The 56,066-nt window shown below is 60.0% G+C and carries 53 protein-coding genes and 1 tRNA gene (1 of these 54 running past the window's edge); 29 read left to right on the forward strand and 25 right to left on the reverse strand.

All coding sequences use genetic code 11. The annotated features are described in order from the left end of the window. Nucleotides 1-238 precede the first annotated feature (238 nt). From FIV38_RS12015 to FIV38_RS12025, 3 genes are read right to left on the reverse strand one after another with little or no spacing between them, the layout of a single operon-like run. Entirely contained in the window at nt 239-817 is a 579-nt protein-coding gene (locus tag FIV38_RS12015; protein WP_092237838.1) for a cob(I)yrinic acid a,c-diamide adenosyltransferase, read from the reverse strand. 2 nt (nt 818-819) lie between these two features. Then, complete coding sequence (locus FIV38_RS12020; RefSeq protein ID WP_092237835.1) at nt 820-2,856, reverse strand: sensor histidine kinase; 2,037 nt, start codon at nt 2,854-2,856, stop codon at nt 820-822. A gap of 46 nt (nt 2,857-2,902) precedes the next feature. Beyond that, nucleotides 2,903-3,820 (reverse strand): putative 2-dehydropantoate 2-reductase, encoded by a 918-nt coding sequence (locus FIV38_RS12025; RefSeq protein ID WP_092237832.1) that lies wholly within the window; start codon nt 3,818-3,820, stop codon nt 2,903-2,905. Nucleotides 3,821-3,957: 137 nt separating this feature from the next. Between FIV38_RS12025 and FIV38_RS12030 the strand changes: the two genes are divergently transcribed. Both FIV38_RS12030 and FIV38_RS12035 read left to right on the forward strand, forming a co-directional pair. Then, nucleotides 3,958-4,443, forward strand: a complete 486-nt coding sequence (locus FIV38_RS12030) for a YajQ family cyclic di-GMP-binding protein (protein WP_029300327.1) — start codon at nt 3,958-3,960, stop codon at nt 4,441-4,443. Between the two features lie 127 nt (nt 4,444-4,570). After that, nucleotides 4,571-5,413 (forward strand): mechanosensitive ion channel family protein, encoded by an 843-nt coding sequence (locus FIV38_RS12035; RefSeq protein WP_092237829.1) that lies wholly within the window; start codon nt 4,571-4,573, stop codon nt 5,411-5,413. A 174-nt stretch (nt 5,414-5,587) separates the two neighbouring features. Here FIV38_RS12035 and FIV38_RS12040 read toward each other — a convergent pair whose 3' ends face one another. Then, a complete protein-coding gene (locus FIV38_RS12040) occupies nt 5,588-6,883 on the reverse strand; it encodes an OprD family porin (RefSeq protein WP_092237826.1) in 1,296 nt (431 codons plus the stop codon). A 728-nt stretch (nt 6,884-7,611) separates the two neighbouring features. Between FIV38_RS12040 and FIV38_RS12045 the strand changes: the two genes are divergently transcribed. Next, nucleotides 7,612-8,037, forward strand: coding sequence for an HIT domain-containing protein (locus FIV38_RS12045; protein ID WP_029300324.1), 426 nt, complete (start codon nt 7,612-7,614; stop codon nt 8,035-8,037). Nucleotides 8,038-8,040: 3 nt separating this feature from the next. Beyond that, nucleotides 8,041-8,247, forward strand: a complete 207-nt coding sequence (locus tag FIV38_RS12050) for a SlyX family protein (protein ID WP_029300323.1) — start codon at nt 8,041-8,043, stop codon at nt 8,245-8,247. Between the two features lie 81 nt (nt 8,248-8,328). Here the strand turns inward: FIV38_RS12050 and FIV38_RS30695 are convergent, their stop codons facing one another. After that, nucleotides 8,329-8,931, reverse strand: coding sequence for a cold-shock protein (locus FIV38_RS30695; protein ID WP_029300321.1), 603 nt, complete (start codon nt 8,929-8,931; stop codon nt 8,329-8,331). A gap of 405 nt (nt 8,932-9,336) precedes the next feature. Between FIV38_RS30695 and FIV38_RS12060 the strand changes: the two genes are divergently transcribed. The 18 genes from FIV38_RS12060 to FIV38_RS12145 all read left to right on the forward strand — a co-directional run bounded on the left by FIV38_RS12060 (nt 9,337) and on the right by FIV38_RS12145 (nt 23,090). After that, entirely contained in the window at nt 9,337-9,810 is a 474-nt protein-coding gene (locus tag FIV38_RS12060) for a Dps family protein (protein ID WP_029300319.1), read from the forward strand. 192 nt (nt 9,811-10,002) lie between these two features. After that, the gene (locus tag FIV38_RS12065) at nt 10,003-10,353 is read left to right on the forward strand and encodes a ribbon-helix-helix domain-containing protein (protein ID WP_029300318.1); all 351 of its coding nucleotides are present in this window, start codon (nt 10,003-10,005) and stop codon (nt 10,351-10,353) included. A 163-nt stretch (nt 10,354-10,516) separates the two neighbouring features. Then, the gene (locus tag FIV38_RS12070) at nt 10,517-10,738 is read left to right on the forward strand and encodes an FmdB family zinc ribbon protein (RefSeq protein ID WP_029300317.1); all 222 of its coding nucleotides are present in this window, start codon (nt 10,517-10,519) and stop codon (nt 10,736-10,738) included. A gap of 110 nt (nt 10,739-10,848) precedes the next feature. Continuing rightward, complete coding sequence (gene aspS / locus FIV38_RS12075; RefSeq protein WP_092237820.1) at nt 10,849-12,624, forward strand: aspartate--tRNA ligase; 1,776 nt, start codon at nt 10,849-10,851, stop codon at nt 12,622-12,624. A 135-nt stretch (nt 12,625-12,759) separates the two neighbouring features. Continuing rightward, a complete protein-coding gene (locus FIV38_RS12080; RefSeq protein ID WP_092237816.1) occupies nt 12,760-13,506 on the forward strand; it encodes a YebC/PmpR family DNA-binding transcriptional regulator in 747 nt (248 codons plus the stop codon). Between the two features lie 157 nt (nt 13,507-13,663). Further along, complete coding sequence (ruvC, locus tag FIV38_RS12085; RefSeq protein WP_005790910.1) at nt 13,664-14,188, forward strand: crossover junction endodeoxyribonuclease RuvC; 525 nt, start codon at nt 13,664-13,666, stop codon at nt 14,186-14,188. A 63-nt stretch (nt 14,189-14,251) separates the two neighbouring features. Continuing rightward, nucleotides 14,252-14,863, forward strand: a complete 612-nt coding sequence (gene ruvA, locus FIV38_RS12090) for a Holliday junction branch migration protein RuvA (protein WP_029300310.1) — start codon at nt 14,252-14,254, stop codon at nt 14,861-14,863. Then, complete coding sequence (gene ruvB / locus FIV38_RS12095; RefSeq protein WP_029300308.1) at nt 14,864-15,922, forward strand: Holliday junction branch migration DNA helicase RuvB; 1,059 nt, start codon at nt 14,864-14,866, stop codon at nt 15,920-15,922. It abuts the gene before it with no gap. Nucleotides 15,923-16,060: 138 nt separating this feature from the next. Beyond that, on the forward strand, nt 16,061-16,516 hold the full coding sequence (gene ybgC / locus FIV38_RS12100) for a tol-pal system-associated acyl-CoA thioesterase (RefSeq protein ID WP_029300306.1): 456 nt from the start codon (nt 16,061-16,063) through the stop codon (nt 16,514-16,516). A gap of 1 nt (nt 16,517) precedes the next feature. Beyond that, a complete protein-coding gene (gene tolQ / locus FIV38_RS12105; RefSeq protein WP_029300305.1) occupies nt 16,518-17,213 on the forward strand; it encodes a protein TolQ in 696 nt (231 codons plus the stop codon). Between the two features lie 23 nt (nt 17,214-17,236). After that, nucleotides 17,237-17,689, forward strand: a complete 453-nt coding sequence (gene tolR, locus FIV38_RS12110) for a protein TolR (RefSeq protein ID WP_162473200.1) — start codon at nt 17,237-17,239, stop codon at nt 17,687-17,689. After that, complete coding sequence (gene tolA, locus FIV38_RS12115) at nt 17,689-18,762, forward strand: cell envelope integrity protein TolA (protein ID WP_029300302.1); 1,074 nt, start codon at nt 17,689-17,691, stop codon at nt 18,760-18,762. The genes tolR and tolA overlap by 1 nt, the downstream gene beginning before the upstream one ends. 17 nt (nt 18,763-18,779) lie before the next feature. Further along, nucleotides 18,780-20,060 (forward strand): Tol-Pal system beta propeller repeat protein TolB, encoded by a 1,281-nt coding sequence (tolB, locus tag FIV38_RS12120; RefSeq protein WP_169851059.1) that lies wholly within the window; start codon nt 18,780-18,782, stop codon nt 20,058-20,060. 55 nt (nt 20,061-20,115) lie between these two features. Further along, nucleotides 20,116-20,616 carry a peptidoglycan-associated lipoprotein Pal gene (gene pal, locus FIV38_RS12125; protein WP_029300299.1) on the forward strand — a complete coding sequence of 167 codons (501 nt, stop codon included), beginning with the start codon at nt 20,116-20,118 and terminating at the stop codon, nt 20,614-20,616. 6 nt (nt 20,617-20,622) lie between these two features. Next, the gene (gene ybgF / locus FIV38_RS12130; RefSeq protein ID WP_092237813.1) at nt 20,623-21,447 is read left to right on the forward strand and encodes a tol-pal system protein YbgF; all 825 of its coding nucleotides are present in this window, start codon (nt 20,623-20,625) and stop codon (nt 21,445-21,447) included. A 165-nt stretch (nt 21,448-21,612) separates the two neighbouring features. After that, nucleotides 21,613-22,260: a 7-carboxy-7-deazaguanine synthase QueE gene (gene queE / locus FIV38_RS12135; RefSeq protein WP_029300296.1), complete on the forward strand. Its 648-nt coding sequence runs from the start codon at nt 21,613-21,615 to the stop codon at nt 22,258-22,260. A 1-nt stretch (nt 22,261) separates the two neighbouring features. After that, nucleotides 22,262-22,951: a 7-cyano-7-deazaguanine synthase QueC gene (queC, locus tag FIV38_RS12140; RefSeq protein WP_029300294.1), complete on the forward strand. Its 690-nt coding sequence runs from the start codon at nt 22,262-22,264 to the stop codon at nt 22,949-22,951. 63 nt (nt 22,952-23,014) lie between these two features. Further along, nucleotides 23,015-23,090 (forward strand) — tRNA-Lys (locus FIV38_RS12145). Nucleotides 23,091-23,281: 191 nt separating this feature from the next. On the opposite strand, the gene FIV38_RS12150 is transcribed toward FIV38_RS12145, so the two are convergent. After that, entirely contained in the window at nt 23,282-24,145 is an 864-nt protein-coding gene (locus FIV38_RS12150) for a LysR family transcriptional regulator (protein WP_070994432.1), read from the reverse strand. A gap of 112 nt (nt 24,146-24,257) precedes the next feature. Here FIV38_RS12150 and FIV38_RS12155 point away from each other — a divergent pair, with 112 nt between their 5' ends. Then, entirely contained in the window at nt 24,258-24,866 is a 609-nt protein-coding gene (locus FIV38_RS12155) for a LysE family translocator (RefSeq protein ID WP_092238442.1), read from the forward strand. Between the two features lie 119 nt (nt 24,867-24,985). Here FIV38_RS12155 and FIV38_RS12160 read toward each other — a convergent pair whose 3' ends face one another. Beyond that, nucleotides 24,986-25,573, reverse strand: a complete 588-nt coding sequence (locus FIV38_RS12160) for a hypothetical protein (protein ID WP_133715372.1) — start codon at nt 25,571-25,573, stop codon at nt 24,986-24,988. Nucleotides 25,574-25,989: 416 nt separating this feature from the next. Here FIV38_RS12160 and FIV38_RS12165 point away from each other — a divergent pair, with 416 nt between their 5' ends. Together FIV38_RS12165 and FIV38_RS12170 are read left to right on the forward strand one after the other, a co-directional pair. Then, the gene (locus FIV38_RS12165; RefSeq protein WP_070994431.1) at nt 25,990-26,394 is read left to right on the forward strand and encodes an antitoxin Xre-like helix-turn-helix domain-containing protein; all 405 of its coding nucleotides are present in this window, start codon (nt 25,990-25,992) and stop codon (nt 26,392-26,394) included. Then, the gene (locus FIV38_RS12170; protein ID WP_092237807.1) at nt 26,388-27,080 is read left to right on the forward strand and encodes an RES family NAD+ phosphorylase; all 693 of its coding nucleotides are present in this window, start codon (nt 26,388-26,390) and stop codon (nt 27,078-27,080) included. The genes FIV38_RS12165 and FIV38_RS12170 overlap by 7 nt, the downstream gene beginning before the upstream one ends. 10 nt (nt 27,081-27,090) lie before the next feature. On the opposite strand, the gene lldD is transcribed toward FIV38_RS12170, so the two are convergent. After that, entirely contained in the window at nt 27,091-28,233 is a 1,143-nt protein-coding gene (lldD, locus tag FIV38_RS12175) for an FMN-dependent L-lactate dehydrogenase LldD (protein WP_070994429.1), read from the reverse strand. 108 nt (nt 28,234-28,341) lie between these two features. Here lldD and FIV38_RS12180 point away from each other — a divergent pair, with 108 nt between their 5' ends. Continuing rightward, on the forward strand, nt 28,342-29,235 hold the full coding sequence (locus tag FIV38_RS12180) for a LysR family transcriptional regulator (protein WP_070994428.1): 894 nt from the start codon (nt 28,342-28,344) through the stop codon (nt 29,233-29,235). 154 nt (nt 29,236-29,389) lie between these two features. Further along, on the forward strand, nt 29,390-30,448 hold the full coding sequence (gene nadA, locus FIV38_RS12185) for a quinolinate synthase NadA (RefSeq protein ID WP_029300280.1): 1,059 nt from the start codon (nt 29,390-29,392) through the stop codon (nt 30,446-30,448). A gap of 72 nt (nt 30,449-30,520) precedes the next feature. On the opposite strand, the gene FIV38_RS12190 is transcribed toward nadA, so the two are convergent. The 6 genes from FIV38_RS12190 to gcvH all read right to left on the reverse strand — a co-directional run bounded on the left by FIV38_RS12190 (nt 30,521) and on the right by gcvH (nt 37,662). Beyond that, a complete protein-coding gene (locus tag FIV38_RS12190; RefSeq protein WP_029300279.1) occupies nt 30,521-31,009 on the reverse strand; it encodes an RDD family protein in 489 nt (162 codons plus the stop codon). A gap of 96 nt (nt 31,010-31,105) precedes the next feature. Beyond that, nucleotides 31,106-31,318: a cold-shock protein gene (locus FIV38_RS12195; protein WP_029300277.1), complete on the reverse strand. Its 213-nt coding sequence runs from the start codon at nt 31,316-31,318 to the stop codon at nt 31,106-31,108. 392 nt (nt 31,319-31,710) lie between these two features. Continuing rightward, nucleotides 31,711-32,835 carry a glycine cleavage system aminomethyltransferase GcvT gene (gene gcvT, locus FIV38_RS12200; protein WP_092237804.1) on the reverse strand — a complete coding sequence of 375 codons (1,125 nt, stop codon included), beginning with the start codon at nt 32,833-32,835 and terminating at the stop codon, nt 31,711-31,713. A 39-nt stretch (nt 32,836-32,874) separates the two neighbouring features. Further along, nucleotides 32,875-34,251 carry an L-serine ammonia-lyase gene (locus tag FIV38_RS12205; RefSeq protein WP_092237801.1) on the reverse strand — a complete coding sequence of 459 codons (1,377 nt, stop codon included), beginning with the start codon at nt 34,249-34,251 and terminating at the stop codon, nt 32,875-32,877. A gap of 167 nt (nt 34,252-34,418) precedes the next feature. Then, nucleotides 34,419-37,268, reverse strand: coding sequence for an aminomethyl-transferring glycine dehydrogenase (gene gcvP / locus FIV38_RS12210; protein WP_092238439.1), 2,850 nt, complete (start codon nt 37,266-37,268; stop codon nt 34,419-34,421). 10 nt (nt 37,269-37,278) lie between these two features. Then, nucleotides 37,279-37,662 carry a glycine cleavage system protein GcvH gene (gene gcvH, locus FIV38_RS12215; protein WP_029300273.1) on the reverse strand — a complete coding sequence of 128 codons (384 nt, stop codon included), beginning with the start codon at nt 37,660-37,662 and terminating at the stop codon, nt 37,279-37,281. A gap of 356 nt (nt 37,663-38,018) precedes the next feature. On the opposite strand from gcvH, the gene FIV38_RS12220 reads away from it, so the two are divergent. After that, complete coding sequence (locus tag FIV38_RS12220) at nt 38,019-42,671, forward strand: hypothetical protein (protein ID WP_092237798.1); 4,653 nt, start codon at nt 38,019-38,021, stop codon at nt 42,669-42,671. A gap of 10 nt (nt 42,672-42,681) precedes the next feature. Here FIV38_RS12220 and FIV38_RS12225 read toward each other — a convergent pair whose 3' ends face one another. The 6 genes from FIV38_RS12225 to arcD (FIV38_RS12250) form a co-directional block, all read right to left on the reverse strand. After that, the gene (locus tag FIV38_RS12225; protein ID WP_092237795.1) at nt 42,682-44,190 is read right to left on the reverse strand and encodes a sigma-54-dependent transcriptional regulator; all 1,509 of its coding nucleotides are present in this window, start codon (nt 44,188-44,190) and stop codon (nt 42,682-42,684) included. 390 nt (nt 44,191-44,580) lie between these two features. Beyond that, nucleotides 44,581-44,943, reverse strand: coding sequence for a DUF5064 family protein (locus FIV38_RS12230; RefSeq protein ID WP_029296312.1), 363 nt, complete (start codon nt 44,941-44,943; stop codon nt 44,581-44,583). Between the two features lie 61 nt (nt 44,944-45,004). Then, complete coding sequence (gene arcC, locus FIV38_RS12235; protein WP_029296314.1) at nt 45,005-45,934, reverse strand: carbamate kinase; 930 nt, start codon at nt 45,932-45,934, stop codon at nt 45,005-45,007. 200 nt (nt 45,935-46,134) lie between these two features. After that, entirely contained in the window at nt 46,135-47,145 is a 1,011-nt protein-coding gene (locus tag FIV38_RS12240; protein ID WP_092237792.1) for an ornithine carbamoyltransferase, read from the reverse strand. Between the two features lie 69 nt (nt 47,146-47,214). Further along, nucleotides 47,215-48,471 carry an arginine deiminase gene (arcA, locus tag FIV38_RS12245; RefSeq protein WP_092237789.1) on the reverse strand — a complete coding sequence of 419 codons (1,257 nt, stop codon included), beginning with the start codon at nt 48,469-48,471 and terminating at the stop codon, nt 47,215-47,217. A 34-nt stretch (nt 48,472-48,505) separates the two neighbouring features. After that, nucleotides 48,506-49,933, reverse strand: a complete 1,428-nt coding sequence (gene arcD, locus FIV38_RS12250) for an arginine-ornithine antiporter (RefSeq protein ID WP_029296320.1) — start codon at nt 49,931-49,933, stop codon at nt 48,506-48,508. Nucleotides 49,934-50,381: 448 nt separating this feature from the next. Between arcD (FIV38_RS12250) and arcD (FIV38_RS12255) the strand changes: the two genes are divergently transcribed. Continuing rightward, entirely contained in the window at nt 50,382-51,809 is a 1,428-nt protein-coding gene (gene arcD / locus FIV38_RS12255) for an arginine-ornithine antiporter (protein ID WP_092237786.1), read from the forward strand. Between the two features lie 102 nt (nt 51,810-51,911). Here arcD (FIV38_RS12255) and FIV38_RS12260 read toward each other — a convergent pair whose 3' ends face one another. The 5 genes from FIV38_RS12260 to FIV38_RS12280 all read right to left on the reverse strand — a co-directional run. After that, entirely contained in the window at nt 51,912-53,258 is a 1,347-nt protein-coding gene (locus FIV38_RS12260; protein WP_092237783.1) for a CoA transferase, read from the reverse strand. Between the two features lie 40 nt (nt 53,259-53,298). Beyond that, nucleotides 53,299-54,642, reverse strand: coding sequence for a sensor histidine kinase (locus FIV38_RS12265; protein WP_092237780.1), 1,344 nt, complete (start codon nt 54,640-54,642; stop codon nt 53,299-53,301). 64 nt (nt 54,643-54,706) lie between these two features. Beyond that, complete coding sequence (locus FIV38_RS12270) at nt 54,707-55,168, reverse strand: LTXXQ domain protein (RefSeq protein ID WP_029296329.1); 462 nt, start codon at nt 55,166-55,168, stop codon at nt 54,707-54,709. Nucleotides 55,169-55,328: 160 nt separating this feature from the next. Further along, nucleotides 55,329-56,006, reverse strand: coding sequence for a response regulator transcription factor (locus FIV38_RS12275; protein WP_029296332.1), 678 nt, complete (start codon nt 56,004-56,006; stop codon nt 55,329-55,331). A gap of 7 nt (nt 56,007-56,013) precedes the next feature. Then, nucleotides 56,014-56,066, reverse strand: the 3' portion of a protein-coding gene (locus FIV38_RS12280; protein WP_070995318.1) for an SH3 domain-containing protein. It continues 355 nt past the right edge of the window; the window shows 53 of its 408 coding nt (coding positions 356-408); its start codon lies off the right edge, out of view — the gene reads right to left on this strand; its stop codon occupies nt 56,014-56,016.

The raw sequence follows: 56,066 nt of genomic DNA on the forward strand, positions 1-56,066 counted from the left end.
TCAGACACTGACGACCTCCCCTGTGGCGAGCGGGCTTGTCGGAACGCCGCATCGCCCGCGCTGGGCTGCGAAGCAGCCCCAGTATGTATCAGACACTCCGTAGCGGCTGGTTTTGGGGCTGCTTCGCAGCCCAGCGCGGGGCAAGCCCGCTCGCCACAACAGCCCTCTCTGCCAGGGTTTATGCGCTGCGGCAAAATTGTGTAGATACCGATGAGGCCCGATAAAGCTCTACAAAACCTCAGTGCGGCTTAGCTGCCGCCTGCCACAAAATCTCCGCAATCCCCTGGCGCCTGGCAATTACTCGCGCTGCCACAAACAGCAAATCCGATAGCCGATTGATATACGCCAATCCCACGCCTTCCAACGGCTCCAGTGCATTCAACTGCTGGCAGCGGCGCTCGGCGCTGCGGGCCAGGCTGCGGCATACGTGGGCCTGGGCAATCAGTGCCGAACCGCCGGGCAGGATGAAGTTTTCCAAAGGCCCCACTTCTTCATTCCAGCGATCGATCGCGGCTTCCAAACGGTCCACTTCGCCTGCATTCAGTGCCTTGTAGACCGGCATCGCCAACTCGCCACCCAGGTCAAACAGTCGGTGCTGGCAAGGTGTCAGGACCTCGACCACATCCTTCAACGCAGGATGCTGGCCGCTTTGCTCCTCGAGCCCGGCCAACAGCAGGCCCAATTGGCTGTTGAGGCTGTCCACTTCGCCGATGGCTTCCACCCGGGGGTGATCCTTGGGCACGCGGCGACCGTCACCCAGGCCGGTTTCGCCTTTGTCGCCGGTACGGGTGTAAATTTTCGACAGGCGAAAGCCCATGGTCAGTGCTCCAGTTGAGTCAGTTCGAGGGGGGCAAGCTGGCTGCCGGCCAACGGCAGGCGCAAGGTAAAGCAGGTGCCCTGGCCAAGGGTGGAGTGAACCTCCATCTGGCCCTTGTGATTGTTGGTGATGATGAAGTACGAGACCGACAAGCCCAGCCCCGTGCCCTGGCCGATTTCCTTGGTGGTGAAGAACGGCTCGAACGTGCGTTTGCGTACGCTCTCACTCATGCCGATGCCATTGTCTTCCACCTGGATCTCGGCCCAGGGCGGGTTGAGCCGGGTGCGCAGGATGATGCGCCCTGGCTCGCTGTCGTCTTCGCGCAGGTGGATGGCCTGGGCGGCGTTTTTCAGCAGGTTGAGCAGTACCTGCTCCAGCTCGTTGGCGGTGCCGGGCACCGGGCCCAGCGTTGGGTCGAACTGGCGAATGATCGCCTGGCCCTTGAAGTCGAAGCCGATCGCCAGGTCGAAGTCATTACCGGCGATCTCCACGGCCTGATCGATCAGGGCTGGCAGGTCGCAAGGCGCCATCTGGCGGTTGCTGCGGCGGCTGAAACTGAGCATATGGGTGACGATTTTCGCCGCGCGGGCCCCGGCTTGCTGGATACCGTCGAGCAATTGCGGCACCTCGCGGCTTTGCAGGTAACGGTTCACCGTTTCCAGTTCCACGCCCACCTGCTCGGCGTGCTCCAGGTTTTTCGGCAGGTCTGTCGATAGGCGTCGGCGGATGTTCTGCACGTTGTGCAGGATCGCCCCCAGGGGGTTGTTGATTTCGTGGGCCATGCCGGCGGCCAGCCCGCCGACGGACAGCATCTTCTCTGACTGCACCATCATTTCTTCCAGGGACAGGCGCTGGGTGATGTCATCGATGCGGATCACCACCCCGCGCCCGGCACCGCCCATCAGCGGGTAAAAGGTCAGGGCATAGTGCTTGGGCTCGTCGTCCTTGATCCAGGTGACGCGCTCGATGCGCTCCACCGTATGTTGCTCCACCGTGGCCTTGAGTTGGGGCAGGTAGGGCTTGAGCGGTTCGAAGGCGAGGAAGATTGGCTGGTTCAGCGCTTGGTCCAGGCGTGTGCCGGAAAGGGCGCTGGCTTCCTGGTTCCATTGGGTAACGTAAAGCTGCTCGTCCAGGGCGATCAAGGCAGAGGGCATGGAGTCGATGATGCTGTTGAGATAATTCTGGAACCCGGTGAGTTTTTTCTCGATTTTGCTGCGCACCTGGACTTCCAGTTCCAGCTTGCGGTTGGTATGGCGCGTTTCCTCGGCCAGGCCCTGGGCCTGGTCATAGGCGGCCTGGGAGTCGTCCCGCGCGCGCTTGAGTTGCTGCTCGCGGGCTTCGATGCGTGACAGCATGGTATTGAACGCTTCGGCCAGGCTGCCGATTTCGTCATGGTTGCCGCGACCGGCCCGCAACGCGTAGTTCTCCTCGCGGGTGACCTGGCGCGACAACTCTTCCAACTCGTGGATGGGCCGGGTAATCAGGCGCTTGATCTGCCGGGCGATCACCATCCACAGCAGGATGCTGAAAACCAGGATGCCGAGGCTGGCGGTCAGAGTGCCGGTGTAGAAGGCCACCGGCAGTTCGCTGCTGGCCACCAGCAGCAGGTGCCCCGAGGGCAGGCCGGGGCGGGGCAGGGTGATGATTTGATTGCTGCGAAACTCGGTGACCCGCCAGGCTTCGATGTCACGATAGTGCGCCGGCAATTGCAGGCGGTCACCGTGTTGCAACTGCGCCAGGCGGCTGCCTTCGCCGTCGTAGAGGGCCGCCGCGCGCAGTGGCGAGTAACTGGTCAGCTCGTTGAGCAGGGCATCGGCCTTGGCGGGAGAGTCCAGGGCTTGCGCGGCGAGGGCCGGATTGGAAACCAGTCGGCCAATTGCCTGCAGAGCCTGGGGGGCCATGCTTTCCTGGGAGATCCAGTAGGCGGCGCTGATAAAGGTCAGGTTGGCCACCAGCAGCACGGTGGTCAGCAGTACCAGCAGGGCCGCCAGCAGTTTCTGCCCAACGGGGAGATTTTCGAGACGCTGGCGCAGTGGCATCAGGTTGTTCGCAGGCAAGGATCAAGTGGGCAGGGTAGCGCGTGCTTCAGTCGCTGGGCAATCCGCGTGCGTCCAGGTAACCGGCCAGGCGCACGTGCAGTTGTTGCAGGTGCGGCAGGCTCAGGCGATGGCGCAAGGCAGCCTGGCAGGCATGGCCGAGCAGGTAGCGGATTTCAGTGCGTCGGCCGCTGGCCACATCCTGGTACATCGACGAAAAATTCGCTGCCGTCGCCTGGATCACCCGCGCCACTTCGGTCTGCAGGTCCTGCGCCGCCGCTGGCTGGCCGCAGTACTCCAGCAGTTCAGCGAGTTCGGTACACAGGGTCGCTACTTCGCATTGGTGCTGCTGTAGCCCGCCATTGCGGCATTGATAGAGCACGGTCAGTGGATTGATCGCACAGTTGAGTGCCAGTTTTCGCCAGAGGCGCGTGAGGATATCGGTGCTCCACTGGTGGGGAATGCCGGCGGCCTCCAAATCGTCCAGCCACAGCGGCGCCGTGGGATGGGTAGTGTCACCGAGCCAGGTAAAGCCATGACCGGCGAATACCACACTGCCATCGCTCTGGCGAAACGCACCCTCGGTGCTGGAGGCGAAGATACACCGGGCCTGGGGCAGTTGCGCGGCAACCGCATCCTGGCTGCCCAGGCCATTCTGCAGCAGGATCACCTCGGCATTGGGTGTCAGGCGTCGGGCCAGCTGTGCGACGGCGCCAGGTGCGTCGTAGGCTTTACACGCGACCAGCAGGCGATCAATCGGCTCGGGGCTGTCGGATGTTTGTGCACTAACCGGGTACGACTGGGCATGCCCCTGCTCGATCAAGGTCAGCCCGGGCGTTGTCCGATAGCGGGCCAAGCGTGCCTGGTCGCGCAGGATCAGTGTGACAGGCAAGCCTGCACGGGCCAGGCGTGCGGCCCATAACGTACCGAGACTGCCGGCGCCGAGGACATGCCAGGTGGTGGACATCAATTTTGCTCCGTCGGCCTTTGGGTGAGCCAAGCAGCTCAGGGTAAAGAATCGTTATAATGCCCCGGCATTTTACCCGCAAGCCAGGCGCGCTCCATCTCTACTGAGCCGCGCCCCTTTTTTATTGGAGAAACTACATGCCGTCGTTCGACGTGGTATCTGAACTGGACAAGCACGAAGTCACCAACGCCGTCGAGAACGCCGTCAAGGAGCTGGACCGTCGTTATGACTTGAAAGGCAAAGGCAGCTTCGAGTTCAAGGAAAAGGAACTGACGGTCAACCTGACCGCTGAAGCCGACTTCCAACTGGAAGCGATGATCGAGATCCTCAAGCTGGCCCTGGTCAAGCGCAAGATCGATGTGCAGTGCCTTGAAGTCAAGGAGGCCTATGCGTCGGGCAAGTTGATGAAGCAGGAAGCGGTGCTCAAGGAAGGTATCGACAAGGAGCTGGCGAAGAAAATCGTCGCTCACGTCAAGGATGCCAAACTCAAGGTCCAGGCCGCGATCCAGGGCGAGCAGGTGCGTATCACCGGCAAGAAGCGCGACGACTTGCAGGACGCGATTGCCGCCCTGCGCGCCAAGACCTTCGATATGCCGCTGCAGTTCAATAACTTCCGCGACTGACCCGGTTTTGGGGAACCCGCGGGGCTTTTCGACGTCCCACGCCCCAGCACCTGCAGAAACGATTGAGCCCTTCGGGGCTCAATTGCTGTGGCGACCTATATATGCAGTGGTAAACAGGAGAATCTAGATGGACTTGAATGCTGAAGTGGATCATTTGATCAAGGCTTCCCAAGCCTGGGTCCCGATGATCATGGAATACGGCAGCCGGGTGCTGCTGGCGGTATTGACCCTGGCCATTGGCTGGTGGCTGATCAACAAGCTGACCCACAAGGTTGGGCGCCTGCTGGCCCTGCGCAATGCCGACCTGGCGTTGCAGGGCTTCGTGACCAGCCTTGCGAACATCGTGCTCAAGGTGATGCTGATCGTCAGCGTGGCCTCGATGATTGGCGTCGAAACCACTTCGTTTGTTGCCGCGATTGGTGCCGCGACCCTGGCCATTGGCCTGGCGTTGCAAGGTAGCCTTGCCAACTTCGCCGGTGGCGTGCTGATCCTGCTGTTCCGTCCGTTCCGTATTGGTGACTGGATCGAAGCCCAGGGCACGGCGGGCACCGTCGATAGCATCCAGATCTTCCACACGGTGATCCGTACCGGCGACAACAAGACGGTCATCGTGCCTAACGGCATCTTGTCCAACGGCATCATCACCAACACCAACCGCCAGCCAACCCGCAAGGTGGTGTTTGACGTGGGTGTCGACTACGAAGCCGACCTGCAGAAAGCCCGCGCAGTGCTGCTGGAACTGGCCAAGGACCCACGGGTTCTGGCGGACCCAGAGCCGGTCGCTGTGGTTTCGACCCTGGGCGACAGTTCAATCACTGTTTCCCTGCGCGTATGGACCAAGACGGCGGATTATTGGGATGTGATGTTCATGTTCAATGAACTGGCGCGTGACCGTTTGAAAGCGGCGGGAATTGATATCCCGTTCCCGCAGCGTGTTATTCGCGTGATGCAAGAAGCGCCTGCCAAATAAACGGGTACAGGGATTTAACTTGGCTGAAGAGTCAGGTTTCGTCTCGGCAATAAACTTGATAGTTAGCTTGCTAGTTATCAAGGTCGCAGAAATAAAAGTGTAATAAAAAAGCCGCTCACTGGTTAAAAGTGAGCGGCTTTTTCATTAAGAGCCGAAGCCCTCGGGCATCTTTGATTACAAGATGTTCAGCGGGTATTGCGCGATCAGACGCAGTTCGTCGATGGACGCCGAACCGTAGTAAACACCATCAGACGAACGATAAGTCGCTTGGCGAATACGCAGGCTCAGGTCTTTGGCCGGGCCGCTCTGGATCACGTACTTGGCTTCAAGGTCGCGCTCCCACTCTTTGCCGTTCGAGGTCGAGGCGGTGTTGGCGCCGCTACCAGTGACATACGCAGCCAGGAAGCTCAGGCCAGGTACACCGAAGGTGGCCATGTCGATGTCATAACGGGCCTTGAAGGATTTCTCGCCTTCGGCGTTGAAGTCGGAACGGGCCACGGAGTTGGCCAGGAACACTGTACCGCCGCCATCGATGCCGTAGCCGTAATCGCCGTCACCGGTAACCTTCTGTGCAGCCAGGGTGAAGGTGTGTGCACCGATGGTGTAGGCACCCTGCAAGCTGAACGCGCGGTTGTCGAGTTTGGTCACGTCGTCTTTGGCGGCGCGTTGCAGGCCGGCACCTTCGCTCTTGGTGTCGTAGATGTTGAAGTCTACGGCCACCGACTGGTCATCGCTCAGAGCGTGGGTCCAGTTGACGTTGGCGTAGTATTTGCGCCAGTAGTCTTCGACTTTCGAGTAGTAGAGGCTGGTGGTGAACTCAGGCGTCCAACCGTAGGTGCCGCCCACGAAATTGGCTTGCTTGATGCCTCGGGAGGTTTCAGGGAAGTCGAGGATACTGTCCTTGAAGGTTTGCGCCTGGGCAACGCTGGAAGTGAAGTGGCCGGCTTCCAGCTTGAGGTCCTTGATCTCGTTACTGACGATCGAGATACCTTGTGGCAGCTCTGGCAGCAAGCGACTGTCGTCGGATGCGAATACCGGTGCGGTGGTGTACTGGTCGCCGACTTTCAGCACGGTATTGGAGAGGCGGAACTTGATGGCGCCGCCGCCCTTGGAGTATTCATCCTCTGAGCGGCCATCCGAACCTTCCGGGAACAGGCCGGTGCCATTACGGCCTCTGCCGCTGTCCAGTTTCACGCCCAGCAGGCCGATAACGTCAACACCCACACCGATGGTGCCCTGGGTGAAACCCGACTGGTACAAACCGTTGAAGCCCAGGCCGGTTTCCCGGGTGTAGCTCGTACCCGACTTGTTGTTGCGGTTATCTCGGCTGAAGTACAGGGTGCGGGTATTGATGCTGAACGTACTGTCTTCGACAAAGCCCTTGGCATCATCTTGGGCGGACGCCATTGCGAACTGTGAGGTGCCTGCTGAAACAGCGAGGGCGATCATGCTCCACTTCATCACGCGCATCGTGATTTGCTCCTTTGGTTTTAGGAAGAGTACTGCCGTCCCACCTGTATTTTTGTCTGGGCGGCTCTTTCTTTTTTGTGACAGCGCAAACTTATAGCACGCTGGCAATAATTGGCGATACTTGCACATCTGTCCTTTCAGCTTCTTTACGAGGCTGTCGTAAATTGCTAGATCCATGTCGCAAATCTACAGTCTGTTTGTAGCCAGACTGACAACTTCAATACTGTTTTTAATACCCTGGACAGAGGTGCAAAGTACCCTGTTCAAAGTTTTAAAACTTCCTGTTTGTGTATTGACTCACTGTTCTTTTTATCGTGAAACACCGCCTTCCTGGCAGGTGCCGTTGTCGACGATATGGGAGTGAATGCAACAAGCGTGCTCAAACTGCCAGGCAGATGTCATTTTTTCGTGAAAAATGTGTTGAGTCTGTGAAAACCGCCTGGATGCGGGGCTTTTGCGTGGTTTTTTTTGGAATTCGGGGCGTTGGTTGTGCGTGATTTCGAACGGGTGAAAATACGTTTCCGTCAGAAATGTTACCGGTTCACCCTGCGCAGTGAGTAATCGGCGGATAGGCCCTGCCCGATGCGGGGCATAAAAGACTCATTTTGGTGCGTTGGCTTGCGGTCGGCAGATTGCCCATGGGATGTGCGGCGATTGCCCCGTGAAGCAGCCGTCATTCGCAGGTATGCTGGGCGCCTGAAACTGACTAGCCGAACGGAGTGCCTGCGGTGTTCGCCTTGGATCCACGTCTGCAAAACGACACCTTGCCCATCGGGGAATTCCCCCTGTGCCGGCTGCTGCTGTCCAACGACTCTAACTACCTCTGGCTTATCCTGGTGCCGCGCATTGCCGGTATCAGCGAAGTGTTCCAGCTTGATGCTGGCGACCAGTCCCGGTTGTGGCACGAAACCACCACGTTGGCGCAACTGCTCAATGACGGATTCGGCGCCGATAAGATGAACATCGGTGCGCTGGGTAACGTGGTCAACCAGCTGCATGTGCACGTGATTGTGCGCAAGCGCGACGATGCGGCCTGGCCCGCACCGGTCTGGGGCAGGCACCCGGCGGTACCTTATTCCGACGACCAGGTAGCGCTGATTCGAGCCCGCCTGCGGGAGTTGATGCCGCCCGAATTCACTTTTGCCCAGGATTGAACCATGGACCTGCAAGACCGCGTGATGGACCTTGAGAGCCGCCTGGCTTTCCAGGACGACACCATCGAGACATTGAATGACATCCTGGTTGCCCAGCAGCGTGCGGTAGAGCGCCTGCAATTGCAGATGGCTGCCTTGCTCAAGCGTCAGGAAGAAATGGGCGGGCAGTTCGAATCCTCCGAGGAAGAGGCGCCGCCGCCTCATTATTGAGGGCAGGGGAAAACTTGCGGCCATAAAAAACCGCGATGCAGTTTCAACTGCATCGCGGTTTTTTTTCGGGCCTGGTCTGAATCAGCGACGCGGCAGGGCGGCGATCACGTCTTCAGCTTGCAGGCCTTTGTCACGGTTCATGACGGAAAACTCCACGCGCTGGCCTTCTACCAGAACGCGATGGCCTTCGCCGCGAATAGCCCGGAAGTGGACGAAGATATCGTCGCCCGAGTCCCGGGAAATAAAGCCGAAGCCTTTGGAAGTGTTGAACCACTTGACGGTCCCGGTATCCCGGTTGGTCATGTCGTAGTTTTGCGAAGTGGCCGGAGCAGACGAACGGTAGAAGCTGATGGCCAGGTGAAGAACGATAGCGACCACAGCGATGGCCAGGCTGAGCAGGATGGCTGGATGGCCGCCGACTTCAGGCATGGGGGCCAGGAGGGTGAGGGTTTGTACGACGACAGTCAGTACCAGCAATGCGCTGACCAGGTTTTGCAGTTGATGGCGTGTGCCTTTGTTCCAGTAGGGAATCACTGGCGCCAGCGTCAGGTTGAGAAGGCCGAACAGAGCCAGGTACAGCGCGTCGTGTTGTTGCAGGTACGGCAGGCTTTCTGGTTGCAGGCTCGGGATAAAGGACAGCAGCAAAGCTGCAGCGCCCGTTAGCAGGTGGACGATTTTCAACATTTTGATTAACTCACGTTAAGACGGATCACAAGGAAGAGCTGACTGGCACGGTTCGCTTCTGAACAATGGGAGGCGTTGGGCACGTGCGCGGTTATCAGCCTATGCCGCTTGCCGCAGGAAATAGCGGTGGCGACACGCTGCCTATTTAACAGCAAAGCCTGTGCCTTCTCAAATCAAGCGTTTCAAGGCGTTGCGAAGATCATGGCATTTGTGCGGCAAACCCTTGTCCTAGACAGGTCAGTCTGCTTTTTGCCACGCCACGCCCTGCCGCTCGTGGTTACGCGCGCTGTAACACGGCGATTTGCCGCAGGCCTGCTGCGGCGTCAGGGCTGCGCAAGGCGGGTACTCTTGCTAGAGTGGGTAAGCACCTGATCAATGAATTTTCATCAATTGAAGGGAATAGACATGGCAATCGATATCGGTATCAGTGAAGAAGATCGTAAATCCATTGTTGACGGACTTTCACGGCTGCTTTCAGATACCTATGTACTTTATCTGAAAACCCATAACTTTCATTGGAACGTCACGGGGCCGCAATTCCGTACATTGCACTTGATGTTTGAAGAGCAATACAACGAGCTGGCGCTGGCAGTTGACTCCATTGCCGAGCGTATTCGTGCTCTGGGCTTTCCTGCGCCGGGTGCTTATTCCATCTATGCCCGTTTGTCCTCGATCAAGGAAGAAGAAGGCGTGCCCAGCGCTGAAAACATGATCAAGCAACTTGTCGATGGGCAAGAAGCCGTTACCCGGACGGCGCGCGGGATCTTCCCGTTGCTTGATAAGGTCAGCGACGAGCCGACCGCGGACTTGCTGACCCAGCGCATGCAGATCCACGAGAAAACCGCCTGGATGCTGCGCTCGCTGCTCGAAGGCAAATAAACCATACGGGCCAGTGGTGCCTGGCAGGCGCCACTGGCTTGGCCTGATCACTTCCGGATACTCACGTTGGCTTGTCCTACGCACACCGACTCCCCGTCTTCTGGCTGCTCGTGGCTGCTTGATGTTTTATAGGCTCAACGGCAACTAAGAGCAGTTCATTCAACAGCCGTTTGGCAAGGGAGTGTCAAGTGTATGTCGCGTGGTATGGGTAATGGTGTGATGGAAACTTCCGGTTTTCAAAAGATCAAGATTGATCCCTTTGTCAAAGGGTTTGATATGGCGCTGGCGCGGCCATTGTCGCGGTCTGTCCGATTAAATGGTTTCTCGACATGCCTGCGGCTTGAAGAAGTCTATTGGAATATTCTTGCTGAGATTGCCAGGATCAATACCTGCTCGATCAGTGCGCTGCTGTCGTACGTGGATCGCGAAGTGCATTTACGTTATGGCGGAGTCAAGAATTTCAGCGGGCTGGTCCGGGTGGTGTGTGTGGTTCATGCGCTCAAAGGGCAGGCATCGGCCACAAGCCAGGCCGGCCTCATGTAGTCGGGTTGCGCGGTAGTGCAGGGGCTGGGCGGTTCTCTATATAGTGCGCTGCACGTTGCTACGGCTGCACAGCCTCGATTTAACGGATATAATCCCGCCCTTTGCTGCGCACCCGGCTGGTACGGGGCGTGGCGCAGCAGTGACGTGATCGCCGAGATACTCCATGCCCATGTACGATTACCAATGCGCTTCCTGTGGTCACCAATTGGAAGCCATTCAGAAGATCAGCGACGCGCCGTTGGTCGATTGCCCCGCTTGCCGGGCGCCCGAACTGAAAAAGATGTTGTCCATGCCGGGCTTTCGCCTGAGCGGTAGCGGCTGGTACGAGACCGACTTCAAGACCGGCGCCAAGAAGAATCTGGCGGGCGGCGACAAAGCAGACTGAGTTGAACTCTACGCGCGAGCTCCTGCATTATCCGTGGCCTGACTCAACAGGTGCGGTGCCCGAGCAGGAACTCCACCGAATTTCGAATTACGAGAAGTGAAACCACTACCATGATGCGCAGCCACTATTGCGGCCAACTGAACGAGACCCTGGAAGGTCAGGAAATCACCCTTTGCGGATGGGTTCACCGTCGCCGCGACCATGGCGGGGTGATTTTCCTCGATATCCGTGATCGTGACGGTCTGGCCCAGGTGGTATTCGACCCGGATCGCGCCGAGAGCTTCGCCGCCGCCGACCGCGTGCGCAGCGAGTACGTCGTGAAAATCACCGGCAAGGTTCGCCTGCGTCCGGCCGGTGCCACCAACGCCAACATGGCGTCGGGCATGATCGAAGTCCTGGGCTACGAACTGGAAGTGCTGAATGAGTCGGAAACCCCGCCGTTCCCACTCAACGAGTTCTCTGACGTTGGCGAAGAAACCCGCCTGCGTTATCGCTTCCTCGACCTGCGTCGCCCGGAAATGGCCGAGAAGCTGCGCCTGCGTTCGCGTATGACTACCAGCATCCGTCGCTTCCTCGACGAGAATGGCTTCCTGGACGTCGAGACGCCAATCCTGACTCGCGCTACGCCAGAAGGCGCACGTGACTACCTGGTGCCGAGCCGTACCCACGCCGGTAGCTTCTTCGCCCTGCCGCAATCGCCGCAGCTGTTCAAGCAACTGCTGATGGTTGCCGGTTTCGACCGTTACTACCAGATCGCCAAGTGCTTCCGTGACGAAGACCTGCGCGCCGATCGCCAGCCTGAATTCACCCAGATCGACATCGAGACCAGCTTCCTCGATGAAAAAGAGATCATGGGCCTGACCGAAGAAATGATCCGCAACCTGTTCAAGGAAGTGCTGGACCTGGAATTCGGCGAGTTCCCGCACATGACCTTCGAAGAGGCCATGCGCCGCTACGGTTCCGACAAGCCAGACCTGCGTAACCCGCTGGAACTGGTCGACGTTGCCGATCAGCTCAAGGAAGTCGACTTCAAGGTGTTCAGCGGTCCGGCCAACGACCCGAAATGCCGCATCGCCGCACTGCGTGTGCCTGGCGGCGCGAGCATGCCGCGCAAGCAGATCGACGACTACACCAAGTTCGTCAGCATCTACGGCGCCAAGGGCCTGGCTTACATCAAGGTCAACGAGCGTGCCAAGGGTGTTGAAGGCCTGCAGTCGCCAATCGTCAAGAACATCCCGGAAGACAAGCTCAATGTGATCCTCGATCGCGTCGGTGCCGTTGATGGCGATATCGTGTTCTTCGGCGCCGACAAGGCCAAGATCGTCAGCGAAGCCCTGGGTGCGCTGCGGATCAAGCTGGGTCACGACCTCGACCTGCTGACCTGCAAGTGGGCCCCGATGTGGGTCGTCGACTTCCCGATGTTCGAAGAGAACGACGACGGCAGCTTCAGCGCCCTGCACCACCCGTTCACCGCGCCCAAGTGCACGCCGCAAGAGCTGGAAGCCAACCCGGCTGGCGCTCTGTCCCGTGCCTACGACATGGTGCTCAACGGCACTGAGCTGGGTGGCGGTTCGATCCGTATCCACCGTAAAGAAATGCAACAGTCGGTCTTCCGCCTGCTGGGTATCAACGAAGCGGAACAGGAAGAGAAGTTCGGCTTCCTGCTCGACGCCCTGAAATACGGCGCTCCACCCCACGGTGGCCTGGCCTTCGGCCTTGATCGCCTGGTGATGTTGATGACCGGTGCCCAGTCGATCCGTGAAGTGATTGCCTTCCCGAAAACCCAGAGTGCTGCGGACGTCATGACCCAGGCGCCAGGTGTGGTGGATGCCAAGGCACTGCGCGAGCTGCACATCCGTCTGCGCGAGGCGCCGAAGGCTGAGTAAGGCTGCGGCGTGAAAGCGCAATAAGGTTGTACGCAGTCAAAAAGGCGCATCTTCGGATGCGCCTTTGCGTTTAAAAGAGGGAAATCCTGCCTGGGGTGGGATTGAAAGGTTTCTAGAGAATTTCGGAGTTGTGTTATGGCTGGCCATTCCAAGTGGGCGAACATCAAGCACCGCAAAGAGCGTCAGGATGCCAAGAAAGGCAAGATCTTCACCAAGTGGATTCGCGAACTGACCGTCGCAGCCCGCCAGGGCGGCGGTGACCCAGGCTCCAACCCACGCCTGCGCCTGGCGTTGGACAAGGCCCTGGGCGCCAACATGAGTCGCGACATCATCGACCGCGCCGTGGCCCGTGGTGCGGGTGCGGCGGATACCGACGATATGGTCGAACTGACCTATGAAGGGTACGGCCCGGGCGGGGTCGCGGTGATGGTCGAGTGCATGACCGACAACCGCAACCGCACTGCAGCTGCCGTACGCCATGCGTTCAGCAAGTGTGGCGGCAACCTGGGTACGGATGGTTCGGTGGCCTATCTGTTCGAGCGCAAGGGGCAGATTAGCTTCGTGCCGGGGACGGATGAAGATGCACTGATGGAAGCCGCGATGGAGGCGGATGCCGACGACGTGGCGACCAACGAAGACGGCTCCATCGACGTGTTTACCTCGTTTGCCGGCTTCTACGCGGTGCGTAACGCTTTGGAAGCTGCTGGCTTCAAGGGTACCGACGCGGAAATCGTCATGTTGCCGACCACCAGCGCCGAACTGGACCTGGATGGCGCGCAAAAGGTGCTCAAGATGCTGGATATGCTTGAAGACCTGGATGATGTGCAGAACGTGTATTCCAATGCCGACATCCCGGAATCCGTCGCCGAACAGCTAGTCTGAAGGCTGGTGTAGGCCAAAATGTGGGAGCGGGCTTGCTCGCGAAAGCGGTCTGTCAATCAGTACATGCGTGACTGAAGTACCGCTTTCGCGAGCAAGCCCGCTCCCACATGGGATCTTCTCTGTATCAAAAAATGTGTTTACCCAACCCGCAGGCGTTATGACTTTAATCCTAGGTATCGACCCCGGTTCGCGCATCACCGGCTTTGGCGTGGTGCAGCAGACGCCGCGTGGCTGCATCTACGTCGCCTCGGGGTGTATCCGTACCGGCGCTGGCGAGCTGGCCGAACGCTTGCAGATCGTCTATCGCGGCGTGCGCGAAGTGATCCAGACCTACGGGCCGGTGACCATGGGCATTGAAAAGGTGTTCATGGCCAAGAACGCCGACTCGGCCCTGAAGCTGGGCCAAGCCCGTGGCGCAGCCATTGTTGCCGGGGCGGAGGAGGGTATGGAAATCGCCGAATACACCGCGACCCAGGTCAAGCAGGCCGTGGTCGGCACCGGTGCGGCCAATAAAGAGCAGGTGCAGATGATGGTCATGCACATGCTCAAGCTCACGTCAAAACCACAGATCGATGCCTCTGACGCGTTGGCCATCGCCATTTGCCATGCCCATACCCGTTCCAGCCTGCTGCCCCACGGCCTCGGTACGGCACGCAGTCGTGGCGGGCGCCTGCGTCTCTGATAGCATCAGCGCAATCGTTATGGTCGGGCCTCGATCTGACCTCAAGCTTTAAGGATCTGAACCGTGATTGGACGCTTGCGCGGCACCCTGGCTGAGAAACAGCCGCCGCACCTGATTCTGGATGTAAACGGGTTGGGGTATGAGCTGGAAGTGCCCATGACCACCCTGTATCGCCTACCGTCGGTCGGTGAACCGATAACCTTGCACACCCATCTGGTGGTGCGCGAAGACGCGCAACTACTCTATGGTTTCATTGGCAAGCGCGACCGGGACTTCTTCCGCGAGCTGATCCGCCTCAATGGTGTCGGCCCGAAATTGGCCCTGGCATTGATGTCGAGCCTGGAAGTGGACGAGTTGGTGCGTGCCGTTTCGGCCCAGGACACCTCGGCACTGACCAAGGTGCCGGGGGTCGGCAAGAAAACCGCCGAACGCCTGCTGGTAGAGCTCAAGGACCGCTTCAAGGCCTGGGAAGTGGTGCCAAGCATGTTTGCCCTGGTACCCAACCAGCCGGATCTGCCGGCGGCCCAGGTTGCCAGTGCCGAAAGCGACGCCGTCAATGCGCTGATTTCCCTGGGCTACAAACCCCAGGAAGCCAGCAAGGCAGTGTCAGCCATCAAGGACAAGAACCTGAGCGCCGAAGACATGATCCGCCGAGCCCTGAAGGGAATGATTTAAGTGATTGAAGCTGATCGTCTGATTGCAGCCACCGGCCCTCGCGATCGTGAAGAGGTCCAGGATCGGGCCATTCGCCCCCTGAGCCTTGCCGACTACATCGGCCAACCCACCGTACGCGAGCAGATGGAGTTGTTCATCCAGGCGGCGCGCGGGCGTGCCGAGTCCCTGGACCACACATTGATCTTCGGCCCGCCGGGGTTGGGCAAGACCACCCTGGCCAATATCATCGCCCAGGAAATGGGGGTGTCGATCAAGAGCACCTCCGGCCCGGTGTTGGAGCGCCCGGGCGACCTGGCCGCGCTGTTGACCAACCTTGAGCCCCATGACGTGCTGTTCATCGACGAAATCCACCGGTTGTCGCCCATCGTCGAAGAGGTGCTGTACCCGGCTATGGAAGACTTCCAGCTGGATATCATGATTGGCGAAGGGCCGGCTGCGCGCTCGATCAAGCTCGACCTGCCGCCGTTCACCCTGGTTGGCGCCACCACCCGTGCGGGTATGCTGACCAACCCGTTGCGAGACCGTTTCGGCATTGTTCAACGTCTAGAGTTCTATAGCACTGCTGACCTTGCGACGATTGTCAGTCGTTCGGCGGGGATTCTCGGCTTGCCGCTCGATCCGGAAGGTGCCTTTGAGATTGCCCGGCGCGCCCGTGGCACGCCACGGATCGCCAACCGCTTGCTGCGCCGGGTACGGGACTTTGCCGAAGTGCGAGCCAAGGGGCATATCACCAAGGCCGTGGCCGACCTGGCGTTGAACCTGCTGGACGTTGATGAACATGGTTTCGATCATCAGGACCGGCGCCTGCTGTTGACCATGATCGAAAAATTCGATGGTGGGCCGGTGGGCGTAGACAGCTTGGCCGCTGCTATCAGTGAGGAGCGCCATACCATCGAGGATGTTTTGGAGCCTTACTTGATTCAACAGGGTTACATCATGCGTACACCGAGGGGCCGTGTGGTCACGCGCCATGCGTATTTGCACTTCGGGCTAAACATTCCGTCACGATTGGGGGAGATGCCTGTGGTAGACGAATTCCTCGATGCAGTGGACGATTAAAAAGGCATGGCGAGTCGATTTATTCGACGTTTGTGCTGTCCTAGTGGCTGGCGTCGTCATTCTTTCGTTAGAAATGTTGCAGAGAATGAAAAACAGTTGCCTGGCCGGATTGGCAACCTGAGGAGTAAGCACTAGAGTATGCGCGCGCAAAACGGGGATCAGTCGTTCGCACATCGCTGTCGCGTTTATTACGAGGACACCGATGCGGGCGGCATCGTGTATTACGTCAACTACCTGAAATTCATGGAACGGGCTCGAACCGAGCGGCTGCGGGAGCTGGGCTTTGCCCAATCCCAGCTTGCAGGGGAGGACCTGTTATTTGTCGTGCATTCCAGCGAGGCCCGTTACCACGCGCCGGCGCGACTGGACGATGAGTTGCTGGTCAGCGCCGAAGTAATCGAATTGAACCGTGTCAGCCTGCGCTTTAAACAGCAGGTCAGGCGGGCAACGGATGCAACGCTGCTCTGTGAGGGGCAGTTCCTGGTGGCGTGTGTGCGCACCAATAGTTTGAAACCCCGGGCCATTCCCGAAGCTTTACGTGCGGCCTTTGCCGGCGTGAGCGGCGCCGGTAAACAATCAGAGCAGGAGATTTAGCGTGGAACCTACCGTCGTCGACCATTCCTCCATGTGGAGCCTGGTCAGCAATGCCAGTGTCGTGGTTCAACTGGTGATGCTGACCCTGGTAGCCGCATCGGTTACCTCATGGGTCATGATTTTTCAGCGCAGCAACCTGCTGCGTGCCGGTCGACGTGCCCTGGAGAGCTTCGAAGAGCGCTTCTGGTCGGGTATCGACCTGTCCAAGCTGTATCGCCAGGCAGGCAGCAACCCAGACCCGGATTCGGGCGTAGAACAGATCTTCCGCGCCGGTTTCAAGGAATTCTCCCGCCTGCGTCAGCAGTCCGGCGTTGACCCGGAAGCGGTCATGGAAGGCGTGGCCCGTGCGATGCGCGTCGCGATCTCCCGTGAGGAAGAAAAGCTCGAACAGAGCCTGCCGTTCCTCGCTACCGTCGGTTCGGTCAGCCCGTATATCGGCCTGTTTGGTACCGTATGGGGCATCATGAACTCCTTCCGTGGCCTGGCAACGGCCCAGCAAGCGACCCTGGCCACCGTGGCCCCGGGTATCGCCGAAGCGCTGATCGCCACTGCCATCGGCCTGTTCGCTGCAATCCCCGCAGTAATTGCCTACAACCGTTTCGCCGCCACCAGCGAAACCCTGATTGGCCGTTACTACACCTTCGCCGATGAATTCCAGGCGATCCTGCACCGTAAAGTGCACACCAGCGAAGAATAAGCAGGTAATTCCCAATGGCTTTAATCGCTCGAGCTCGCAAAAAGCGCAAGCCGGTCGCCGAGATGAACGTAGTGCCTTACATCGACGTGATGCTGGTGCTGCTGGTGATCTTCATGGTGACCGCGCCGATGCTCAATCAGGGTGTGAAGGTTGATCTGCCCAAGGTTTCCAGCGAAGCCTTGCCGCAGGACAACAACACCCAGGTCCTGACCATCTCGATCAAGGCTGACAAGACCTATTACTGGAACCTTGGCAGCGAAGTCGACACCCAGAAGCAACAGGACAAGGCCATGACCTTGCCGCAAATGACCGACGCGGTGACCAAGATCATCCGCGCCGGCAATGAAGGCGGCAAGCACACCCAGGTGTTCATCCGCGGTGACAAGTCGGTCGACTACGGCTCCGTCATGGGCGCCATGGGCGGGCTGCAGAAGGCCGGGGTCGGTAATGTTGGCTTGATTACCGAGGCGCCCTGATGCAGCAACAGCGAGAGCCGTCCGCCTCGGAAAGCTTCTTCTGGCCTAGCGTCTGGGCAATTGCCCTGCACGTTCTGGTGTTTGGCATGCTGTTTGTCAGCTTTGCCATGACGCCGGAGCTGCCGCCAGCCAAGCCGATCGTGCAGGCGACCCTGTATCAGCTGAAATCGAAGAGTCAGGCCACCACCCAGACCAATCAGAAGATTGCGGGTGAGGCCCAGAAGTCGGCTGCGCGCCAGACTGAAGTCGAACAGATGGAACAGAAGAAGGTCGAGCAGGAAGCGGTGAAGGCTGCTGCGGAACAAAAGAAAGACGAGGCGGCTCAAAAGGCCGAAGAATCGAAAAAGGCTGACGAAGCCAAGAAGGCCGACGAGGCGAAAAAGGCTGATGAAGCCAAGAAAGCCGAGAAAGCTGCCGAAGCTAAAAAAGCCGAAGAGAAACAATTGGCTGATATAGCCAAGAAGAAATCTGAAGAAGAAGCCAAGAAAGCGGCTGAAGAAGAGGCCAAGAAAAAGGCCGCTGAAGAAGCCAAGAAGAAGATAGTCGAAGACGCGAAGAAGAAAGCCGCCGAAGACGCCAAGAAAAAAGCTGAAGCAGACGAGGCGAAGAAGAAAATCGCCGATGACGCGAAGAAGAAAGCTGCCGCCGATGCCTCGAAGAAAAAGGCCCAGGAAGCAGCGCGTAAATCCGCCGAAGATAAAAAGGCCCAGGCCTTGGCTGATTTGCTTTCCGACACGCCGCAACGTCAGCAAGCCTTGGCCGATGAACGTGGTGATGAAGTCGCGGGCAGTTTCGACGACCTGATTCGGGCGCGGGCAGCAGAGGGCTGGACACGTCCACCTTCGGCACGCAAAGGCATGACAGTGGTGCTGCAGATCGGCATGTTGCCGGACGGTACGGTGACTTCGGTCAGCGTGGCCAAGTCCAGTGGCGACGGTTCGTTCGACAGTTCAGCGGTTGCAGCGGTCAAGAACATTGGCCGGTTGACCGAGATGCAGGGAATGAAACCAAGCGACTTCGCTCCCTATCGTTCATTCAAGATGACATTCACACCTGAGGATCTAGCCTTGTGAGAAACCTTCTTCGAGGAATGCTTGTCGTTATTTGCTGTATGGCAGGGATAGCGGCGGCGGATGAAAAGAACATCCTGGTAACCAGCGGTAGCGATCGGGCGACTCCGATTGCAGTAGTGCCGTTTGGTTGGCAGGGCGGCAGCGTACTGCCGGACGATATGGCGGAAATCATTGGTAATGACCTGCGCAACTCGGGTTACTACGCGCCTATTCCGAAGCAGAACATGATCAGCCAGCCGACCCAAGGCAGCGAAGTGATCTACCGTGACTGGAAAGCCCTGGGCGCCCAGTACCTGATGGTAGGCAGCATCGTGCCAGCGGGCGGTCGCCTGCAGGTGCAATACGCCCTGTTCAACGTGGCCACCGAGCAGCAAGTGCTGACCGGTAGCGTGTCGGGCAGCGTCGACCAACTGCGGGACATGGCGCACTACATCGCCGACCAGTCGTTCGAAAAACTGGTGGGTATCAAAGGTGCGTTCTCTACCCGCATGTTGTACGTGACGGCTGAGCGTTTCTCGGTGAACAACACGCGCTACACCCTGCAGCGTTCAGACTACGACGGTGCCCGGGCAGTGACCCTGCTGCAATCGCGCGAGCCGATCCTGTCGCCGCGTTTTGCGCCGGATGGCAAGCGTATCGCCTATGTGTCGTTTGAACAGAAGCGTCCGCGCATCTTCGTCCAGCACATCGACACCGGCCGCCGTGAGCAGATCACCAACTTCGAAGGTTTGAACGGTGCACCAGCCTGGTCGCCGGATGGCAATCGCCTGGCATTCGTACTGTCCAAGGACGGTAACCCGGATATCTACGTGATGAACCTCGGTTCGCGCCAGATCACCCGTGTCACTTCCGGCCCTGGCATCAACACTGAACCGTTCTGGGGCAAGGATGGTTCGACCATCTACTTCACATCAGACCGTGGCGGCAAACCGCAGATCTATAAGAGCAGTGTTGGCGGTGGTGGTGCAGAACGTGTGACCTTTATCGGCAACTACAACGCCAATCCGAAGCTTTCGGCCGATGAAAAGACCCTGGTAATGATCCATCGCCAGGATGGTTTCACTAATTTCAAGGTGGCGGCCCAGGATTTGCAGCGCGGAAGCGTAAAAATCCTCACAGATAGCACTCTTGATGAGTCGCCTACTGTTGCGCCCAACGGCACCATGGTAATCTACGCCACCCGCCAGCAGGGCCGGGGAGTCTTGATGCTCGTGTCCATTAATGGACGCGTAAGGCTCCCGCTTCCTACCGCACAAGGCGAAGTCAGAGAACCGTCCTGGTCCCCTTACCTGAACTGACGCGGCGCTACAAAAAGAAGTACTTAACACACTGGGGTTCATTAGGAGTTTCACGATGGAAATGCTGAAGTTTGGTAAGTTTGCTGCTCTGGCTCTGGCTCTGTCCGTAGCCGTTGGTTGCTCGTCTAAAGGCGGCGACAATGCCGGTGAAGGCGCAGCTGTTGATCCAAACGCTGGTTACGGCGCCAACACTGGTGCAGTTGACGGCTCCCTGAGCGAAGAAGCTGCTCTGCGCGCGATCACCACTTTCTACTTCGAATACGACAGTTCGGACCTGAAGCCAGAAGCCATGCGCGCTCTGGACGTTCACGCGAAAGACCTGAAAGGTAACGGCGCTCGCGTTGTACTGGAAGGCAACACCGACGAACGTGGTACTCGTGAGTACAACATGGCACTGGGCGAGCGTCGTGCGAAAGCCGTTCAGCGCTACCTGGTACTGCAAGGCGTTTCCCCAGCTCAGCTGGAACTGGTTTCCTACGGTGAAGAGCGTCCAGTTGCTACCGGCAACGACGAGCAATCCTGGGCTCAAAACCGTCGCGTCGAACTGCGTAAGTAATTCGTCATGCGAACGTGCCGTCGTGTTGTAACCGTATTGGCTCTCAGCCTCGCACCGCTTGCGGTGTGGGCTGCGGTTCCCGTGGAAGATAGCAACTCTGGCTATAACAATAGTGGGAGCAGCTATCCACCTGCAGGTTATGGCACGAACGGCGCCTATGCGGGGGGAGCGGCCACGGCCGCTCCTTCGGCACAGGGCGAACTGTTCAACCAACTGCAACGCATGCAGGATCAATTGGCGCAGCAACAAGGCACCATTGAAGTTCTGCAGAATGAGGTGCGTCAGCTCAAGCAAGAAGGCCTGGAGCGTTACCAGGATCTTGACCGACGTATAGGAACCGGCGTTACACCAGCCGCTACTCCTGATAATTCTTCTGCCGGTGGCGCCGCAAGCGCCGCCGGTGGTGCAGCCGCAGGCGCCACACAGGCCCCTGCCGCCAGCAGCGAACCGGCTGACCCGGCGAAGGAAAAGCTGTATTACGACGCAGCCTTCGACCTGATCAAGGCCAAGGATTTCGACAAGGCCAGCAAGGCGTTCACCGCTTTCCTGGGTCGTTATCCAAACAGCCAGTATGCGGGCAATGCCCAGTACTGGTTGGGTGAGGTCAACCTGGCCAAGGGTGATTTGCAGGGTGCAGGCCAGGCGTTTGCCAAGGTCAGCCAGCTTTACCCCAAGCACGCCAAGGTGCCTGATTCGCTGTACAAACTGGCTGATGTAGAACGCCGCCTGGGTCATACCGACAAGGTCAAAGGCATTCTGCAGCAAGTGGTGGCCCAATACCCGGGCACATCTGCCGCCCAGTTGGCCCAGCGCGATTTGCAGCGTTTGTAAGCATTGCTGATCCGCTTGGAAGAAACCCGCGCCTGTCGCGGGTTTTTTCGTTAGAATCCACGCCCTTTTATGAAATACGCTTTTTGGGGTTCACGCTTTGCCGGGATCCCATGAAGTGCCTGACGGAGGCGGACAGCCTGTTTAGCTGTTACGCCCGTGGCGACTATGCAAGACACATTACGCATCACCGAAGTTTTTTACTCGTTACAGGGTGAAACGCGCACTGCCGGCCTGCCCACAGTATTTGTGCGCCTGACCGGTTGCCCGTTGCGCTGCCAGTACTGTGACAGTGCCTACGCGTTCAGCGGCGGCACTATTCGTACCCTCGACGACATCCTGGAGCAGGTGGCAGGCTACAAGCCGCGCTACGTCTGTGTTACAGGCGGCGAGCCGTTGGCCCAGCCCAATGCCATTCCTTTGCTCAAGCAGCTGTGTGACGCCGGTTACGAGGTGTCCCTTGAAACCAGCGGTGCCCTGGATATTTCCGCAGTCGATCCTCGCGTCAGCCGAGTGGTTGACCTGAAGACGCCAGACTCCAAGGAAGCGCATCGCAATCGCTATGAAAATATCGAGTTGCTCACCGCCAACGACCAGGTCAAGTTCGTCATCTGTTCACGGGACGACTATGACTGGGCCAATTCCAAGCTGATCCAGTACGGTTTGGACCGACGCGCCGGCGAGGTGCTGTTTTCTCCAAGCCACCATGACTTGAACGCTCGCGACCTGGCTGATTGGGTGGTCGCGGACAACCTGCCGGTGCGCCTGCAATTGCAGCTGCATAAATATCTTTGGAACGACGAGCCAGGACGCTGAAATGACTGAACAAACCACTGAGCAAAAACGTGCCGTAATCCTGCTGTCTGGCGGCCTCGACTCCGCCACCGTGGTGGCGATGGCACGTGCCGAGGGTTACAGCTGCTATACCATGAGCTTCGACTATGGCCAGCGCTCCCATGCCGAGTTGCACGCCGCCGCCCGTGTCGCCCGCGACCTCGGCGTGGTGGAGCACAAGGTGATTGGGCTGAACCTCAACGGCATTGGCGGCTCGGCCCTGACCGACAGCACCATCGACGTGCCTGAGGCGCCCACTGAGGGCATCCCGGTCACCTATGTACCGGCACGCAACACCGTGTTCCTGTCGCTGGCCCTGGGCTGGGCAGAGGTGCTCAATGCCCGCGACATCTTTATCGGCGTCAACGCCGTCGACTACTCCGGCTACCCGGACTGCCGTCCAGAGTTCGTCGAGTCGTTCGAACGCATGGCCAACCTGGCGACCAAGGCGGGCGTAGAAGGGCACGGCTTCCGTATCCAGGCGCCACTGCAAAACCTGAGCAAGGCGGATATCGTCAAGGCGGGTGTAAGGCTTGGTGTCGACTACTCGCTGACTGTTTCCTGCTACCAGGCAGACAATGACGGTCGTGCATGTAGGAAATGTGACAGCTGCCGACTACGTGCAGAAGGCTTCCAAGCGGCCGGAATTACTGACCCAACGCGTTATTTCTGATTTATTTAAAATAAGGTGTTGAATAATCCTTAGAAATCAGTATTATACGCGCCACCACACAGCGGGTCGTTAGCTCAGTTGGTAGAGCAGTTGGCTTTTAACCAATTGGTCGTAGGTTCGAATCCCACACGACCCACCATTTTTGGCGGTTTAGAAAATCCGGAAGGCCCACGCAAGTGAGGATTTCCGGGTTTTTTTTTCCTTGTACAAAGGCAGGCGTAGGGCTCTCTGAGGAGCGTGACGTACTGCTTGCAGGGCCTCCTGAGCAAATACACTTTCAGCGCCCCCCTACCTCATCCTCCATCCTGCTACCGCCCCAAAGTCAGATGACTACGCCTGAAGTCTTAGCGCGCTGATGATGAAAGCATGAAGGCTATTGACCGCTTTAGAGCCGCGAGAGGCTCGGCTACGTAAAATCGAAACTTCCATAGGTTCAATGTTTCCCAAGCCGTGCTCGCTACTTAAGACGTGAAGCGAGGCCTGTACGCTGCACTGAGTGATTGCGGCAATAGCGAGTCCGCCCTCGACTGCGGCCACCTGGCCAGCAAGGCTGGAGCTGTTGTACACCACCTTGAATTCGCGTCCCTGCTGGGTCAGTGAGTTCACTGCATAACGCCGGGCCAGGCTTTCACTTTCGTAGACTGCGATAGGCACCGGGTCTCGCCTCCACAGTTCGAACTGGGGTGAGCCCACCCAAACCATCGGTTCTTTGAAGAGAAATGTTCCGCTTTGAGGCGAGTCCCTGGACACCAGCGCCAGATCAAGATCGCCGCTTCGCACACGCGGGATAAGCGTGGTCGATTGTTCACAGGTCAGTTCTATTTCCACGCCTGCGTAACGCGGCGAAAAGCGCTTCAGCACCGGAGTGAGATACTTGGCCGCGTAGTCCTCCGCGACGCCAAGGCGGATTCGTCCGGTCAACTCTTCACCATGAAAAGCCGCTTGGGTCTCGGCGTGCAGTGCGAGCATGCGACGGGCGTAGCTCAGCAGTGTCTGGCCGTCAGCGGTCAGTTGAAAGTGCCTCGGGCCACGACTCAACAACCGCCGTCCAAGCGCGGCCTCGAGTTTCTTCATCTGCATGCTGACGGCGGACTGCGATCTGTTTACCTCGTGGGCTGCGCCAGATAGCGAACCTGCATCCACCACTGCCACGAAGCACTTGAGCCAATCGATCTGCAAATCACTGGCAGGCATCGCTGTTACCTCTATTCGTTAATCGAATGGCTAAGACGTGAATTATGCGCTTTTTATGATGGCTGCTCACCCGCAAGATACTGGCCTGAACCAACACATACTGGATCTGATCATGCCATTTGAGACCTGGTTGCTCTATCTGTTTACCTGTTGCGGCATAGCGGTAGTACCAGGGCCCAATGCATTGTTGGTGCTCACCCATGGAGCTATTCACGGGAGTCGCAAAACGCTGTTCACTATCACCGGTGGCGTGCTCGGCTTTGCCATCGTGCTTTCGCTTTGCGCGTTGGGATTGGGCGCACTGATCCAGGCGTCGGCCACCTGGTTCACAGCCTTGAAGGTGGTCGGCGGGCTCTATCTGATCTGGTTGGGCTTCGGGCTGTGGCGGGCTGCACCCGTCAGCCTTGATACGACCGGCACAACAACCTTGCAACGTTGGTCACTGTTCCGCCAAGGGCTGGTATCAGCCATTTCAAACCCTAAGGCACTGCTGCTATTCATGGCGTTTATCCCGCCGTTCCTGAATCCCCACAGAAGCATCATCGCGCAGACGGTCGTCATCGCGCTGACTTACGCGGTCGTGGAGTTCGCCGTTGAGTATCTAGTGGCCAGCGCTGCGCACCGGATCAGGCCTTGGTTAGCCCGAACCGGGCGCCGATTCAATAACGTCTGTGGTGGGTTTTTTGTACTTTTCGGGTTGGCCCTGCCCATCCATACCTGAAGCCACGGCTACCCGTATCAGACGGGATTCTGACCACAAATGTGGTGACAGTTGATGCTCTCAGGTTGCGCATTGCCGCTCACGACTTGCGCGGGTAAACCGGCCGCCTTGTTTGGCTATCAGCCCCGGCGCCCATTCATCCACGGGCTGTAGTCCACCTGCACATAACCCAGGGGCAGGCCTTTAGGGTGGTTGGCAAATCCCGGCATCTGGCGCAGGTCCAGCCGTTTGCACTGCGTGGCGAGGCGTTGCTGCAACGCGCTATCTGCCTTGAACCCCTGTGAGCGGAACGGGCTTTGATTCAGGTTGACCATGCACTCACTCACTTTGCCCTGTGCGTCGGCAATGAAGTGGAAGCTGGCGACGCCAATGCTCTGGATGTCATGCCCTGCAAACAGTTGTTCGCGGAAGAAACGGATCTGCCTATAGAGGTCGATTCGGGTTTTCTGCAGTTGCTGCTGTTCTTCCGAGAGCCCAATCAGAGGGGTGAACACCATGGGGGCGACAATCACCTGGGAATCCTCGTTATCAGCGAAGGCCTTTTGTGAGACCTCGGGAAACAGTGTGGTCCAGCACAGCTCGGTGACCAGTTTGGCCAGCTTGGCCTGACGCAGTTGGTTCTGGCCCTCGTTGGGCAACAGCGTTCCGCGTTGGGTTGAGCAGTCCACTACATGGTTCTGCGTGTCGACGGTCATGACCATATTCATCACACCTGTCAGCTCCTGTTCATTGGCGGCCAGGGCATAACTGCGAAGTATTGTTTTGAACGAGTTGACGAACTTTGCGTATTCCTGTCGTCCCTGTGCCTGTTCTGCTACCTGCTCTGGCGTTTGACTCTGGCAGCCGGACAGTGACAGTAGGCTTGCACCGAACAAGGCCAGTAGCCAGCGGGATGAAGAAGGCGCGTTGAATTCCATTTCTTGGGGGCTCATACACAATGGATTGGAGAAAATGTAGACGGGAACCATTCTCACCCATCGGGCGTTAAAGTGCGATTCGAAATAACGAAAAGCATGCCACTAGGGCCTTTGGTTTTAAAAGCTGACACGGGATGTTGTAGTGGTTTGCTCTGTAGACCTCAGGCGTCTATATTTGAGTCTGTAGATTAATTTGAGGTGGCACCATGAGCCTGGCCCTCCAAGCACAGCCCTTTACCCGCGAGCAATGTGTCGCCGGACTACGGGCGGCCGTGAGCATCCTGGAGAAATGGCAGGCCAGCAGCGACCAGGCTTGCCGCATCTTGCGCATCTCGCGTAGTACCTACACCCGCGCCCGGCAGCGCGATGCTGCCTGGTCCGTGAGCCTGGATGCCGATCAGATGCAGCGCATCAGCTTCGTGCTGAATATCCACGCCACGCTGCGCATGGTGTTCGATAACCCCGAGAACGTGTACGGCTTCCCCGCAATGCCCAACGACAACCTGTTTTTCAACGGCCGCTCGCCTCTGGAGATCATGGCCCAGGGCGATATGATTTCCCTGTACGAAACCTTCCGGCGCATCGATGTGCTGCGTGGCGCGCAATGGTGAGGGCCAGCCAGTTGGGCGATCTGCCCGGGGGGCAGTTGCAGGCCTATCGCCTGGTCAATTCAAAATTCCCGCCGATTGCCTTATTTGATGATGTGGCGGATGCCGAGGAGTTTGAGGCGCTTTATCAGATCCAGGCCCTGACCAACCCGCGTCTGGGCAATGAGGTCGGGCGGATCGAGCTGATAGCCCGTAGGGAAATCCCGTTCGGGATTGTGGGATGTTCCTACGCAATTGCGCCGTTCACCCACGTCAACCCGGCAGGGTCGCGTTTCAGCGCGGGTGATTTTGGTGTGCTGTACCTGGCGGCCACTATCGAGACGGCACTGGCAGAGGTGCGTCACCACCAGAACCAGTATTGGTCCGGGGTCCGTGGCCTTAATTATGAGCGTTTTGTGTTTCGCGCACTGGCGTGCAGTTTTGCCGGCGACTCGATGAAGGATGCGACGTCGGTGCCTATGAGCGACCCGATCTACGACCCCGACGACTACAGCCACGCCCAGCGCTTGGGTGGTGAGTTGAAGAAGGCCGGGTGTCCCGGCCTTCGTTACCTGTCGGTGCGCTCAGAGGGCGATCACTGCTGGGCCTTGCTGACACCCCGGCCGGTGTCGTCGATTGTCCAGGCCTCCCATTATGAGATGGTCTGGAATGGCCAGATCACCAGTGTCAGCCAGATCCGCGAAGCCTGACCCTGGCGAGTCAGATCTGCCCGCGCACCAGGATTGACTCATCGATCTGCGCAATCGACGTAACCCCGGTCAGGGTCATGGCCACGCGCATTTCCTTGGCAAAAATATCCAGCAGATTCTCCACGCCGCGCTGGCCATCTGCGGCCAACGCGTAGGCGGGCGCTCGTCCCAGCAACACACCCCGGGCGCCCAGGGCGAGCATGCGCACCACGTCCAGCCCAGAGCGCACCCCAGAGTCCACCAGCACCGTGAGATCGCTGCCAACCGCCTGGGCAATCTCAGGCAACGCCTTGGCGGTAGACAGCACGCCATCGAGCTGGCGGCCGCCATGGTTGGACACGACGATACCGTCGGCCCCGAAGCTCACCGCATCCTTGGCATCCTGTGGGTCGAGGATGCCCTTGATGATCATTGGGCCCTTCCAGAACTCGCGGATCCATTCCAGGTCTTTCCAGCTGATGGACGGGTCGAAGTTGGTGGCCAGCCAGCCGATGTAGTCTTCAAGGTGGGTTGGTTTGCCGAGGTATTTGGAAATATTGCCCAAGTCGTGGGGGCGGCCCATAAGTCCCACGTCAAAAGCCCAGGCTGGCTTGGTCACGGCCTGCAACATGCGCCGCTGGGCGGCGTACGGGCCGGACATCCCGGAGTGAGCATCGCGGTAGCGGGCACCGGGGGTTGGCATGTCGACGGTGAACACCAGGGTTTTCACCCCGGCGGCCTGGGCGCGCTCCAGGGCGTTCTTCATGAAGCCGCGGTCTTTGAGCACATAGAGTTGAAACCAGATCGATTGCGCGGTCTGCGATGCGACTTCCTCGATCGGGCACACGGAAACGGTCGACAGGCAAAAAGGGATGCCTTTATTGGCCGCCGCGTTCGCCACCTGGACTTCCCCGCGCCGGGCAAACATGCCGGTCAGGCCTACCGGGCTCATGACCACCGGCATCGCCAGCGGTTGGTCGAACAGCGTGGTTTCCAGGCTCAGGCTCTCGACGTTGCGCAGGACGCGCTGGCGCAGGCTGATGTCTGCCAGGTCCGAGCTGTTGGCCTTGAGGGTGTGCTCGGCGTAGGCGCCACCGTCAATGTAGTCGAACAGGAAACGCGGCAGTTTGCGGCGTGCGGCTTCGCGGTAATCCGATGCAGACGAAATGATCATGAACAGTGAGGCCCCGGAATAAGGAAAACGGTGGGTGGAGGATAGTCAAAGGCTTTTCATGGTAAAAACAACTTTTACAACTTAATTCAAGTCGCAAATGGAATAGTCATGAACCTGCGAACGTTGCGAGCCTTTGTCGAAGTGGTGCGCCAAGGCAGTTTCTCACAAGCGGCCGAGATGGTTTCGCTCACGCAATCGAGCGTCAGCAAAGCGGTCAAGACCCTGGAGGAGGAGCTGGGCACGCCGCTGTTCAGCCGTATCGGCCATAAGAGTGAACTGACAGCCGCTGGCGAGATTGCCTACCGCCGCGCCCTGGTGCTGCTCGCCGAGCGCAGCGACCTGCTGGCCGAGATCAATGACCTGCTGGGTCTCAAGCGTGGCGTCTTGCGCATCGGCCTGCCGCCGGTGGGCAGTGGTGAGTTATTTGCCGCGATGTTTGCGGTGTATCGCCAGCGTTACCCACAGATCGATATCGAACTGATCGAGCATGGCAGCAAAAAGCTGGGCGAGTGCCTGCAAGCGGGGGAGGTGGATGTGGCTGCCCTGCTGGTGCCGGTGGAGGGCGAGTTCGAGTATCAGGACGTGCGCGTCGAGCCGTTGATGGTGGTCCTGCCCAGCAGCCATCCATTGGCCGGGCGCAAAAGTGTGGATTTTTCCGACTTGTCCGACTCCCCATTCATACTCTTCGAGGCTGGATTTGCCCTGAATCGCATCATTCTTTCCGCCTGCGAGCGTCGGGGCGTCTCGCCGAAGGTTTCTGTGCGCAGCGCCCAGATCGACTTTATCGTCGACCTGGTCGGCGCGGGCCTGGGCGTTGCCTTCCTGCCGCGCATGCTGGCCTATAAACACCTGCATGCCGGCATTGCCTTGATCGCGCTGGATGAGCCCCAGACGGACTGGCATATCGCCCTGACCTGGCGGCGTAATGCTCACTTGCCACCGGCTGCGCGAGCCTGGTTGGATCTGGCCAGGGAAATGGGTAATGTCCCTGCGCCATATTAGGCTTTTGAATCCAATCGATATTCTGTAGCCTTGCGCAGCTTCACCTAAACCCGTGCTTGATGAACACAATCACTTCGTCCGGCGGCGCCCGAAGGGCTCCAGAGCCGGTGGTACACTCGACTTTCGCGCAACTGCGCCTGTAGGTCTTGCGAACATGACGCAAATTTCCGAACGCCTTCTGGTCCAAGCCCACCTCGATGCCAAGCAACCTAAGGTGCTCAGTGCCGAGCAAGAGGCAAGCTTACGTTCTGCCATCGCTGCCGAGCTCAAGGCTCAAGACGCGGTGCTGGTGGCGCACTTTTATTGCGACCCGGTGATTCAGGCCCTGGCTGAAGAAACCGGCGGCTGTGTTTCCGACTCCCTGGAAATGGCCCGCTTCGGCGCCGCCCATCCGGCCAAGACTGTACTGGTCGCCGGCGTGCGCTTCATGGGCGAGACGGCGAAAATCCTTACCCCCGAAAAACGGATCCTGATGCCGACCCTGGAAGCCACGTGCTCCCTGGACCTGGGTTGCCCGGTGGAAGAGTTTTCGGCGTTCTGCGACCAGCATCCGGAGCGTACCGTGGTGGTCTACGCCAACACTTCGGCGGCGGTCAAAGCGCGCGCGGATTGGGTGGTGACTTCCAGTTGCGCCCTGGAAATCGTCGAAAGCCTGATGGATAACGGCGAAACCATCATCTGGGGCCCGGACAAGCACCTGGGTACCTATATCCAGCGCCAGACCGGTGCCGACATGCTGCTGTGGGACGGTGCGTGCATCGTCCACGAAGAGTTCAAGTCCAAGCAGTTGGAAGACATGAAGGCGCTGTACCCGGATGCAGCGATCCTGGTGCACCCGGAGTCACCAACCTCGGTGATCGAGTTGGCGGATGCCGTGGGTTCTACCAGCCAGTTGATTGCGGCGGCGCAGCGTTTGCCGAACAAGACGTTTATCGTCGCCACTGACCGTGGCATTTTCTACAAGATGCAGCAGCTGTGCCCGGACAAGGTCTTTGTCGAGGCGCCCACCGCCGGTAACGGCGCGGCATGCCGCAGTTGTGCGCATTGCCCGTGGATGGCGATGAATACCCTGGAGCGCACGTTGCAATGCCTGCGTGAAGGCAGCAACGAGATCTTCGTCGAACCCTCGTTGATCCCCCATGCCGTACGCCCACTCAAGCGCATGCTGGACTTTACCCAGGCGGCCCGCCTGAAGCTGGCCGGCAACGCCTGATCCAAGGCTGCTACAACCAAACTGTAGGAGCAGGCAAGCCTGCTGCTACAGTTTGATTTGCATCGTTTGGCGCTATTTCTTTTTCTTCGGGATTCGCACCAACTGCGTGTCCGAATAAATGTCATGCCAGGCCCGCTGTTTCTTGTCCACCAGCGACCAGATAAACCCCAGCCCTGCGCACAACCACGACGCAATCGATACCACAAACCGCAACAGGGCCTGCCACAGGCTGATGCGCGAGCCGTCCGCGTTCTGCACGCGCACGCCCCACACTTGCATACCCAGGGTCTGCCCGGAATGGGTCCAGAACTTGGCAAAGAAGCCAAACAGTACAAAAAACAGAATCGTCGACAGCAGCGGATCACCGTCCAGAGCGCCGGACTCCGAGAGTGTGCGCATTTTTGCCTCGCCCACAAACGCGATCCACACTAGCTTGTAAAGGAAGGCGGTAACGATCAGCAGGGCGGTACACAACAGGAAGTCATAGAACATCGCTGCCAGACGACGGCCCAGGCCAACGGCGGGGAATTCGCCTTGGGGGCTTAGCAGGTGTTTCGACATGGCTCGGCTCTCTGGAGGAAAAAAGCCATTTTACGGACAAACGCACATAAAAAAGCCTCTGATGTCACCATCAGAGGCTTTTTGTCGCAGTAAGGATCAGGCTTCTGCTTGTACTTCGTCCGCTTGCATGCCTTTTTGGCCCTGCACAGCGATGAAGGTCACTTTCTGGCCTTCTTTGAGGCTCTTGAAGCCGTTGCCCTGGATAGCGCGGAAATGCACGAACAGATCCGGACCGCTTTCTGGAGTGATAAAACCAAAACCTTTCTCGTCGTTAAACCACTTGACGGTACCGCTCTGACGTTCAGCCATTTTCTTATTTCCTTGACGCTAAAAATTAATGACAGCCTCTTTCACATGAAAGAGTACTGGGCTGGGTTGCAGGAAAGTAAGAGACGTCGAACGGGTTGTAGCACAACTACTTCAGCTACTGCCCAGGTCCAGGTTCCAAGCGACCCATGCAAACACAGTGGGCAAACTCTACGCCAACTAACACAGGAAAAACAAGCCCTCTGCAAGCCACGTATTTACTAGCCCTGCTCGCACTTAGGGCAATATTGCCGCGGGGTGTTATTCGATAGATTGAGTCACTTGTTATAGGTTGATCGACATAACATTGACTATCGTCGGCGCACTGTTTTATGGCGGTTGTGTTACAGATTAGTGCAAGTGAACACAACCGCGTTACTTATAGGAACAGTCAATCAGACACGATAGTAACGCTGTGGCACGAATGGCATTTTACTTACACGAAGTGGCACCTTTTTCCCACGCACCAACGCAGAGACTTCGCTATCCAACGCGGTAAAGGCCGTGTCGAGGTAGCCCATGGCGAGCGGGCCGCCCAGGCTTGGGCCAAAGCCGCCGCTGCACACGGTGCCGATCACGGTGCCGTGGTCGTCGACAATCTCTGCCCCTTCACGCACCGGCGTGCGCTCCTGTGGCAACAAGCCAACGCGCTTGCGGCTGATACCGGTCTGCTGCTGGGTGAAGATCCGGTCTGCGCCCGGGAAGCCACCGGCACGCGCACCATCAGCACGGCGGACCTTGGAGATGGCCCACAGCAGGCTGGCCTCAATCGGGGTAGTTTCGCTGTTCATATCGTGCCCATAGAGGCACAGCCCGGCTTCCAGGCGCAGGGAGTCTCGAGCGCCCAGGCCAATGGCAGCTACTTCCGTTTCGGCCAGCAGGCTGCGCGCCAGGCTCTCGGCATTGGCCGCGGGGACGGAGATTTCAAAACCGTCTTCGCCGGTATAACCGGAACGGCTGACATAGCACTCCACCCCCAGCAGGCGCAGGGGTGCGAACTGCATAAAGGTCATCTTGGTCACTTCCGGGGCCAGGCGCGCCAGCACCTTCACCGCCGCCGGGCCTTGCAAGGCCAACAGGGCGCGCTCTTCAAACAGCGGCTCGATCTGGCAGTGCTCGCCGATATGCTGGCGCAGGTGGGCCAGGTCTTGATCCTTGCAGGCGGCGTTGACCACCAGGAACAATTCGTCGTTACCCAGGTTGGCAACCATCAGGTCATCGAGGATGCCGCCCTGCTCGTTGGTGAACATGGCGTAGCGTTGCATGCCCACTGGCAGGTCGATGATATCCACGGGCACCAGGGTTTCCAGGGCCTTGGCGGCATTGGCCCCGGTCAGGCGGATCTGGCCCATGTGCGACACATCGAACAACCCGGCCTGTTCACGGGTGTGCAAGTGCTCCTTCATAACACCCAGTGGGTATTGCACCGGCATGTCATAGCCGGCGAACGGCACCATGCGTGCGCCCAGTTCAAGATGCAGGGCGTGCAGCGGGGTTTTCAACAGGGTTTCGGTGGACATATTCAGCTCCTGAAAAACGTGCTGGCGCGTTTATAAGCATCAGCACTCGATAATGTTGACGGCCAAACCGCCACGGGCGGTTTCCTTGTATTTGCTTTTCATATCGGCGCCGGTCTGGCGCATGGTGCGGATCACCTTGTCGAGGGACACGAAATGCTGCCCATCGCCGCGCAAGGCCATGCGCACCGCATTGATCGCCTTCACCGATCCCATGGCATTGCGCTCGATGCAGGGCACCTGCACCAGGCCGCCAATCGGGTCGCAGGTCAGGCCGAGGTTGTGCTCCATGCCGATCTCGGCGGCGTTCTCCACTTGAGAGACGCTGCCGCCCAACACTTCGCACAGCGCGCCCGCCGCCATCGAACAGGCCACGCCAACTTCACCCTGGCAACCGACTTCGGCGCCGGAGATCGAGGCGTTTTCCTTGTACAGAATGCCGATGGCTGCGGCGGTGAGCAGAAAACGCACCACGCCGTCTTCGTTCGCGCCGGGGATAAAGCGCATGTAGTAATGCAACACCGCCGGCACGATCCCGGCTGCACCATTGGTGGGCGCTGTGACCACGCGCCCGCCGTTGGCGTTTTCTTCGTTGACCGCCAGGGCGTACAGGTTGACCCAGTCCAGCACCGACAGCGGATCGCGCAGGGCGGATTCGGGGTTCTTGCACAACTGACGATGCAGCGCGGCGGCGCGACGTTTGACCTTCAAGCCTCCCGGCAGGATTCCTTCATTGCGACAGCCTGCGTCAACGCAGTCCTGCATCACCTGCCAGATCTTCAGCAGGCCGCTGCGGGTCTCGGCTTCCAGGCGCCAGGCGCTTTCATTGGTCAGCATCACCTGGCTGATGGACAGCCCATAGGTGGTGCAATGGCCAAGCAAATCCTTGGCATGCTTGAACGGGAAGGTCAGGGGCGTGGCGTCCTCGACGATCCGGTCGGCGCCGGCAGCGTCTTCATCCACCACAAAACCGCCGCCGACCGAGTAGTACTCGCGGCTGCGGATCTGGATGCCGGCAGCGTCAAACGCACGGAAGATCATGCCGTTGGGGTGATAGGCGAGGGGTTTGCGAATCATCGCCAGGTGTTCTTTCTCGTTGAACGCAATGCTGTGTTCACCGAGCAGGTTCAAGCGCGCGTCGCTGCGCATCTGCGCTAGGCGTGCGGCCACGGTTTCAGTGTTCACGGTGTCTGGGTGTTCGCCCTCCAGGCCCAGCAACACGGCCTTGTCGCTGCCGTGGCCTTTGCCGGTGGCGCCCAGCGATCCATAGAGCTCCACCTTGACGCAGGTGGTGGCGTGCAGCAGGTCGTCACGCTTGAGGCCTTCGGCGAATCGGGCTGCGGCGCGCATCGGGCCAACGGTGTGAGAGCTTGAGGGGCCGATGCCAATCTTGAACAGGTCGAACACGCTTAAAGACATGAGTGGTTCTCCGGTTTCTTATTGTTGGACGCAAGCTGCCCTGTGGAATGCGATCAATGTGGGAGCTGGCTTGCCTGCGATAGCCTCACCTCGGAGCTACTGATAGACCGAGGTGTCTGCATCGCAGGCAAGCCAGCTCCCACACTGACCGCGTTTCTAAAGTCAGGTTATGCGTAGCTCTCGATCGACGGGCACGCACACACCAGGTTGCGATCACCAAACACGTTATCGACCCGGCCAACCGGCGGCCAGTACTTGCCTTCGATCAACGACGCCACCGGGTACACCGCTTGTTCGCGGCTGTACGGATGGCTCCATTCACCGACGATTTCAGCAGCGGTGTGCGGTGCGTTCTTCAGCGGGTTGTCATCCTTGTCCAACGTGCCGTTTTCCACCGCGCGGATTTCTTCGCGGATGGCGATCATGGCGTCGCAGAAACGGTCCAGTTCTTCCTTGGATTCACTTTCGGTCGGCTCGATCATCAAGGTGCCGGCGACTGGGAACGACATGGTCGGCGCATGGAACCCAAAGTCGATCAGGCGCTTGGCCACGTCATCGACGCTGATACCGCTGCTGTCCTTGAGCGGGCGCAGGTCGAGGATGCATTCGTGTGCCACCAAGCCGTTGCTGCCGGTGTACAGCACCGGGTAGTGCTCTTCCAGGCGACGGGAAATGTAGTTGGCATTGAGGATCGCCAACTGCGAAGCGCGCTTGAGGCCCGCGCCGCCCATCATGCTGATGTACATCCAGGTGATCGGCAAAATGCTTGCGCTGCCGAATGGCGCCGCGCACACCGCGCCCTCCTTGCGTTCCATGGCCGCGTGGCCGGGCAGGAACGGCGTGAGGTGTGACTTGACGCCAATCGGGCCAACGCCCGGGCCGCCACCACCGTGGGGGATGCAAAAGGTCTTGTGCAGGTTCAGGTGGGACACGTCGCCGCCGAACTTGCCTGGGGCGCACAGGCCGACCATGGCGTTCATGTTGGCGCCGTCGATATACACCTGGCCGCCGTTGTCGTGGATGATCCCGCAGATTTCGCGGATGCCTTCCTCGAACACGCCGTGGGTCGACGGGTAGGTGATCATCAGCGCGGCGAGGTGTTCGCGATGCTCGATAGCCTTGGCGCGCAGGTCTTCAATGTCCACGTTGCCACGGGCGTCGCACGCGGTGACGACCACGCGCATGCCGGCCATGTTGGCGGTGGCCGGGTTGGTGCCGTGGGCCGACGATGGGATCAGGCAGATATCGCGGCGCTCTTCGCCACGGCTCTGGTGATAGGCGCGGATCGCCAAGAGGCCTGCGTACTCACCCTGGGAACCGGCGTTCGGTTGCAGGGAGATGGCGTCGTAACCGGTGGCCGCGCAAAGCATGGCTTCCAGTTCGCTGGTCAGTTGCAGGTAGCCGGCACTTTGTGCGGCCGGGGCGAACGGGTGCAGGGCGCCAAACTCGGCCCAGGTCACCGGGATCATTTCACTGGCAGCGTTGAGCTTCATGGTGCACGAGCCCAGCGGGATCATGGTGCGATCCAGTGCCAGGTCCTTGTCGGCCAGCTTGCGCAGGTAGCGCATCAACTCGGTTTCGGAGTGATAACGGTTGAACACCGGGTGGCTGAGGATCGGCGACTGACGCAGCAGTGCGGCGGGCAGGGTGCTGTCGACGCTGGCGGCCAGGGCGGCGAAGTCTGGCAGGGCTTTACCGCCTGCGAACACGCTCCACAGGGTTTCGATATCGGCTTGGGTGGTGGTTTCGTCCACCGACAGGCCCAGGCGTGCCGCGTCCACTACGCGCAGGTTGATGCGCTGGGCGCGGGCCTTGTCGTGCAGGGCAGCGGTGTTGGCGCCGGTGGCCAGGGTCAGGGTGTCGAAGAACGTCTCTTGTTCAACCGTGAGGCCCAGCGCGGTCAAGCCATTGGCCAGGATCGCGGCCAGGTGATGGATACGCGTAGCGATCTGCACCAGGCCTTTGGGGCCGTGGTACACCGCGTACATGCTGGCGATGTTGGCCAGCAGCACTTGGGCGGTGCAGATGTTGCTGGTGGCTTTCTCGCGGCGGATATGTTGCTCGCGGGTCTGCATGGCCAGACGCAGGGCCGGCTTGCCGAAACGGTCCACGGACACCCCGACCAGACGGCCCGGCATATCGCGCTTGAACGCATCCTTGGTGGAGAAGTACGCCGCGTGCGGGCCACCAAAGCCCAGCGGCACGCCGAAGCGTTGGGCACTGCCGATGGCCACGTCGGCACCGAACTCGCCCGGTGGGGTCAGCAGGGTCAGGGCCAGCAGGTCGGCGGCCACCGCCACCAGGGCGTTGGCGGCGTGGAAGCGTTCGGTCAGTTCGCGGTAGTCGAATACGTCGCCGTTGCTGGCCGGGTATTGCAGCAGGGCGCCGAAGAACGGGCTGACGTCGGTCAGCTCGCGTTCATCGCCCACCACCACATCAATGCCCAGCGGCTCGGCACGGGTGCGCAGCACGTCGAGGGTTTGCGGGTGGCTGTGCACCGAGGCGAAGAAGGCGTTGCTGCCTTTGTTCTTGCTCAGGCGCTTGCAGAAGGTCATGGCTTCGGCGGCGGCGGTGGCTTCGTCGAGCAGGGAAGCGTTGGCGATCGGCAGGCCGGTGAGGTCGCTGATCAGGGTCTGGAAGTTCAGCAGCGCTTCCAGGCGGCCCTGGGAAATCTCTGGCTGGTACGGCGTGTAGGCGGTGTACCAGGCCGGGTTTTCCAGCAGGTTGCGCAGGATCGGCGACGGCGTGTGGCAGTTGTAGTAGCCCTGGCCGATATAAGTCTTGAACAGTTGGTTCTTGGCCGCGATGGCCTTGATCGACGCCAGGGCATCGGCTTCGCTCAGGCCGTCGCTCAGCCCCAGCACGGCGGTGCCCTTGATGCTTTCCGGGATCACGCTGGCGCTCAGGGCTTCGAGGGAATCAAAGCCCAGGGTCGCAAGCATCTGCTGCTCGTCGTCCTGGCGCGGGCCGATATGGCGGGCGATAAATTCGTTGGCGGTGGTCAATTGAACGGTCATGGCACGCTCCTCAAGCTTGCGCATTGGCTTTGATCAGGCGGTCGTACGCATCCTGATCCAACAGCTTAGCTACCGCATCGGCATCGGCCGGTTTAAAGCGGAAGAACCAACCTTCGCCCATCGGGTCTTCGTTGACCAGTTCCGGGCTGTCGCTGAGCTTGTCGTTCACTGCCAGCACTTCGCCGGTCAAGGGCATGTACACCCCGCTGGCGGCCTTGACCGACTCTACGGTGGAAGCTTCTGCACCCTGGTCGTAGGCCTGCAGCTCAGGCAGTTGTACGAAAACCACATCACCCAGTGCGTTTTGCGCGAACGCAGTAATACCTACGGTGACGCTGCCGTCGGCTTCGGCACGCAGCCATTCGTGATCTTCAGTAAAACGCAATTCGCTCATGGAAACTCCTCAGGGCCAGAATCGTCTGGTGGACGGGATTGGAATGGGTAAGTCCTTAGCAAAAATGCGGCCAATATATTTTTATCGTTACAAATCAATAAGTTAAAAAATAATGCCGCGTGTGAGTTCCCAACAGCTGTAGCGAAATCGCTACGCTTCGATGGCAGAAAAAAAGCCTATGCGGATCAAAGCCTTGCATAGCGAAGGAGGATCAGTGGTGTATTGAAAACGTTCCGCTGTAGCGTTTTCAATACATGCGTCCCGCTCGATGAAGCGCCAGTGCATTGATTTATGTAGTGCCCCGCACGCCCATGGCCAACCTATTTTCCCCGCTCCGAATCATCAGGACGCGCGACATGAGCCATTCACCGGCGGCACTTCACGACACTTCACAGGCATATGCCTCCCGCGACTACCTCGGGCGTGTGTTTGCCCAGCGCCCGACACTGATGCAGGTGGCCGAGTCGATGATCCAGGACTGGCTCGACGAAGGGTTTGCTGGCGCCGGCCTGCGCGCCACGGCTACCTGGATCGGCGTGCGAACCCAGGCGCCGGGCACATACGGGCAGCTCACTTGCCTGGGAAATGCGTTGATTCGGCGTCGCATGGGGGCTCAGGAGGGGAGCGACAGTGCAGGTCGCTATCAGTTACTGGTCAGCTCCATCAGTCGAGACCTGGTACCGGCCCCCGCCGGGGTTTCGGTCGACGATATCGAACGCATGCTCGACACCCTGGCCCCTGGGTTGTTCGAGGCCTTCAGTGCGCGGTTGGTGGCCTTCTGGAATGCGCCGGTGGCGGATGATCCTGGCCTCAGTCGCTGGGGCGCGGTGGGCAAACAACTGCGCGCGTGCCTGCTCACGGCCTGGCAAAACCCGCCGCTGACGTCGCAGGAGGGCAGTCAGCTGTTGGGCTTGGGCGACGGCCCGCAGCAGCTTTGGGGTTATCTGGCGGACCGCCAGGCCCTGGGCCAGCCGGATGCGCTGCATATCTATCAAGTCTATGCCGCCCAGGAAGGCCAGCCGGGGGAGTGGCTGACGCTGTTGGTCCTGCAGCGCCAGGTGGCGCAGCAGCCGGTGACCCTGGTCTATGTGCCGGTGATGAGTGTGCTCAAACTCACGACGCAGGACGAGTTGGGTCACTTGTTGCCGCGCTATATGAGCAACTACAGGCCCGGCCTGCTCGTCAGTTGGGTGCTCAAAGAGCCCCAGGGTGACGTGTTCGATGCACAGGCCCAGGCCTTGCTGGAGCGCCAACTGCGTAACCTGCAACAGGTCAATTGGCAGGCGCTGCCCGGTGTCGACAGCTACAAGCGCCTGTTCAGCCGGCTCACCGCGCCTCAGGTGTGGTTCGATGCCGATTATGTCCAGCAGCCCCACGAAGAGCAGTTGCCCCTCTGGTTGCAGACCGCTGACAGTGCTGATCGATACACCTATGGCCAGTGGCTTGAGCGCTTGGCGCACCTGCAAAAACGCAGCGCTGGCGCATCGTTCCTGGACGGGCTCGATCCGATCGACGTGTATGCGCGCAAGGCGTTGCAACGCCAGATGCGCCTGGACTACCCGCACCAGACGCCGGTCAATCCGGATGATTGCCAACTGACGTTTGAACGCACCCAAGGCGCAACGGTGGGCTGGACCGAGCGCACCACCAAGAGCCTGACGTTGTGGTCGCTGGAAAATCCCTTTGCCACACCCTACGCCAGCGTACAGATCAGCCCAGGGGCGCATGGCGGCTGGGTCACGCCCGGCTACCTGAAAACACTCATCGAAACCGTCGATGTGGGCCGGCACTATCCGGCGCGACTCAAGGCCGCGTTACTGTCAGACCCGCTAGAGTCGGCACGCCGCCGGCGTTTGTTTGTCGAGCAGATGGCGCTGCAACTGCCGATGCGAGCCTTGGAAAATCGCTTGCGTCAACGTCATGGGTTCACCGCGGCAGGCGTGGGGGTGGTGCAGGCCTTGCTGCAGAGCAGCCCCGACCAACCCGTTATCGTTGGCCGGCCCCTGGCGTTTCTGACCCATGCCGGCGGCGTCGTCCATAAAGCCAGCAACCTGTTTGTCATCGGCCCGCGGGACAACAGTGAACTGCCCCATATTCTGTATCGGCCCGATCAGGTCGAAGCTGCGCTCCAGCAGTTCCCCAGCCGCCAGGCGTTGCTCGACGCGATCGCCAGCACAGGCAGCGACCTGCAGGCCGTGGTGCTGGAACGCCTGGACGAAAACAGCCGGGCGCTGTTTGCCAATGGCGGTTTTCTGCACCCCCATGTCCAGCGTTTTCTGCAGGGCGACGAGTACAGCGCACAGCCAGCGTCCAGCCCAGCCTTGCTCAGTGACGAGGCGGTGCCGGGGGTGTTTCTTGAGCGCGTCTTTGATGAAAACGCCAGGAACTTCTGGCAGACCGCTGAAAAACAATCCATCTCTACCGAAGCATTACGCTGGACGCTGTTCAGAAATGACCTCTGGCAGTTGTTCAACGCGCTTTTGCCCATGCTCAGGGGGCCGGTGGCGGTGGCCGGGTGGCTGTCCCTGGTATTGGGCAGCTTTCGCACGGTACTCGCGTTGCCAGCCACGGCCAGTGAAGAAGACCGCGCCACGACGCTGGTGGAGTTGATGGGCAGTCTGGCGGGCCTGTTGTTGAGCCCCATCGTCGGAATCGATGAGCGCCTGCGCCTGAGCGAGACCAGGCCCGTCACCCAGCGCTCGATTGCGCGGCTCGACAGCCTGCCGGTCAGGCATGCCCGGCAGACGCCGGCGACGTTCGCCTGGCAGCGCTCGCTAGGGGATGTCACCGGGATGGATTTCTCCTGGGCCAATGCGCGCTTACGGCTTGACCCCGCGCAGCAGGCCCAGCTTGAGACCTTCCACTGGTCGCCGGGGCGCGGTGAGCGGTGGCCGGGACCTCCCACCATCACTTCGCCAGATACGCCTGTCCGCGGGCAGGTCATGGTCCGGGACGCGCAGGGGACCGTCCGCCATGGCGATTACCTGCTGCTCGACAGCAAGGTGTACGGGGTCAAACAGGCCGAAGGACGCTGGCGAATCGTCGACCTCAGAGCACCGCTGCGTCAGGGGCCCTGGCTGCGCAAGAATGCGCGCGGGGTATGGAAGCCGGACGTGGGCCTGCAGTTGCTCGGCGGCCAGCCCAAACCCTCGGTCGCCAGCCGTCGCGCGAGCATTCAGCGGCATAACCAGATGCTGGACCGTCTTTACCAGGAGGCGACGACGCGCCTGGTGGCGCAGGAGACGGCGGTCGCTACCGCGCAAAAGCGCTTTCAGAAGGCCCATATGCGCCAACCGGAAAGTTTCACTGAGGCAGAACGGCAAGACATCCGCGCCAGTTTTATCGTGCAACTGGAAAAACAAACCCAGGCACAACTCGCCAAACTGGATGCATTGATTGCCTGTAACGCCAACAAACCGGTGGCGCGGTTCGAGCAGGAAAAGATCCTGCAACTCGAAGACCTCGTCGAAACGCTGCGCATGCAAATGGCGGTGCTGATAACCAGCCGCGCATCCGAGGCGTTCACCGGCGAGCGCCGCAGCCAGTTGCAAGCGCAACTGGAAGATGAAGACGTCGCCGTTGCCCAGGCCGCGCACCAGACGTTTTTCCAGGCGACGCAGAAGATCATCGGCTACAACGACAAACTGATCGAGTTGAGCATCCTGGAACGCAACAACCATGCGCGTCTGGCCCAGGTGCCCGGTTACGACGCACGTCCCGACGCGGTGCCGCCTTCGGTGCTCGGGACGCCGCTGGACTGGAAGTCTGTCCAGCTGAAAGCCCTGAGTGGCGTGCTGCTGCGCAGGCCGCCGCTCCTGGAGGAATATGACGACTTCATGCAGATCAGGTCGTTGATCGATGAGGCGATTCAATCGGTCCAGTCACAAAAAACCTTGCAGGCAGCCGGCCCCCTGAGTGTGCAGCAGCGTATCGAGGGGTATGACGCGCTGCTGCTTGAGTACGACAACACCCAGGCGCGCCTGCGCGAGTACGACGACACCGCCGTCGACCTGCTGTACGACGGCAGCATCGGGCACGTAAACCGTCTGCTCAACGCCCTCGAACACGAAGTCAGGGGCTCAATGGCCACACTGCTGCGTGAGCGCGAGCGCACCCCCGGGCGCAAGCCGGGGCCCGCGCTGGGCGCTGGCAAACGCTTGATCCGAGATCGCAAGAACCGCTACCTGGTGGGGCAGGCCCGTAGTTCTGCTGCGGCGGTGGACGCGGGTGTTGTCGATGTCATCAACCCAGTCGATCAGAGCCTGGTGGCGAGCTTTCGCCAGACACCGGGCAGTGAAGCCTTTGAGACGCTCACCGAGACCAGCACAGCGCCCGTGCGAGCCGTGCGTCCGCTGGAAAAGCTGCTGGGGGATGCGCGCAAACTGCTGGAGCGCCAGGCGATCGTTCTCGACCAGGCCCGCAACGAAGCGCTCCAGGCCAGCCTGCCCGCCAGCGTCGAGGCCAGGTTGTCGCGCCACAGCGAGAAGATGAACGTGGTGGCCGAAAAAATCCGCAAAGCCCTGGGGCAGGACAGTTCCCAGGCCACCCAAGAGCCGTTGCTCGGTGAGCTGGCCCAGGGCTCGCGCAACCTGCGCGAGCAAGGCCGGCTGATTCGCATCGAAATGGTCAAGCGCCTGCCACCCGACGAAGCGGGCATTGCGTATCTGCAAAGCCAGAATCAGGTGCAGATCGTACCGATAGAGGGGCGCATTGCGCTCAAGCGGGCGAATGATTTTTTGCAGGAATATACGGTCAAGGACATGGACGGCAAGGTCTTGGCCTACGCCCATTTTCATTACCGCACGCCCGCGACACCGAATGCCGACTACAGCGCCGGGCATTTGAAACGGCCGGAACAGCGCTTCATGAGCTTTCGCAGCCTGGCCGACAAGACCGACAGCGATGTCATCGCCATCTATTATTCGCGGATCAGCGCGGCCATGGCCCAAAGCCTGTTTTTCAGCGCCACGGGGGCGGTCATGCAACGCGGGCGGCGGATCTTCTGGTGAAGTTCCTGGCTCAGGTTTTGCCGGGGATACCGTACTTGCGCAACCGATGGGCGATCGCCGTGTGGGATGTTTGCAGGCGGTTGGCCAGTTGGCGTGTCGAGGGATAGCTGACGTAGAGCTTTTCCAGCAGGCTGCGTTCGAAGTCCTCCACCGCTTGTTCCAGGCTGTCGACCTCGCCGTCGCTCTGGCGGGCGACCGAGGTGCCGGCGATGTCCAGGTCGCCAATGTCCACCAGGTTGCTTTCGCAAATGGCGGCGGCGCGGAAGATCACGTTCTGCAACTGGCGCACGTTACCCGGCCAGCGGTTACCCAGCAGGGCCGGGTAGGTGCCCGGCGCCAGGCGGCAGACCGGACGCTGGATCTGCGCGCAGGCCTGCTGCATGAAGTAGCGGGCCAGCAGCAGGATGTCCTGGCCACGCTCGCGCAGTGGCGGGACTTCGACATTCAGCACATTGAGGCGGTAGAACAGGTCTTCGCGGAACGTGCCTTCAGTGACCATTTTCTCCAGGTCGCGGTGGGTGGCACTGAGGATGCGCACATTGACCTTGACCTCACGGTCGCCACCGACCCGGCGAAAGCTGCCGTCATTGAGAAAACGCAGGAGCTTGGCCTGCAGGTAGGGTGACATCTCGCCAATCTCATCGAGAAACACCGTGCCCTGGTTGGCCAGCTCCATCAGCCCCGGCTTGCCGCCGCGCTGGGCACCGGTGAAGGCGCCGGGGGCGTAGCCGAACAGCTCGCTTTCGGCGAGGTTTTCCGGCAGGGCTGCGCAGTTGAGCGCCAGGAACGGCGAGCTATGCCGCGCACTGATGGCATGGCAAGCGCGGGCCACCAGCTCTTTGCCGGTGCCGGTTTCGCCCTGGATCAGCAGCGGGGCATCGAGGGCCGCAACCCGTTGCGCGCGGGTCTTGAGGGTACGGATGGCCACGGATTCGCCCAGCAGCGCATCGAAGCCTTCGGCATGGTCATGGTGCAGGGCTGACAGCCGCTCACCGATCCGGTTGGGCGGGTACAAGGTCAGCAGCGCGCCCGCATCGGTAATCGGCGTGGCGTCCAGCAGCAAGGTCTGGCCGTTGACGCTGATCTCGCGCAGGGGCAGGCGAAAGCCATGTTCAAGCAAGGTGTCCAGCAGCGCCGGATCGTCAAACAGCTCGGCGATGCTTTCGCCCGCCGGCTCGCGACCATAAAGGGCAATCAGCGCCGGGTTGGCCAGCAGCACCTTGCCGGCGCTGTCCAGGGCCAGTACCGGGTCGGTCATAGCCGCCAGCAGTGCGTCAAGTTGCAAGTGGCGACGCTGGCCGGGAAGGATATCCACCACCGTCACGGCTTGTACGCCGTGGACGCTGAACAGTGCGTCGCGCAATTCTTCCAGCACTTGCACGCTCAGGGTCGGCGCGTCGATGTAGACGTTGGGCGGGATCATCTCCACCGCATCCAGGTTGAGATTGCGCCCACCGAGCAGGGCCAGGACTTCCTGGGTGATGCCGACGCGGTCGATGAAGCTGACGTGGATACGCATGGGGCGGACTTTGATTCTGCAATGCGGAGGGTGGCCAGTATGCCTGAGCGGGGGTGGAGATCAAAAAATGTGGGAGCTGGCTTGCCTGCGATAGCCATAGGTATCTACACAACTTTCAGAAACTGACGAACTCTCCTGTGGCGAGCGGGCTTGTCGGAACGCCGCATCGCCCGCGCTGGGCTGCGAAGCAGCCCCAAAACCAGCCGCTGCGGTGTATCTGGTACAACGCATTCGGCTTATAGGGGCTGCTTCGCAGCCCAGCGCGGGGCAAGCCCGCTCGCCACAACAGCCCTATCTGCCTGGATTTAGGCGTTGCGGCAACGTTGTGTAGATCCCTATCGCAGGCAAGCCAGCTCCCACATTTGACTGGTTTTGGCAGTGGAACCGAGGTTATTCCAGATGCTCTGGCTTGATCGGGTCGCCCGGTTTTACATCCAGTTGGTGGCGCACATCCTCGAACATCAGGTCGTACTGTTTATGCATGCCACCGTTGAGCACCGCAGTTTTCGGCATGCCGTACTTCTGCGCGATGTTCATGGCGTGGCGGGCAAAGTCGAAGGCCTGGTCCTTGGGCAGGAAGAATTCTTCCTTGAGGTCTTTGCCCTGCACCGAACCGTGCATCTTGAAGAGCATTCCCTTGCCTTCCTTTGGGTCCTGGCTGACTTCGTAGTCGATGCACAGGTCGTAGCTGTGATCCTGGGCATTCAATGCATGGCGTTCAACATGCAAGTGACCGGGTTCAAAAATGGCCATAGGCGTCTCTCCCTAACAAGGCATTGGAGAAGGGCGGCTGCAACAACCGCCCGGGGTGTATTTATAAGTAGGTGATGCCAGGTTTTGCCGTGCTGATACGGGTGCCGGCGGTGCCCTGGACAATGGCTTCGATGTCCGAGAGTGAACCGATCACTGCGGTTTTGCCAGTGTTGCGGGCGAACTCGCAGGCGGCCTGGACCTTGGGCCCCATGGAACCGGCGGCGAAGCCGAGTTTTTCCATGTCGTCAGGGTGCGCCTGGCCGATGGCTTTTTGCGTCGGTTTGCCGAAGTCGATAAAGGCCGCATTGACGTCGGTGGCGATCACCAGCAGGTCGGCTTCCAGTTGCTGGGCCAGCAGCGAGGAACACAGGTCTTTATCGATCACAGCTTCGATGCCCTTGAGCTTGCCGTTCTCGTCGTACATGGTCGGGATGCCGCCGCCGCCGGCGCAGATCACGATGCTGCTCTTTTCCAGGAGCCACTTGATCGGGCGGATTTCAAAGATGCGTTTGGGCCGTGGGCTGGCCACTACCCGACGGTATTTATCGCCGTCGGGGGCAATTGCCCAGCCTTTTTCGGCGGCCAGTTTTTCGGCTTCGGCCTTGGAGTAGACAGGGCCGATCGGCTTGGTCGGGTTCTGGAAGGCCGGGTCCTTGGCGTCCACTTCGACCTGGGTCAACAGGGTGGCGAAAGGCACTTCAAAGTCCAGCAGGTTGCCCAGTTCCTGTTCGATGATGTAGCCGATCATGCCTTCGGTTTCGGCGCCCAGCACGTCCAGCGGGTAGGGGGAAACCTGGGTGTAGGCGGCCGCTTGCAGCGACAGCAGGCCGACTTGCGGCCCATTGCCGTGGGCGATCACCAGCTCATTGCCGGGATGAATCTTGGCAATCTGTTCGGTGGCGACCCGGATATTGGCGCGTTGGTTGTCCGCAGTCATGGGTTCACCACGGCGGAGCAGGGCGTTACCGCCCAGTGCAACGACGATACGCATAATGCAATCCTTCTAGAATTCTGCCTTGTGAACACTGGGCCAAGTGTGGGAACGGGCTTTATGTAGGAGCCGGGCTTGCCCGCGATGCAGTCACCTCGGTCTGCCAGACATATTGAGGTGATGCCATCGCAGGCAAGCCAGCTCCCACATAAAGCTCGCTCCCACATTGACCGTGTTGCATCAGTGGAAGCGGTGCCGGCTTACAGGTCCGCTAGGGTCGAAACCAGGATCGCCTTGATGGTATGCATGCGGTTTTCCGCTTGCTCGAAGGCGATGCAGGCCGGGGACTCGAACACGTCGTCGGTCACTTCGATGCCGTTGGCCAGGTGCGGATACTGCTCGGCAATTTGCTTGCCGATCTTGGTGTCGCTGTTATGGAACGCCGGCAGGCAGTGCATGAACTTGGTGCGTGGGTTGCCGGTGGCTTTCATCAGCTGGGTATTGACCTGGTATGGCAGCAGTTGCTCGATACGTTCGGCCCAGGCCTCTACTGGCTCGCCCATGGACACCCAGACGTCGGTGTGGATGAAGTCCACACCCTTGACCGCCGCTTTCGGGTCTTCGGTGAGGGTGATGCGTGCACCGCTTTCTTCTGCGTATTTTTTGCAGCGACCGACCAGATCGTCATGGGGCCACAGGGCTTTTGGCGCGCAGATGCGCACGTCCATGCCCAGCTTGGCGCCGACCAGCAGCAGCGAGTTGCCCATGTTGTTGCGGGCGTCGCCCAGGTAGGCGTAGCTGATGTCGTGGATCGGCTTGTCGGCGTGTTCACGCATGGTCAGCACGTCGGCGATCATCTGGGTTGGGTGGTACTCGTCGGTCAGGCCGTTGAATACCGGCACGCCGGCGAATTTCGCCAGTTCTTCGACGATTTCCTGCTTGAAGCCACGGTATTCGATGGCGTCGTACATGCGCCCAAGTACGCGTGCGGTGTCTTTCATGCTTTCTTTGTGGCCGATCTGCGACGAGTTCGGGTCGATGTAGGTGACGTTGGCGCCCTGGTCATAGGCCGCCACTTCGAAGGCACATCGGGTGCGGGTCGAGGTTTTCTCGAAGATCAGCGCGATGTTGTTGCCTTTGAGGTGCTGCTGCTCGGTGCCGGTGTACTTGGCGCGCTTGAGGTCGCGGGACAGGTCCAGCAGGTAGCGCAGTTCGCGCGGGGTGTGGTGTTCCAGGCTCAGCAGGTTACGGTTGTGGATGTTGAACGCCATGATGATTCTCCTTGGATTCGGTAATCGGCCCGTGCGGCATCGGGTGGACGCCGCCGGGGAGATGGTCGTTTAGTAGTCGATAGGGTCGCGGATGATCGGGCAGGTCATGCAGTGGCCGCCGCCACGGCCGCGCCCCAGTTCGCCGGCGCTGATGGTGATAACTTCCACACCGGCCTTGCGCAGCAGAGTGTTGGTGTAGGTGTTGCGGTCGTAGCCGATCACCACGCCAGGCTCCACGGCCACCACGTTGTTGCCGTCGTCCCACTGTTCGCGTTCGGCGGCGAAGCTGTTGCCGCCGGTCTCCACTACGCGCAGGGCCTTGAGGCCGAGGGCGGCGGCCACGGTATCGAGGAAGTTGGTTTTCTCCCGTTGGATATCAATGCCGTGGGGCTTGCTTTCATCTGGACGCAGGGTAAAGGGCACGATCTGGTTCACCACTTCCGGGAAGATGGTCACCAGGTCGCGGTCGCAGAAGCTGAACACGGTGTCCAGGTGCATCGCCGCGCGGGATTTCGGCAGGCCGGCAACGATGACCTTTTCCACGGCCTTGTTCTTGAACAGGTTGCGCGCCAGTTGGCCGATAGCCTGGTGGGACGAACGCTCGCCCATGCCGATCAACACCACGCCGTTGCCAATCGGCATCACGTCGCCGCCTTCCAGGGTGGCAGCGCCGTGCTCCTGGTCAGGGTCGCCGTACCAGATCTGGAAGTCGGCGTTGGTGAACTCGGGGTGGAACTTGTAGATGGCGGTGGTCAGCAGGGTTTCCTGACGTCGCGCCGGCCAGTACATGGGGTTGAGTGTCACGCCACCGTAGATCCAGCACGTGGTGTCCCGGGTGAACTGAGTGTTGGGCAGCGGCGGCAGGATGAAGCTGGCGTGGCCGAGGAAGTCGCGGAACATCTCGATGGTCTTGCCACCGAAGCTGCTCGGCAGGTCATCGGCGGACACGCCACCGATCAGGAACTCGGCGATCTTGCGCGGCTCCAGGCTGCGCAGCCACGAACCGACTTCATCGACCAGGCCCAGGCCCACGGTGTTGGCGGTGATCTTGCGCTCCAGGATCCAGTCCAGCGCTTCGGGGATGGCGACAATGTCGGTCAGCAGGTTGTGCATTTCCAGCACATCGATATCGCGCTCGCGCATCTTGGTGACGAAGTCGAAATGGTCGCGCTTGGCCTGAGCCACCCAGAGCACGTCATCGAAGAGCAGTTCGTCGCAATTGTTGGGGGTCAGCCGCTGATGGGCCAGACCTGGGGAACACACCATGACTTTGCGCAGTTTGCCGGCTTCGGAATGTACGCCGTACTTAACTTTTTCCGTGGTCATTACAGATCCTCCAGTGAACAAAAAGATTCAGGTGTTACAGGGTCAGGAAGCCGTCGTAGAGCCCATAGGCCGCCACCAGGGCGCCAATGACCACTGCGGCGAAAATCAGCTTCTCGACGTTGGTGAAAATCGGTTTGCCCAGTTCACGCTTGGCCTTGGCGAACAGAATCGCGCCAGGGGCATAGAGCAGGGCGGACAACAGCAGGTACTTGGTGCCACCGGCATACAGCAGCCAGACCGCGTAGATCAGGGCGATGGCGCCGATGAATAGGTCTTTCTTGCGCTCGGCCAGGGCCGCCTCGTAGGTCTCGCCGCGTACCGCCAGCAACAGTGCGTAGGCCGCCGACCACAGGTAAGGCACCAGGATCATCGAGGTGGCGAGGTAGATCAGCGACAGGTAGGTACTGGCGGAGAACAGGGTGATTACCAGGAATATCTGCACCATGGCGTTGGTCAGCCACAGGGCGTTGACCGGCACATGGTTGGCGTTTTCCTTGCGCAGGAACTCCGGCATGGTGTGGTCTTTGGCGGCGGCGAACATGATCTCTGCGCACAGCAGCACCCACGACAGCAACGCGCCGAGCAGGGAGATGATCAAGCCAACGCTGATCAGCACCGCGCCCCAGTGGCCGACCACATGTTCGAGCACGGCCGCCATCGACGGGTTCTGCAGCTTGGCCAGTTCCGGTTGAGTCATGATCCCCAGGGACAGCACGTTCACCAGCATCAGGAACAGCAGCACGGTGATAAAGCCGATGACGGTGGCCTTGCCCACATCCGAGCGCTTTTCGGCACGGGACGAGAAGATGCTCGCGCCTTCGATACCGATAAATACCCAGACGGTAACCAGCATCATGTTGCGCACCTGGTTCATCACGCTGCCCAGGTCGGGGTTTTTCACGCCCCAGATATCCGCGGTGAAGATGTCCAGCTTGAACGCGAACAGTGCGATCAATACGAACAGCACCAGCGGCACGACCTTGGCGACCGTGGTGACCAGGTTGATGAACGCTGCTTCCTTGATGCCGCGCAGCACCAGGAAATGCACGGCCCACAACAACACCGAGGCGCCAATCACTGCCGCCGGGGTGTTGCCTTCGCCGAAAATGGGAAAGAAGTAACCGAGGGTGCTGAACAGCAGCACGAAGTAACCGACGTTGCCCAGCCAGGCGCTGATCCAGTAGCCCCAGGCCGACGAGAAACCCATGTAGTCGCCAAAACCGGCCTTGGCGTAGGCGTATACACCGCCGTCCAGGTCGGGTTTGCGGTTGGCCAGGGTCTGGAACACAAAGGCCAGGGTCAACATACCTACGGCGGTGATAACCCAACCAATCAATACCGCACCAACATCGGCGCTGGCGGCCATGTTTTGCGGCAACGAGAAGATCCCACCGCCAATCATTGAGCCCACAACTAGAGCAACAAGGGCGCCTAATCGAAGTTTTCCGGGAGATTCAGACATTGCGTGACTCCAATGCAGGAGAAGAGAGACCACAGAATAAAACTGTGCGCTATTCAAACAGCTGACTCAGATCACTTCATTGGCACATTCCATTGTGAATTAAAGACTTATGAATAAATGCTGCGGGCGTATAATTACTCGGATAAGCGCGTCCCAGAGCTTTTATCCGTTTGGATTAATGCGATATGCGTAAGGCGTGGATGTTTGAAGCTAGCCCGTTTTCGCAGATGTGCAAACTTTTTCAAAAGGCTTTGCCAAATACCTCTCAAGGATAAAAGACAAGGGGTATTTAAATTCTAAATTTGCCTAAACTCGACTAACTGAAATGTCATTAAGTTATGAGGCGAGCAGTGTTATTCGCTATAGATAATAAACGTTGCATGTTTTCGATAAATTAGCCGAGTGCACAGTTGTTAGCTCAATGACGGTTTTATCTGCAGGAGTTTCTATGTCGCAACCGGCACAAAAGCTGCGCCTCAGCGCCCTGGTGGCGTTGGTGGTGGGCTCGATGATTGGCGGCGGGATCTTCTCGTTGCCGCAGAACATGGCGGCGCGGGCAGAGGTGGGGGCGATCCTGATCGGCTGGGGCATCACCGCCATTGGCATGTTGACCCTGGCCTTTGTGTTCCAGACCCTGGCCAACCGCAAGCCCAACCTGGACTCGGGTGTGTATGCCTACGCCAAGGCCGGTTTTGGTGACTACATGGGCTTCTCGTCGGCCTGGGGCTACTGGATCAGCGCCTGGATGGGCAACGTCGGCTACTTCGTGTTGCTGTTCAGCACCCTGGGCTATTTTTTTCCGGTGTTCGGCCAGGGCAACACGCCCGTGGCGATCGGTTGCGCGTCGTTGCTGCTGTGGGCCGTGCATTTTCTGGTGATGCGCGGCATCAAGGAGGCGGCGTTTATCAATCAGGTCACGACTGTGGCCAAGATCGTGCCGTTGCTGATGTTCATCGTGATCGCCGCCGTGGCCTTCAAGGCAGACATTTTTACCCGGGATATCTGGGGCCTGGGCAACCCGCAATTCGGTGGGGTGATGGACCAGGTGCGCAACATGATGCTGGTCACCGTGTTTGTGTTTATCGGCATCGAAGGCGCCAGTGTGTACTCGGCGCGCGCCGAAAAACGCTCCGACGTGGGGCGCGCCACGGTGATCGGGTTTGTCGGCGTGCTGGCCCTGCTGGTGCTGGTGAACGTGCTGTCCCTGGGGATCATGAGCCAGCCCGAGTTGGCCAACTTGCAAAACCCGTCACTGGCGGGCGTGCTGGAGCATATCGTGGGCCCCTGGGGCGCGATGTTGATCAGCATCGGCCTGGCGGTGTCGTTGCTGGGGGCGCTGCTGTCATGGGCCTTGCTGTGCGCCGAGATTCTCTACGCCACCGCCCATGACAAGACCATGCCGGCCTTCCTGAAAAAGGAAAATGCCAACCGTGTGCCGGTCAATGCGTTGTGGCTGACCAATGTGATGATCCAGCTGTTCCTGGTGATCACACTGTTTTCCGCCAGCACATACACCACGCTGATCTACCTGGCCTCGTCGATGATTCTGGTGCCGTATTTATGGTCGGCGGCCTATGCCGTGCTGCTGTGCGGGCGCGGGGAAACCTATGAGGGCGCCCACGGCGAGCGGCTCAAGGACCTGCTGGTGGGCGTGATTGCCCTGGGGTATGCGGTCTGGCTGCTGTATGCCGGTGGCTTGAAATACCTGCTGCTGTCGGCACTGCTGTATGCGCCGGGCGTCATCCTGTTTGCCCAGGCCAAGCGCGAGCAGGGCCAGCCGCTGTTTACCTTGTTGGAAAAGGGTATTTTCAGTTGTGTGATCGCCGGGGCGAGCCTGGCGGCGTATGGGTTGTACAGTGGTGTGTTGAGCCTGTGAGCGATTGTGCGGGCTTCATCGCGGGCAAGCCCGCTCCCACATTGACTGAGCTGTACACGATCAACTGTGGGAGCGGGCTTGCCCGCGATGACAATCCCAAGGTCACCACTGTGCCCGATGCGCGCCCAATTCCCCGGCCGGCAAGTCCCATTGCAGCGGTGTCCCGGTAATAGTGACCGGGGCCAGCAAACGATGTGCCGGCCCCCAGGCCGTCTGTTCCACCAGCAGCCCCTGATCAGCGGGTTGTTCTTCACGCAATGCGGGCTGCTTGCCGTGTCCCGCCTCAACCAACAATTTTGCCGTACGCGCCAGCGACAGCCGTGCCGAACCTGCGTGCCCGCTGTTCAAGCGCTGGGCCAAGGCCTGTATCGCACTGGCGGCCATCAGGTAGCCGGTAGCATGGTCCAGAGCCTGCACCGGCAGCGGCACGGGTTGATCCACCTGTTTGCTCTGCATACCGGCGTGGGCGATGCCGCTGCTCATCTGCACCAGGCTGTCGAAGCCCCGGCGATTGCGCCACGGGCCGCTCCAGCCGTAGGCGTTAAGGCTGACGTCGATCAGGCCAGGGGCAATCTGCTGCAGTGCGGTTGCGTTGTAACCCAGGTGTTCCAGCGCATCTGCCCGATAACCGTGAAGCAGAATGTCGGCATCCCTGAGCAGGTTTTCGAATAGTTGCCGGTCGTTGGCGTGTTTAAGGTCAAGGCGCGCGCAGCGCTTGCCCAGGGTCATTTCCGGGACGACCCCGGGTTCGTTCCAGCCAGGGGCGTCGATGCGCAATACGTCGGCACCCAGGCCTGCAAGAAAACGACTGGCCACGGGGCCGGCCAGGACGCGGGTCAGGTCCAGGACCTTGACCCCCGCCAGCGGGCGCGCAACGCTGCCGAGCCAGCGGCTTTTGCCGCGCGCGTCGAAGCGCTCCCATGCGATCAGGGGTTCCTGATTGACCGCCAACCCTTGTGGATGGGCCTGCCACTCCTGCCAGGTGCGCATCTGCGCCGCGCAGCCGGCTTCGTCGACTATCGCTTGTTCAAGCTCGCCAGCGTTCCACTGGGCGACCTTGAGGGCCATTGCCGTCCGCTGCGCCGCCTGTCCGAGTACTCGCTCGGCGGCGGCGCGATGGTGTGGGGCGTTGGTGTGCAGGCGAATCCAGCCATCGGCGCAGGCGTAGTCGCCGGCAATCGGGTCCCATAATGGCGGAACGCTCCAGCCCAGCGGGCGCAGGGAGCTGGAGAACCAGAACGAGGCCAGGCGCCGGTCGACGCTGACCATAGGCAAGCGCGCGGTCTGTTGTTCAAGCAGGCGGGCCACTGCCTGACCCGCCGCACCCATGCTGGCGCAGGCCAACTCGGTGACGGCGAAGGCCGACGGCAGGGCACCGGCCTCTGTGGTCGCCAGCGGTGCGGCCGGCAGATCGAGTGCAAGTTGGATCGATGTGAGCAGATCAGTCATCAGGGGCCCTCCTTAACAGAAGGGCCATCATAGAAGATCTTCAGGGGTGTCCTGCAATCCCCGGTTGCAAGGGCAAGTCCAGGGTGGCGATAAAACCGCCCTCGGGGTGGTTGGCCAGGCTCAGGCTGCCGCCGTGACGCTCGGCGGCGCGCCGGGCGATGGCCAGGCCCAGGCCATGACCTTGGGCGGTTTGCCCGGGGGCACGGTAAAACGGCTCGCCCAGTTTTTGCAGGTACTCGGCATCCACGCCCGGGCCGTGATCGCGCACGCTGATCACAATGCGTTCGCCCTCACGCTGGGCGCGCATTTCAATCGGCTGGGTGGGCGGGTTGAAGCGCTGGGCATTGCGCAACAGGTTGTCCAGCGCCCGTTCGATCATATGGGGCCAGCCCTTGAGGTTTAACGCCGGGTCGGCGTGAAGCCGGACCTCCTGGTCCGGGGCGCCGAGTTGGGCGTCCTTTTGCAGGGTCTCGAGCAGCCTATTGAGGTCGATGTCTTCGGCGCTGGCGTTGTCGGCGTCGACTCGCGCCAGTACCAGGATCTCGCTGATCAGGGCTTCGAGGCGGTCACATTCCAGGGTCAGGCGCGGCCAGAGCTTTTCCCGTGCCTCGGGGGTGGCCCGTTCCGCCAGGGCCAGGGCGATCCGCAGGCGGGCCAGGGGCGAGCGCAGCTCATGGGAGACGTCGCGCAGCAGTTGCCGCTGGCTGCCGATCAGGCTTTGCAGGCGCGCGCCCATGCGGTTGAAGTCGGTGGCCAGCACGCCAAACTCATCGCGCCGGTCGGCCAGGCGCGCCAGGCTGTTTTGCTGGTACGTGGTCTGCCCCAGATCATGCACCGCGCCGCGCAGGCGGCTCAAAGGCCGCGTGATCGACAGGGTCACCAGCAGGCTGAAAAGGGTCAGCACCACCAGCGCAATCGCCAAGGCGCTCAATGGCCAGAGCAGGCTGCTGCGGTGCCAGGCATCCAGCTCCGGCAGGGCAATGCGGTAGATCAGCAGGTAGGTATCGCCGGTCTTCTCGCTGGTGTATTCGGCCGTCAGGCGACGCCAGGGCAGCCGGCCCTCGTGGCTCTCATGCTGTCGCGCTTCGAAGGCGGCGGCACGGCGCGGGAAGGTGCCACGTACCACCGGGTCGCCGCTTTCGTTGAGCACTTGCACATCGACGTGGTATTGGCGCTTGCGCTGTTGCAACAAGTCCTGGGCCGCATCCTCGCCTTGGGTTTCGTAGCGCTGGGTCCATTCCTCGGCCAGGTTACTGAGGCCAGGGTGGCGGCTGAGAATCCAGGCATCCTGGTTGAGCATATGCCCAAGCAGGATCGACAGCCCGGCAACCAGGGCGATGGCCAGCCAAAAACTGGCAAGGATGCGCCAGAAGAGTGAACGCACAGGAAACCCTCAAACAGGAAAAGCCCAGTGGCGCGGGCCACTGGGCTGGGAGATTGCTAACGCATTATTGCGCTTTTTGCGGTTGTTGCGCTTTCCAGGCCTGGAACTGCTGCCACTCGGCCTGACGCTCGGCGCGTTTCTTCGCCATTTCGTCGAACTTCTTCTGCTGATCAGGCTTGAGCAGGGCGCGGATATCGGCTTGGGTTTTCTGCTTGGCGGCGGCCATCTCGTCGTTCATGGCTTTCTGCTCAGCGGCCGGGAGTTTGTCCAGGTACTTTTTGACCAGTTGCTGACGACCTTCACGTTGCTCGCCCATCAACTTGCCGATCTGCTGGCGCTGTTCGCGGGTCAGGTCCAGTTGGCTGAAAGGGCCGCCTTTGCCGCGCATGCCGTGTTCACCGCCGTGGCCCGGGCCGCCCATCATATGGCCTTCTGGACCGCCCATCGGACCTGGGCCTTCTGGCATGGCCATGGCAACGGTAGGCAGGGCAGCAGCGAACATCAGAGCGATAAGGGTCTTGCGCATGGTGTTTCTCCTTGTCTCGGTTCCGGTGAGTCCGGATGTGAGTAGATTACGAGGATCAAGGTCAGCGGCGGTCAGGGGAGGGTAAAGCTTGGGTAAAGACGGGTTGGGTGGGGGCTTACAAAACAGGTAAGAGCCGGCAAGCCGGCTCCTACAGGGGATTTCAGGGGGTGTAATAGTAGCCACGGCTGCGCAGGGCGACGATCCGCGGGCGGCCGTCGGCATGCGGGCCGATTTTCTTGCGCAGGTTGCTGACGTGCATGTCCAGGCTGCGGTCATACAGGGTCAGCTTGCGGCCCAGGGCAATCTGCGCCAGTTCCTGCTTGTCCAGCGGCTCGCCCGGTTGGCGCAGCAAGGCTTCCAGCAGGCGGCTTTCGGACAGGGTGAGGGTCAGTTCCTGATGGTCGATGATCACCACGCCGCGCACCGGGCTGAAGCACAGGTCGCCCAGTTCCAGTTGGGTCGACACAGCCGTCGGATGGCTGCGGCGCAACACCGCCCGTAGGCGGGCGGTCAGTTCGCGGGGGTCGCAGGGCTTGGCCAGGTAGTCATCGGCGCCCAGCTCCAGGCCGAGGATCCGGTCCAGGGGCTCGCCCCGTGCCGAGAGCATCAGCACCGGCAGTTCCGGGTGGTCGGCGCGCAATTGCTTGAGCAGCTCCAGGCCGCTGCCGTCGGGCAGCATCACGTCCAGCACCACGGCCGCCGGCGCGGCGTCGGCCAAGGCCTTGCGGGCGCTCACGCCGTCATGGCAAGCGCGCACCTGGAAACCTTCCTGGCTCAACCAACTGGTCAGCAGCTCACAGAGCTCCTGGTCATCATCTATCAGTAACAGCTCGCTCATGACTCACTCAATTTAGCCATTGTCGACGGCGCCGATGCCCGCCACTGGCGAAGATACCGC

The sequence above is a fragment of the Pseudomonas proteolytica genome (assembly GCF_007858275.1).
In the GTDB taxonomy this organism is placed as follows: domain Bacteria; phylum Pseudomonadota; class Gammaproteobacteria; order Pseudomonadales; family Pseudomonadaceae; genus Aquipseudomonas; species Aquipseudomonas proteolytica.

What these genes read in the sequence shown, in the direction of transcription:
- FIV38_RS12015 (WP_092237838.1), bottom strand. Translation starts at nt 817, where the DNA reads ATGGGCTTTCGCCTGTCGAAAATTTACACCCGTACCGGCGACAAAGGC.
- FIV38_RS12020 (WP_092237835.1), bottom strand. Translation starts at nt 2,856, where the DNA reads ATGCCACTGCGCCAGCGTCTCGAAAATCTCCCCGTTGGGCAGAAACTG.
- FIV38_RS12025 (WP_092237832.1), bottom strand. Translation starts at nt 3,820, where the DNA reads ATGTCCACCACCTGGCATGTCCTCGGCGCCGGCAGTCTCGGTACGTTA.
- FIV38_RS12030 (WP_029300327.1), top strand. Translation starts at nt 3,958, where the DNA reads ATGCCGTCGTTCGACGTGGTATCTGAACTGGACAAGCACGAAGTCACC.
- FIV38_RS12035 (WP_092237829.1), top strand. Translation starts at nt 4,571, where the DNA reads ATGGACTTGAATGCTGAAGTGGATCATTTGATCAAGGCTTCCCAAGCC.
- FIV38_RS12040 (WP_092237826.1), bottom strand. Translation starts at nt 6,883, where the DNA reads ATGCGCGTGATGAAGTGGAGCATGATCGCCCTCGCTGTTTCAGCAGGC.
- FIV38_RS12050 (WP_029300323.1), top strand. Translation starts at nt 8,041, where the DNA reads ATGGACCTGCAAGACCGCGTGATGGACCTTGAGAGCCGCCTGGCTTTC.
- FIV38_RS30695 (WP_029300321.1), bottom strand. Translation starts at nt 8,931, where the DNA reads ATGTTGAAAATCGTCCACCTGCTAACGGGCGCTGCAGCTTTGCTGCTG.
- FIV38_RS12060 (WP_029300319.1), top strand. Translation starts at nt 9,337, where the DNA reads ATGGCAATCGATATCGGTATCAGTGAAGAAGATCGTAAATCCATTGTT.
- FIV38_RS12065 (WP_029300318.1), top strand. Translation starts at nt 10,003, where the DNA reads ATGTCGCGTGGTATGGGTAATGGTGTGATGGAAACTTCCGGTTTTCAA.
- FIV38_RS12070 (WP_029300317.1), top strand. Translation starts at nt 10,517, where the DNA reads ATGCCCATGTACGATTACCAATGCGCTTCCTGTGGTCACCAATTGGAA.
- aspS (WP_092237820.1), top strand. Translation starts at nt 10,849, where the DNA reads ATGATGCGCAGCCACTATTGCGGCCAACTGAACGAGACCCTGGAAGGT.
- FIV38_RS12080 (WP_092237816.1), top strand. Translation starts at nt 12,760, where the DNA reads ATGGCTGGCCATTCCAAGTGGGCGAACATCAAGCACCGCAAAGAGCGT.
- ruvC (WP_005790910.1), top strand. Translation starts at nt 13,664, where the DNA reads ATGACTTTAATCCTAGGTATCGACCCCGGTTCGCGCATCACCGGCTTT.
- ybgC (WP_029300306.1), top strand. Translation starts at nt 16,061, where the DNA reads ATGCGCGCGCAAAACGGGGATCAGTCGTTCGCACATCGCTGTCGCGTT.
- tolA (WP_029300302.1), top strand. Translation starts at nt 17,689, where the DNA reads ATGCAGCAACAGCGAGAGCCGTCCGCCTCGGAAAGCTTCTTCTGGCCT.
- tolB (WP_169851059.1), top strand. Translation starts at nt 18,780, where the DNA reads ATGCTTGTCGTTATTTGCTGTATGGCAGGGATAGCGGCGGCGGATGAA.
- pal (WP_029300299.1), top strand. Translation starts at nt 20,116, where the DNA reads ATGGAAATGCTGAAGTTTGGTAAGTTTGCTGCTCTGGCTCTGGCTCTG.
- ybgF (WP_092237813.1), top strand. Translation starts at nt 20,623, where the DNA reads ATGCGAACGTGCCGTCGTGTTGTAACCGTATTGGCTCTCAGCCTCGCA.
- queE (WP_029300296.1), top strand. Translation starts at nt 21,613, where the DNA reads ATGCAAGACACATTACGCATCACCGAAGTTTTTTACTCGTTACAGGGT.
- queC (WP_029300294.1), top strand. Translation starts at nt 22,262, where the DNA reads ATGACTGAACAAACCACTGAGCAAAAACGTGCCGTAATCCTGCTGTCT.
- FIV38_RS12150 (WP_070994432.1), bottom strand. Translation starts at nt 24,145, where the DNA reads ATGCCTGCCAGTGATTTGCAGATCGATTGGCTCAAGTGCTTCGTGGCA.
- FIV38_RS12155 (WP_092238442.1), top strand. Translation starts at nt 24,258, where the DNA reads ATGCCATTTGAGACCTGGTTGCTCTATCTGTTTACCTGTTGCGGCATA.
- FIV38_RS12160 (WP_133715372.1), bottom strand. Translation starts at nt 25,573, where the DNA reads ATGAATATGGTCATGACCGTCGACACGCAGAACCATGTAGTGGACTGC.
- FIV38_RS12165 (WP_070994431.1), top strand. Translation starts at nt 25,990, where the DNA reads ATGAGCCTGGCCCTCCAAGCACAGCCCTTTACCCGCGAGCAATGTGTC.
- FIV38_RS12170 (WP_092237807.1), top strand. Translation starts at nt 26,388, where the DNA reads ATGGTGAGGGCCAGCCAGTTGGGCGATCTGCCCGGGGGGCAGTTGCAG.
- lldD (WP_070994429.1), bottom strand. Translation starts at nt 28,233, where the DNA reads ATGATCATTTCGTCTGCATCGGATTACCGCGAAGCCGCACGCCGCAAA.
- FIV38_RS12180 (WP_070994428.1), top strand. Translation starts at nt 28,342, where the DNA reads ATGAACCTGCGAACGTTGCGAGCCTTTGTCGAAGTGGTGCGCCAAGGC.
- nadA (WP_029300280.1), top strand. Translation starts at nt 29,390, where the DNA reads ATGACGCAAATTTCCGAACGCCTTCTGGTCCAAGCCCACCTCGATGCC.
- FIV38_RS12190 (WP_029300279.1), bottom strand. Translation starts at nt 31,009, where the DNA reads ATGTCGAAACACCTGCTAAGCCCCCAAGGCGAATTCCCCGCCGTTGGC.
- FIV38_RS12195 (WP_029300277.1), bottom strand. Translation starts at nt 31,318, where the DNA reads ATGGCTGAACGTCAGAGCGGTACCGTCAAGTGGTTTAACGACGAGAAA.
- gcvT (WP_092237804.1), bottom strand. Translation starts at nt 32,835, where the DNA reads ATGTCCACCGAAACCCTGTTGAAAACCCCGCTGCACGCCCTGCATCTT.
- FIV38_RS12205 (WP_092237801.1), bottom strand. Translation starts at nt 34,251, where the DNA reads ATGTCTTTAAGCGTGTTCGACCTGTTCAAGATTGGCATCGGCCCCTCA.
- gcvP (WP_092238439.1), bottom strand. Translation starts at nt 37,268, where the DNA reads ATGACCGTTCAATTGACCACCGCCAACGAATTTATCGCCCGCCATATC.
- gcvH (WP_029300273.1), bottom strand. Translation starts at nt 37,662, where the DNA reads ATGAGCGAATTGCGTTTTACTGAAGATCACGAATGGCTGCGTGCCGAA.
- FIV38_RS12220 (WP_092237798.1), top strand. Translation starts at nt 38,019, where the DNA reads ATGAGCCATTCACCGGCGGCACTTCACGACACTTCACAGGCATATGCC.
- FIV38_RS12225 (WP_092237795.1), bottom strand. Translation starts at nt 44,190, where the DNA reads ATGCGTATCCACGTCAGCTTCATCGACCGCGTCGGCATCACCCAGGAA.
- FIV38_RS12230 (WP_029296312.1), bottom strand. Translation starts at nt 44,943, where the DNA reads ATGGCCATTTTTGAACCCGGTCACTTGCATGTTGAACGCCATGCATTG.
- arcC (WP_029296314.1), bottom strand. Translation starts at nt 45,934, where the DNA reads ATGCGTATCGTCGTTGCACTGGGCGGTAACGCCCTGCTCCGCCGTGGT.
- FIV38_RS12240 (WP_092237792.1), bottom strand. Translation starts at nt 47,145, where the DNA reads ATGGCGTTCAACATCCACAACCGTAACCTGCTGAGCCTGGAACACCAC.
- arcA (WP_092237789.1), bottom strand. Translation starts at nt 48,471, where the DNA reads ATGACCACGGAAAAAGTTAAGTACGGCGTACATTCCGAAGCCGGCAAA.
- arcD (WP_029296320.1), bottom strand. Translation starts at nt 49,933, where the DNA reads ATGTCTGAATCTCCCGGAAAACTTCGATTAGGCGCCCTTGTTGCTCTA.
- arcD (WP_092237786.1), top strand. Translation starts at nt 50,382, where the DNA reads ATGTCGCAACCGGCACAAAAGCTGCGCCTCAGCGCCCTGGTGGCGTTG.
- FIV38_RS12260 (WP_092237783.1), bottom strand. Translation starts at nt 53,258, where the DNA reads ATGACTGATCTGCTCACATCGATCCAACTTGCACTCGATCTGCCGGCC.
- FIV38_RS12270 (WP_029296329.1), bottom strand. Translation starts at nt 55,168, where the DNA reads ATGCGCAAGACCCTTATCGCTCTGATGTTCGCTGCTGCCCTGCCTACC.
- FIV38_RS12275 (WP_029296332.1), bottom strand. Translation starts at nt 56,006, where the DNA reads ATGAGCGAGCTGTTACTGATAGATGATGACCAGGAGCTCTGTGAGCTG.